Origin of the sequence: Paractinoplanes brasiliensis (genome assembly GCF_004362215.1) — a bacterium.
Classification (GTDB): Bacteria; Actinomycetota; Actinomycetes; order Mycobacteriales; family Micromonosporaceae; genus Actinoplanes; species Actinoplanes brasiliensis.
On record NZ_SNWR01000001.1, the window covers coordinates 2002058 to 2059728 of the forward strand.

At 71.3% G+C, this 57671-nt stretch carries 53 protein-coding genes and 2 pseudogenes (2 of these 55 running past the window's edge); 24 read left to right on the top strand and 31 right to left on the bottom strand.

From position 1 onward, the window contains the following. The 6 genes from C8E87_RS08700 to C8E87_RS08725 form a co-directional block, all read left to right on the top strand. Positions 1-372, top strand: partial view of an ECF transporter S component gene (locus C8E87_RS08700; protein WP_133872609.1) — the 3' portion only. It extends 201 nt beyond the left edge of the window; only the last 372 of its 573 coding nucleotides appear in the window; its start codon lies off the left edge, out of view; it ends in the stop codon at positions 370-372. A gap of 18 nt (positions 373-390) precedes the next feature. Next, positions 391-1821: an ABC transporter ATP-binding protein gene (locus tag C8E87_RS08705; protein WP_133872610.1), complete on the top strand. Its 1431-nt coding sequence runs from the start codon at positions 391-393 to the stop codon at positions 1819-1821. Continuing rightward, on the top strand, positions 1818-2618 hold the full coding sequence (locus tag C8E87_RS08710) for an energy-coupling factor transporter transmembrane component T family protein (RefSeq protein WP_133872611.1): 801 nt from the start codon (positions 1818-1820) through the stop codon (positions 2616-2618). Before C8E87_RS08705 ends, C8E87_RS08710 begins: the two co-directional genes overlap by 4 nt. 99 nt (positions 2619-2717) lie before the next feature. Then, the gene (locus tag C8E87_RS08715; RefSeq protein ID WP_239080505.1) at positions 2718-4472 is read left to right on the top strand and encodes a histidinol-phosphatase; all 1755 of its coding nucleotides are present in this window, start codon (positions 2718-2720) and stop codon (positions 4470-4472) included. Between the two features lie 29 nt (positions 4473-4501). Next, positions 4502-4987 carry a hypothetical protein gene (locus tag C8E87_RS08720; RefSeq protein WP_243755143.1) on the top strand — a complete coding sequence of 162 codons (486 nt, stop codon included), beginning with the start codon at positions 4502-4504 and terminating at the stop codon, positions 4985-4987. A gap of 21 nt (positions 4988-5008) precedes the next feature. Continuing rightward, positions 5009-5935 (top strand): methylenetetrahydrofolate reductase, encoded by a 927-nt coding sequence (locus C8E87_RS08725; RefSeq protein WP_203720861.1) that lies wholly within the window; start codon positions 5009-5011, stop codon positions 5933-5935. Position 5936: 1 nt separating this feature from the next. Here the strand turns inward: C8E87_RS08725 and C8E87_RS08730 are convergent, their stop codons facing one another. Further along, a complete protein-coding gene (locus tag C8E87_RS08730) occupies positions 5937-8111 on the bottom strand; it encodes an NACHT domain-containing protein (RefSeq protein ID WP_133872613.1) in 2175 nt (724 codons plus the stop codon). A gap of 310 nt (positions 8112-8421) precedes the next feature. On the opposite strand from C8E87_RS08730, the gene C8E87_RS08735 reads away from it, so the two are divergent. Then, positions 8422-8715 carry an MTH1187 family thiamine-binding protein gene (locus C8E87_RS08735; protein WP_133872614.1) on the top strand — a complete coding sequence of 98 codons (294 nt, stop codon included), beginning with the start codon at positions 8422-8424 and terminating at the stop codon, positions 8713-8715. Beyond that, the gene (locus tag C8E87_RS08740; protein WP_239080506.1) at positions 8712-9419 is read left to right on the top strand and encodes an HAD family hydrolase; all 708 of its coding nucleotides are present in this window, start codon (positions 8712-8714) and stop codon (positions 9417-9419) included. Before C8E87_RS08735 ends, C8E87_RS08740 begins: the two co-directional genes overlap by 4 nt. Before the next feature lie 76 nt (positions 9420-9495). On the opposite strand, the gene C8E87_RS08745 is transcribed toward C8E87_RS08740, so the two are convergent. Continuing rightward, positions 9496-10278 carry an isoprenyl transferase gene (locus C8E87_RS08745; RefSeq protein WP_133872615.1) on the bottom strand — a complete coding sequence of 261 codons (783 nt, stop codon included), beginning with the start codon at positions 10276-10278 and terminating at the stop codon, positions 9496-9498. Further along, on the bottom strand, positions 10275-11051 hold the full coding sequence (gene recO / locus C8E87_RS08750; RefSeq protein ID WP_133872616.1) for a DNA repair protein RecO: 777 nt from the start codon (positions 11049-11051) through the stop codon (positions 10275-10277). Before recO ends, C8E87_RS08745 begins: the two co-directional genes overlap by 4 nt. Positions 11052-11179: 128 nt before the next feature. Between recO and C8E87_RS08755 the strand changes: the two genes are divergently transcribed. Further along, positions 11180-11965: a DUF4097 family beta strand repeat-containing protein gene (locus tag C8E87_RS08755; RefSeq protein ID WP_133872617.1), complete on the top strand. Its 786-nt coding sequence runs from the start codon at positions 11180-11182 to the stop codon at positions 11963-11965. 7 nt (positions 11966-11972) lie between these two features. Beyond that, positions 11973-13016, top strand: a complete 1044-nt coding sequence (locus tag C8E87_RS45390) for an acyl-CoA thioesterase domain-containing protein (RefSeq protein ID WP_239080507.1) — start codon at positions 11973-11975, stop codon at positions 13014-13016. Positions 13017-13238: 222 nt separating this feature from the next. On the opposite strand, the gene C8E87_RS08765 is transcribed toward C8E87_RS45390, so the two are convergent. The 8 genes and pseudogenes from C8E87_RS08765 to C8E87_RS08795 all read right to left on the bottom strand — a co-directional run bounded on the left by C8E87_RS08765 (position 13239) and on the right by C8E87_RS08795 (position 21917). Beyond that, positions 13239-14414 (bottom strand): acyltransferase family protein, encoded by a 1176-nt coding sequence (locus tag C8E87_RS08765; RefSeq protein WP_133872618.1) that lies wholly within the window; start codon positions 14412-14414, stop codon positions 13239-13241. Between the two features lie 107 nt (positions 14415-14521). Next, positions 14522-15412 carry a GTPase Era gene (era, locus tag C8E87_RS08770; RefSeq protein WP_133876715.1) on the bottom strand — a complete coding sequence of 297 codons (891 nt, stop codon included), beginning with the start codon at positions 15410-15412 and terminating at the stop codon, positions 14522-14524. 589 nt (positions 15413-16001) lie between these two features. Then, positions 16002-16379: a cytidine deaminase-like protein gene (locus C8E87_RS08775; RefSeq protein WP_133872619.1), complete on the bottom strand. Its 378-nt coding sequence runs from the start codon at positions 16377-16379 to the stop codon at positions 16002-16004. Continuing rightward, positions 16372-17739, bottom strand: a complete 1368-nt coding sequence (locus C8E87_RS08780) for a hemolysin family protein (RefSeq protein WP_133872620.1) — start codon at positions 17737-17739, stop codon at positions 16372-16374. The genes C8E87_RS08775 and C8E87_RS08780 overlap by 8 nt, the downstream gene beginning before the upstream one ends. A gap of 2 nt (positions 17740-17741) precedes the next feature. After that, complete coding sequence (gene ybeY / locus C8E87_RS08785) at positions 17742-18209, bottom strand: rRNA maturation RNase YbeY (RefSeq protein ID WP_133872621.1); 468 nt, start codon at positions 18207-18209, stop codon at positions 17742-17744. Positions 18210-18231: 22 nt separating this feature from the next. Then, positions 18232-18594 (bottom strand): annotated as a pseudogene (locus C8E87_RS45400) (PhoH family protein); the annotation flags it as partial. 1077 nt (positions 18595-19671) lie between these two features. After that, positions 19672-20385: pseudogene (locus C8E87_RS45405) on the bottom strand (PhoH family protein); the annotation flags it as partial. Between the two features lie 152 nt (positions 20386-20537). Then, positions 20538-21917 carry a serine hydrolase domain-containing protein gene (locus C8E87_RS08795; protein ID WP_133872623.1) on the bottom strand — a complete coding sequence of 460 codons (1380 nt, stop codon included), beginning with the start codon at positions 21915-21917 and terminating at the stop codon, positions 20538-20540. 84 nt (positions 21918-22001) lie between these two features. Here C8E87_RS08795 and C8E87_RS08800 point away from each other — a divergent pair, with 84 nt between their 5' ends. Then, positions 22002-24377 (top strand): beta-glucosidase H, encoded by a 2376-nt coding sequence (locus tag C8E87_RS08800; protein WP_133872624.1) that lies wholly within the window; start codon positions 22002-22004, stop codon positions 24375-24377. Positions 24378-24571: 194 nt separating this feature from the next. Here the strand turns inward: C8E87_RS08800 and C8E87_RS08805 are convergent, their stop codons facing one another. Then, positions 24572-26302 (bottom strand): ABC transporter ATP-binding protein, encoded by a 1731-nt coding sequence (locus C8E87_RS08805; RefSeq protein ID WP_133872625.1) that lies wholly within the window; start codon positions 26300-26302, stop codon positions 24572-24574. Continuing rightward, the gene (locus tag C8E87_RS08810) at positions 26299-27822 is read right to left on the bottom strand and encodes an ABC transporter transmembrane domain-containing protein (protein WP_239080508.1); all 1524 of its coding nucleotides are present in this window, start codon (positions 27820-27822) and stop codon (positions 26299-26301) included. Before C8E87_RS08810 ends, C8E87_RS08805 begins: the two co-directional genes overlap by 4 nt. Positions 27823-27998: 176 nt before the next feature. Between C8E87_RS08810 and C8E87_RS08815 the strand changes: the two genes are divergently transcribed. Further along, positions 27999-28808: a hypothetical protein gene (locus C8E87_RS08815; RefSeq protein WP_133872627.1), complete on the top strand. Its 810-nt coding sequence runs from the start codon at positions 27999-28001 to the stop codon at positions 28806-28808. Positions 28809-28846: 38 nt separating this feature from the next. Here the strand turns inward: C8E87_RS08815 and C8E87_RS08820 are convergent, their stop codons facing one another. Then, positions 28847-29575, bottom strand: coding sequence for a 16S rRNA (uracil(1498)-N(3))-methyltransferase (locus C8E87_RS08820; protein ID WP_133872628.1), 729 nt, complete (start codon positions 29573-29575; stop codon positions 28847-28849). Positions 29576-29635: 60 nt separating this feature from the next. Next, positions 29636-30094 carry a carboxymuconolactone decarboxylase family protein gene (locus C8E87_RS08825; protein ID WP_133872629.1) on the bottom strand — a complete coding sequence of 153 codons (459 nt, stop codon included), beginning with the start codon at positions 30092-30094 and terminating at the stop codon, positions 29636-29638. 155 nt (positions 30095-30249) lie between these two features. Between C8E87_RS08825 and C8E87_RS08830 the strand changes: the two genes are divergently transcribed. Beyond that, positions 30250-31077, top strand: coding sequence for a sigma-70 family RNA polymerase sigma factor (locus tag C8E87_RS08830; protein WP_133872630.1), 828 nt, complete (start codon positions 30250-30252; stop codon positions 31075-31077). Between the two features lie 117 nt (positions 31078-31194). On the opposite strand, the gene C8E87_RS08835 is transcribed toward C8E87_RS08830, so the two are convergent. From C8E87_RS08835 to C8E87_RS08855, 5 genes are read right to left on the bottom strand one after another with little or no spacing between them, the layout of a single operon-like run. Next, entirely contained in the window at positions 31195-32166 is a 972-nt protein-coding gene (locus C8E87_RS08835) for a quinone oxidoreductase family protein (protein WP_133872631.1), read from the bottom strand. Then, a complete protein-coding gene (locus C8E87_RS08840; protein ID WP_133872632.1) occupies positions 32163-32525 on the bottom strand; it encodes a hypothetical protein in 363 nt (120 codons plus the stop codon). The genes C8E87_RS08835 and C8E87_RS08840 overlap by 4 nt, the downstream gene beginning before the upstream one ends. Further along, positions 32522-33385 carry a DODA-type extradiol aromatic ring-opening family dioxygenase gene (locus C8E87_RS08845; RefSeq protein WP_133872633.1) on the bottom strand — a complete coding sequence of 288 codons (864 nt, stop codon included), beginning with the start codon at positions 33383-33385 and terminating at the stop codon, positions 32522-32524. Before C8E87_RS08845 ends, C8E87_RS08840 begins: the two co-directional genes overlap by 4 nt. A 2-nt stretch (positions 33386-33387) precedes the next feature. After that, positions 33388-34167: a citryl-CoA lyase gene (locus tag C8E87_RS08850; RefSeq protein ID WP_133872634.1), complete on the bottom strand. Its 780-nt coding sequence runs from the start codon at positions 34165-34167 to the stop codon at positions 33388-33390. Beyond that, positions 34152-35282 carry a CaiB/BaiF CoA transferase family protein gene (locus C8E87_RS08855; protein WP_133872635.1) on the bottom strand — a complete coding sequence of 377 codons (1131 nt, stop codon included), beginning with the start codon at positions 35280-35282 and terminating at the stop codon, positions 34152-34154. The genes C8E87_RS08850 and C8E87_RS08855 overlap by 16 nt, the downstream gene beginning before the upstream one ends. Positions 35283-35467: 185 nt before the next feature. On the opposite strand from C8E87_RS08855, the gene C8E87_RS08860 reads away from it, so the two are divergent. The 3 genes from C8E87_RS08860 (at position 35468) to C8E87_RS08870 (ending at position 38122) form a co-directional block, all read left to right on the top strand. Next, on the top strand, positions 35468-36853 hold the full coding sequence (locus C8E87_RS08860) for an amidohydrolase family protein (protein ID WP_133872636.1): 1386 nt from the start codon (positions 35468-35470) through the stop codon (positions 36851-36853). Positions 36854-36864: 11 nt separating this feature from the next. Next, positions 36865-37668 (top strand): IclR family transcriptional regulator domain-containing protein, encoded by an 804-nt coding sequence (locus C8E87_RS08865; RefSeq protein WP_133872637.1) that lies wholly within the window; start codon positions 36865-36867, stop codon positions 37666-37668. A 136-nt stretch (positions 37669-37804) separates the two neighbouring features. Continuing rightward, positions 37805-38122 carry a hypothetical protein gene (locus tag C8E87_RS08870; RefSeq protein WP_133872638.1) on the top strand — a complete coding sequence of 106 codons (318 nt, stop codon included), beginning with the start codon at positions 37805-37807 and terminating at the stop codon, positions 38120-38122. A gap of 3 nt (positions 38123-38125) precedes the next feature. Here the strand turns inward: C8E87_RS08870 and C8E87_RS08875 are convergent, their stop codons facing one another. Beyond that, entirely contained in the window at positions 38126-38686 is a 561-nt protein-coding gene (locus C8E87_RS08875) for a MarR family winged helix-turn-helix transcriptional regulator (RefSeq protein ID WP_203720862.1), read from the bottom strand. A gap of 93 nt (positions 38687-38779) precedes the next feature. Between C8E87_RS08875 and C8E87_RS08880 the strand changes: the two genes are divergently transcribed. Together C8E87_RS08880 and C8E87_RS08885 are read left to right on the top strand one after the other, a co-directional pair. After that, positions 38780-39412, top strand: coding sequence for an FMN-dependent NADH-azoreductase (locus C8E87_RS08880; protein WP_133872639.1), 633 nt, complete (start codon positions 38780-38782; stop codon positions 39410-39412). Positions 39413-39484: 72 nt separating this feature from the next. Further along, entirely contained in the window at positions 39485-40738 is a 1254-nt protein-coding gene (locus C8E87_RS08885) for a DUF4241 domain-containing protein (protein ID WP_133872640.1), read from the top strand. A gap of 104 nt (positions 40739-40842) precedes the next feature. On the opposite strand, the gene dnaJ is transcribed toward C8E87_RS08885, so the two are convergent. Both dnaJ and hrcA read right to left on the bottom strand, forming a co-directional pair. Then, positions 40843-41982, bottom strand: coding sequence for a molecular chaperone DnaJ (gene dnaJ / locus C8E87_RS08890; RefSeq protein ID WP_133872641.1), 1140 nt, complete (start codon positions 41980-41982; stop codon positions 40843-40845). A 17-nt stretch (positions 41983-41999) separates the two neighbouring features. Next, complete coding sequence (gene hrcA, locus C8E87_RS08895; protein WP_133872642.1) at positions 42000-43022, bottom strand: heat-inducible transcriptional repressor HrcA; 1023 nt, start codon at positions 43020-43022, stop codon at positions 42000-42002. 151 nt (positions 43023-43173) lie between these two features. On the opposite strand from hrcA, the gene C8E87_RS08900 reads away from it, so the two are divergent. Beyond that, entirely contained in the window at positions 43174-43812 is a 639-nt protein-coding gene (locus C8E87_RS08900) for a DUF4870 domain-containing protein (RefSeq protein WP_133872643.1), read from the top strand. Positions 43813-43847: 35 nt separating this feature from the next. Here the strand turns inward: C8E87_RS08900 and hemW are convergent, their stop codons facing one another. Further along, positions 43848-45092: a radical SAM family heme chaperone HemW gene (gene hemW, locus C8E87_RS08905; RefSeq protein WP_133872644.1), complete on the bottom strand. Its 1245-nt coding sequence runs from the start codon at positions 45090-45092 to the stop codon at positions 43848-43850. Positions 45093-45128: 36 nt separating this feature from the next. On the opposite strand from hemW, the gene C8E87_RS08910 reads away from it, so the two are divergent. From C8E87_RS08910 to C8E87_RS08920, 3 genes are all read left to right on the top strand, one after another. Then, complete coding sequence (locus tag C8E87_RS08910) at positions 45129-45905, top strand: enoyl-CoA hydratase-related protein (RefSeq protein WP_133872645.1); 777 nt, start codon at positions 45129-45131, stop codon at positions 45903-45905. A 63-nt stretch (positions 45906-45968) separates the two neighbouring features. Next, entirely contained in the window at positions 45969-46826 is an 858-nt protein-coding gene (locus tag C8E87_RS08915) for a hypothetical protein (RefSeq protein ID WP_133872646.1), read from the top strand. A 140-nt stretch (positions 46827-46966) separates the two neighbouring features. Further along, positions 46967-48784, top strand: coding sequence for a PAS domain-containing protein (locus C8E87_RS08920; RefSeq protein WP_239080509.1), 1818 nt, complete (start codon positions 46967-46969; stop codon positions 48782-48784). A 544-nt stretch (positions 48785-49328) separates the two neighbouring features. Here the strand turns inward: C8E87_RS08920 and C8E87_RS08925 are convergent. From C8E87_RS08925 to C8E87_RS08940, 4 genes are all read right to left on the bottom strand, one after another. Then, the gene (locus tag C8E87_RS08925) at positions 49329-49604 is read right to left on the bottom strand and encodes a GlsB/YeaQ/YmgE family stress response membrane protein (protein ID WP_133872647.1); all 276 of its coding nucleotides are present in this window, start codon (positions 49602-49604) and stop codon (positions 49329-49331) included. Positions 49605-49683: 79 nt separating this feature from the next. Beyond that, positions 49684-51564, bottom strand: a complete 1881-nt coding sequence (lepA, locus tag C8E87_RS08930; RefSeq protein ID WP_133872648.1) for a translation elongation factor 4 — start codon at positions 51562-51564, stop codon at positions 49684-49686. A 163-nt stretch (positions 51565-51727) separates the two neighbouring features. Then, the gene (locus C8E87_RS08935) at positions 51728-52516 is read right to left on the bottom strand and encodes an MOSC domain-containing protein (protein WP_133872649.1); all 789 of its coding nucleotides are present in this window, start codon (positions 52514-52516) and stop codon (positions 51728-51730) included. Between the two features lie 60 nt (positions 52517-52576). Further along, on the bottom strand, positions 52577-53110 hold the full coding sequence (locus tag C8E87_RS08940; RefSeq protein ID WP_133872650.1) for a DUF4240 domain-containing protein: 534 nt from the start codon (positions 53108-53110) through the stop codon (positions 52577-52579). Between the two features lie 54 nt (positions 53111-53164). Here C8E87_RS08940 and C8E87_RS08945 point away from each other — a divergent pair, with 54 nt between their 5' ends. Both C8E87_RS08945 and rpsT read left to right on the top strand, forming a co-directional pair. Beyond that, entirely contained in the window at positions 53165-54133 is a 969-nt protein-coding gene (locus C8E87_RS08945; RefSeq protein WP_133872651.1) for a phosphotransferase family protein, read from the top strand. Positions 54134-54274: 141 nt separating this feature from the next. After that, positions 54275-54541 carry a 30S ribosomal protein S20 gene (gene rpsT, locus C8E87_RS08950; RefSeq protein ID WP_133872652.1) on the top strand — a complete coding sequence of 89 codons (267 nt, stop codon included), beginning with the start codon at positions 54275-54277 and terminating at the stop codon, positions 54539-54541. Between the two features lie 189 nt (positions 54542-54730). Here the strand turns inward: rpsT and C8E87_RS45410 are convergent, their stop codons facing one another. From C8E87_RS45410 to C8E87_RS08965, 3 genes are all read right to left on the bottom strand, one after another. Then, the gene (locus C8E87_RS45410) at positions 54731-55168 is read right to left on the bottom strand and encodes a hypothetical protein (RefSeq protein ID WP_239080510.1); all 438 of its coding nucleotides are present in this window, start codon (positions 55166-55168) and stop codon (positions 54731-54733) included. Beyond that, positions 55165-56148, bottom strand: coding sequence for a DNA polymerase III subunit delta (holA, locus tag C8E87_RS08960; RefSeq protein ID WP_133872653.1), 984 nt, complete (start codon positions 56146-56148; stop codon positions 55165-55167). Before holA ends, C8E87_RS45410 begins: the two co-directional genes overlap by 4 nt. A gap of 310 nt (positions 56149-56458) precedes the next feature. Continuing rightward, positions 56459-57671: the end of a ComEC/Rec2 family competence protein gene (locus C8E87_RS08965; RefSeq protein ID WP_133876717.1), read on the bottom strand. It continues 1214 nt past the right edge of the window; the window shows 1213 of its 2427 coding nt (coding positions 1215-2427); the start codon falls outside the window, past its right edge; its stop codon occupies positions 56459-56461.

Sequence of the window (57671 nt, forward strand, 5' to 3'; positions counted from 1 at the left end):
TTCTACACGTTGTCGCTGGCCGCCCTGGTCTCGGTGGCCATCGGCACGAGCTGGGGCTGGACCATCGCGGTGCAGGGCCCGCTCGAGGCCCTCGGCGCCGAGCTGGTCTTCGCGGCCTTCGCCTACAAGGTGTACCGTCTGCCGGTCGCGCTGCTGGCCGGGGCGGCCGCCGGTCTGGTGGCCGCGGTCTACGACGTCTTCGTCTGGTACCCCGACACGGCGTGGGGCTCCTTCCGTATCCCGTACGTCCTGATCGCCGCGGCGTCGGCTCTGGTGATCGCCGGGCTGGGCAGCGTGCTGCTCACCCGCGCTCTGGCTCAGACCGGCGTCCTGGACCGTTTCCCGGCGGGCCGCTCGCGCGCGCTTGTCTGATCTGATGTTGTTCACGTCATGAGCGAGGTTGTTCTCCGCGGTTTCGGCTGGCGGCATGCGGGCCGGCGGGCCTGGGCCGTCCGCGAGGTCGACCTGCGGATCGCTCACGGCGAGCGGGTGCTCCTGCTCGGGCCTTCCGGGGCCGGCAAGAGCACCCTGCTCGCGGCGTTGTCCGGCCTGCTTCCCGAGGATTCGGGCGAGTCCGAGGGCACGATCGAGATCGACGGCCTCGACCCGCGCAAGGCCCGCGAAAAGGTCGGCATCGTCTTTCAGGACCCGCAGACCCAGCTCGTGATGGCCCGCAGCGGCGACGACGTGGCGTTCGGCCTGGAAAATCGCGGGGTGCAGGCGGCGCAGATCTGGCCATGGGTCAGCGACGCGCTCGACCGGGTCGGCTTCCCCTACCCGATCACCCGCTCCACGGCGGCGCTCTCCGGCGGCGAGGCCCAGCGGCTGGCCCTGGCCGGGGTGCTGGCGTCGCGGCCGGGCCTGCTGCTGCTCGACGAGCCGACCGCCAACCTCGACCCGGCCGGGGCGGCGCTGATCCGGGAGTCGCTCGCGGCGCTTCGCGACACCACCACGGTGCTGGTCGAACATCGGGTGGCCGAGGCGTTGCCGCTGGTCGACCGGGTGGTGGTGCTGGAGCCGGGCGGCGGGGTGCGGGCCGACGGCGCGCCCGAGATGGTGTTCGCGGCCTACGGCGACCGGCTCGCCGACGAGGGCGTGTGGGTGCCGGGTTTCACGATTCCGCCGCTCAAGTCGGGCACGGCGGCCACCCCTGATCTCGTACGGGCCGAAGGGGTTGCTCTGTCGCAACGGCTCGCGCCGGTGACGCTCGGGGTGGGCGCCGGCGAGGTGCTGGCGGTGACCGGGCCGAACGGGGCGGGCAAGTCGACGCTGGCGTTGCTGCTCGGCGGGCTGATCGCGCCGACCGGCGGGCGGATCAGCGGCTTCGGCGACCAGCGCCCGCCGCACCGGTGGCGCGCGGCGACGCTGACCGGGCGCATCGGTTCGGTCTTCCAGAACCCGGAACACCAGTTCGTCACGTCCCGGGTCGCCGACGAGCTGGCGGTCGGCCCGCGACGGCTGGGCCGCTCCCCCTCGGCGGTCGCCGCGACCGTCGCCGACCTGCTCGAACGCTTGAGGCTGACCAAGCTCGCGGAGGCGAACCCGTACACGTTGTCGGGCGGGGAGGCACGCCGCCTGAGCGTGGCCACGGCGCTGGCCACCGCGCCGCGCTTGCTGGTGCTCGACGAGCCGACCTTCGGCCAGGACCGCAAGACGTGGATCGAGCTGGTCACCCTGCTGGCCACCCTGCGCGACGACGGCCACGGCATCCTGGCCGTCACCCACGACGACGACTTCGTGCGGACGGTGGCCGACCGCACGTTCCCCCTCGGCACAGCCCGCCCGCGGGACCCCCTCCCCCACCGGCGGCCACGCGCATGAACTTCGCCCTGCAGCCGACAGGGAACATGTCGGCTCCGCTGGCCCGGCGCAACCCCGTCGCGAAGCTGGCCGCCGCCCTGCTCTTCTCGCTGCCCCTGCTGGCGACGCTCGACCCGCTCACCCCGGCGATCGCCCTGGCCGTCGAACTCGCCGTGGCCCCCCTGTTCGGCGTCCGCTACTCGACGCTGGCCAAGCGGGCCTGGCCGGTGCTGGTCGCCTCGCTCGGCCTGCTGGTCACCATGGTGCTGTTCTCGGCCAACCGCACCGGCGCCCTCCTGCTCGACCTGGGCCCGTTCGACATCACGACGGGCGTGCTGACCTCCGCGCTGGGCCTGATCCTGCGCCTGTTCGCCGTGGCCGTCCCCGGCGTGCTCGTCTTCGCCACCACCGACCCGACCGACCTGGCCGACGCGCTGGTGCAGAACGCGAAGGCCCCCGCCCGCTTCGCCATCGGCGCGCTGGCCGCTTTCCGGCTGCTCCCCCTGCTGGGCGCCGAGTGGCAGATGCTCACCCTGGCCCGGCGCGCCCGAGGCATCGACGCGGGCAAAAACCCTATTTCCGCCGTACGCCTTTTCGTCTCCACCGCTTTCGCCCTGCTGGTCGGCGCCCTCCGCCGCGGCGGCCGCCTGGCCGTGGCCATGGACGCGCGCGGCTTCGATTCCGGGATCCAGCGCACCCACGCCCGCCGGCAGTTCTTCCGGGCCGCCGACGCCGCCCTGGTCGTGGGGGCGGTGGCCCTCTCCGGTGCGGCGCTGGGAGTGACGATCGCCCTGGGCCTGTTCCGCCCGATCATCTGAGCAGATCGTTCAGCCGACACACCCGACCCGAACGGCAGCCGCCCGTACTGACGAAAGTCAGGCACGGTACATGCGGTGTTGATCTGCCGGGACGAATGTGTGCCCGAGTACGCATGCATCCATCTGTGGGAGATCACCGATATGGGTCACGGTCACGACCACCATCACGACCACGCGCACGAGGGTGCCGGAGGCGACCTTTCCCCGGCTCTCGACCTGAGCATCCCGGACAGCGAGCTGTCGCCGTCCGACGTCTCGCGTCGTGGGTTCCTCCGGGGAGCCGGCCTGCTGGGCGCGGGCGCCGCGGCCTCCGTGCTGGCCACCCCGTCCGCCGCGCAGGCCGCCGGCCTGCCGCACAGCCACGGCCCGGCCGGGGGCGGCACCGAGAAGGGCGGGTTCGCCTGGCTCGCCGGCGACCACCACATCCACACCCAGTACAGTTCGGACGCCCAGTACCGGGTGATCGACCAGGCCCGGCACGGCCGCGCGTTCGGCCTCGACTGGGTCGTCATCACCGACCACGGCAGCGTCGCCCATGCCAAGATCGGTGTCGAGAAGGTGAACCCGGACATCCGGGCCACCCGCGAAGAACTCAAGGACCTGCTCACGTTCCAGGGCCTGGAGTGGAACATCCCGGCCGCCGAGCACGCGACCGTCTTCGTGGCCCCCAGCAAGCACGAGGTCGAGGTCCTCAAGCAGTTCGAGACCAACTACGACGGCAACCTGCTGCCCGCCACCAACACCCCCGCGCAGAACGAGGCCGCCGCGATCGCCGGCATCAAGTTCCTCGGCTCGCAGGTGCGGGCGCGCAAGGTCGAGGCCGCCCTGTTCCTGGCCAACCACCCGGCCCGGCGCGGCATCGACTCGCCGCACGAGATCCGCAACTGGCGTGACGCCGACCCGTCGGTCGCCATCGGCTTCGAGGGCGCGCCCGGCCACCAGGCCGCGGGCATCCCCGCCCCGAACGGCCGCGGCGGCGCCCGGGGCTACTACGACAACAACCCGTCGGCCGCGTCGTTCCCCGGCTACCCGCCGGAGAGCTACCGCACCTGGGGCGGCTTCGACTGGATGACCTCCACCGTCGGCGGCCTGTGGGACAGCCTGCTCGCCGAGGGCAAGGCCTGGTGGATCACGGTCAACTCGGACTCGCACGTCAACTATCTGGACCAGTCGGACCGGGGCCCGGGCAGCGACTTCGAGGCCAACGGCAAATACAACGACCCGGTCTACACCGGCAAGACGCTGACCACGGCGGGTGACTTCTGGCCCGGCTTCTACGGCCGCACCACCGTCGGCGCCACGTCGTGGGGCTACAAGCAGGTCATGGACGGCCTGCGCGCCGGCCGCGTCTGGGTCGACCACGGCCGGCTGATCAAGGGCCTGGACGCCCGGGTCCGCGTGGCCGGCGACCGCCGCTCGTCGTCCGGCACCCCGCTCGGCGGCGTGCTGCACGTCAAGCGGGGCACCTCGACCGAGATCACGCTCGACATCGACCTGCAGGACGTGCCGAACTGGGCGCAGTTCATCCCGGTGCTCAAGCGGGTCGACGTCATCGTCGGCACGGTCACCGGCCCGGTCGCCGACAAGGACGCCTTCACCGCCCCGAACACCAAGGTGGTCAAGTCGTTCGAGGTCGGCAAGAAGTCGGGCAGGGTGTCGTTCACCTACTCGTTCGGCCGCCTCGACAAGCCGTTCTACGTGCGGGTCCGGGGCACCGACGCGAACCGTACGCAGGCCGGCCTGATGGGCGCCGCCGTCGACCCGGTGGGCCCGAAGCTGGACGTGCTCGGCGACGCCGACCCGTGGGGCGACCTGTGGTTCTACACGAACCCGATCTGGGTTCTGCCCAAGTGACCCTGTACCGCTCGGCCGCTCGGAGCCTCGTGACGACCGGGGTCAGCCTCGGTCACCGCGAGGTCTCCGAGGCCGACCACTGGATCCTCTCGCTGGAGCCGGCGCCCACGCTGGCCTGCACGCATCTTGTGCAGGCGCCGTTCCCACATGTGGCGATCAGCGTGACGTCGGCCGTGCCCTCGGAGACCGCGTCCTTCGAGACCGCGGACGATCTTCGGGCCGGTGCCGATGCCGCGGCGGCCGGGAGGTTCGGGCGAGCCGTCGTCTTCCCGGGCTCGTCCGGGCTGACCGGGCGGCTCACCGTGGCGGAACTGCTCGAGCGCACCGCGATCGACCGGGTCGAGATTCTCGGCTCGGGGGCCGCCGACCCCGGCCAGATCGTGGACACCCGCGATTTTGTCCGTCCCCAGTACCGCGGCGACGATCTCGTTCTGGTGACCATGCCGGCTGCGGGTGGAGTGCTCGTGCCGTTCGAAACGCGGGATCCCACCCCCTGCTGCGCCGACCACGGGTAGGCCCTTCTCTACGCTGGGGCCGTGTCACGTAACTCGCTGCAGTCGAAACTCGCCGAAGCGCGGGGCGGGGTGATGCTCTTCAGCATCACCCCGCCCCGGCGCGCCACCGCCCCCGAGCGGGTCAAGGAGATAGCCGGGATCACCGTGCGCCGGCTGGCTGAGCTGGATCTCGACGGTCTGATCCTCTACGACATCGACGACGAGTCGGACCGCAATCCCGACGAACGCCCGTTCCCGTACCTGCCGACGCTCGACCCGGCGTCGTTCCACGCCGACCACCTCGGCGACTGGGACAAGCCGACGGTCATCTACCGCTGCGTCGGCAAGTACGAGGAGCAGGATCTGCGCGGCTGGCTGTCGTCCGCCTCCCCCGAACTGCTCACCGTCTTCGTGGGTTCGTCGTCGCACACCAAACCCGTACGGACGTCGCTACGCCGGGCCCAGCGTCTGCACCACGAGGTGAGCCCGGCCCTGCCGCTCGGCGCGGTGGTGATCGGCGAAAGGCACGCCCGGCACGGCGACGAGCACCTGCGCATGCTGACCAAGCAGGAACGCGGCTGCACCTTCTTCATCTCCCAGGTGGTCTACGACCTCAACGAGACGAAGAACTTGGTCTCCGACTACTTCTTCGCCTGCCGCGACGCCGGCATCACGCCCCGCCCGATCATCTTCACGCTCTCGTTGTGCGGCTCGGCCAAGACGCTGGAGTTCCTGGAATGGCTGGGTGTCGAGGTGCCGCCGTGGCTCGCCACCGAACTGCGCGAGTCCCCCGACCCACTGGCCGACTCCCGCCGCGAATGCCTGGCCATCGCGCGCGACCTGAAGGCCTACTGCGAACGCCTGGGCATGCCGTACGGCTTCAACGTCGAGAGCGTCTCCATCCGTAAGGCCGAGATCGAGGCCAGCACCGAACTGGCCCGCGAGGTCGCCGCCCTGCTCCGAGCCTGACTCAGGCCGCCACCAGCTCCGCTCGGCGTCGTTGCACCGCGGCGCCGAGCGCGGCCGGGTCGCAGCCGGCCAGGTGATCCCTGATCAGCAGGTGGGCGAAGCGGTACTCGCGTGCGATGCGCACCAGCAGTCCGCGATCCGCGGTGGAGCGCAGGAACGACCGCCGCCACGGATCGGGCTCGCCCGCCACTGACAACGCGACCCTGTTCAGCACCTGCTCGGCCGTGATGCCGACGAACGCGATCGGGAACATGCCCAGCAGGAAGGCCAGTACGACACCGCTGATCGCGTCGAGCGGCACCGCCTCGGCGCCCCGCCCCACCAGCACCGCTGTCCCGAACAGGGCCAGCACGGCCAGCGCCTTCCGGGGAAGACTGGGCCGGCCCTCGACGGCCAAGGCCTTCCGCTGCCCCTCGCGGGGATCGAACGTCATCACCACCAGCAAGACGAAGACACCAAGAACAAAGCCCACGACGGCTTCCCGGCGGACGCCGACCACCACCACGAACACCACCGTGCCGGCCGCCACGGCCTGGGCCTGCCAGAAGAAGCGCCAGGTGACGACCTTGCGGGTGACGGCTCGGAGCAGAAGCCACACGGTCGGAAGCGTGGCGACGGCGACCGTCACCCCCGCGGCGGTTCGGGACGGCAGGGGGATGTTGCGGGCCGACCAGAACAGCAACGCGAGGACAGCAACGTTCACCACCGCCACGATCGCCACGAAGGCGAGCAGCGTCGTCCGGCGCGCGATCGACGGACGTACCGGCGCCTGCGACCAGGCCGAGGCGACAAAGCTCACGCACAGGGCCGCCACCCCGGCCCCGAACACGCGGCCGGCCCAGGCCGCGGCCACCGCGGTCACCGACACAGCGCCCAGCACCTGACAGATCGGCATGAGCCAGAACGTCGTGACCTCGGCCGCCGCCCGGCTGACCCGCGAGGTGAGAGCGTCGCCGTCAAGCGCGGTGAGGCCTGTGCCGCTGCCCGACGCTGCCGACGCGCACGCGAGAATCTGGATCGCTCGGAGCGTCTCCGCGGGGGCGGGCCCGCTGCCACCCCGATTCCGCGCGAGCACTTCCACCACGTACGCGTCGAAAAGCAGCCGCCGCAGCTCGGCCGGCCCGGAGGCGCGGGCAACCTCGTCCCAGTCCTCGTTTCCGCGCGCCAGCACCACGACGTTCAGCATCAGCGGGGTGGTGAGCACCTCCCACAGTTCGGCGTCGTCGGTCAGCACCGGCGCGACGTCACCGAGGTAGTCCAGGATCTGCTCCTTGGTCAGCGGCCGGATGACGACCGCCCCCTGCGCTCGCAGCGACCCGGTCAGGCGGTCGTAGTCGGCCTCGCGGCTGCAGACCACGAGCCGCGCCGTCCGGATCCTCTCCTGCAACGCGTTGATCTCATCCAGGCAGCGCTCCCGGAACGACTCCTCGACCTCGTCGAGACCGTCCAGGAGCAGCACCAGCCGGCCGTCGTGCAGCCAGGCGCGGCCGATCGGCGCGGGAATCCGATAACGTGACTGCAACTCGGTGACGATCCACTCGGCCAGGGGCCGAGGCGCGCGTTCGACACCGCGCGGCCGGAACCACGACCGGCGCGGGCGCGCCCAGCCACCCAGGTCGAGCACGACCGGGACGTTCCCCGCGGGTTGCGCCCGGGCCACAAGCTCGCCCGCGAGGTCGAGAAGTTGCGTCGTCTTGCCGGCGCCGGGCGCGCCCAGGATCAGCATCGACTCGTCCATCTCGTCGAAGACGTCGGCCAGAGCGACGTCCTCGGAGAGCTCGAACGCGTTTCCGCTGACCCGCTGCACCAGGTGCAGCGGTTGCCGGACCGCGTCCGGACGCTCGTCCAGCGTCAGCCGGATCCGCTCGTCGAGCAGGCCGAGACGCCGGGCCGCGACGTATCGCGACACCTGTTCCAGGGCGCGGCGGACGTTGCGCTCGTCGTCGGTCCGGCGTGCCGGCCGTGCCGGGTCGCCCGCTCCGACCCTGTCCCAGATCTCCAGGCCGATCAGCAGCAGCAGGCAACCCAGCGCGGTCGGCCACATGACCGGGCGGAAGGGCTGGAGCCACTGTGGCGCGGTGCCGCCGGTCTCAAGGTTGACCGCGAAGGGCAGAATCACGAGCCCGCCGAGCGTGGCCAGCAGGACCTGCAGAACGCGCACCGCCGCTCGGCCCATCGCTCACCCTTCGCCCGGGAGGCCCTCGATTGTCTCAGGGTCCGCCAAGCCCGGCGAGATCCTCAGTGGCTGGTCGCGAACCTGGCCTGGCCTGCGCCGAGACCGCCGCCTGGGGAAGGCGTTCCGGCCCCGGGCGGCCACGAGCGCCGAGGCGCTGGACGCGGCCAAGCCGTGAGAGCGCGATCCGCTTTGGCCTTGACGCTCCGCCACACCACGGATGCTGACCAGCGGGAACGCGGAGTGAAATCGCTCTCGGACGAGTTGTCCACAGGCTTGCCTTTCTACGGGGGAAGCCTGCGACGATGGGCGGGTGCTGGTTGCGTTCTCAGTGACACCCCTCGGGGTGGGTGACTCCGTCGGTGATCTGGTCGCCGAGGCGGTGCGTGTCGTGCGCGCCTCCGGGCTGCCCCACCGCACCGACGCCATGTTCACCACGGTCGAGGGCGAGTGGGACGAGGTGATGGCCGTCGTGAAGCAGGCCGTCGACGCGGTGGCCGCCAAGGCGCCTCGGGTCAGCGTCTCGCTCAAGGCCGATGTGCGTCCCGGGGTGACCGGGGCGCTCACCGCCAAGGTGGAGCACATCGAGCGGGTGTTGCGCGAGTGAGACGCCTGGTGATGTGGGACATCGACTACACGCTGCTGAGCGGCGGCGGGGTCGCGGCGACGGCGTGGAAAGCGGCTTTTGTGGCGCTCACCGACGTGCCGTGGCGCGCCACGCCCAGCTTCGGCGGGCGTACGGACATGGACGTCTGCGCCGAGGTCTTCGCGACCCACGGGGTGACCGACTGCACGCCCGAGCGGTTCTTCCTGCGGTACGTCGACGAGGTGCGCGACCGGCAGCACCTGTTCGCCGAGCAGGGCGAACTCATGCCCGGGGTGCCCGAGGTGCTGTCCCGCCTCGGCGACGACCCGGGCGTGGTGCAGACGCTGGTCACCGGCAACGTGCCCGAGGTGGCGGCGGCCAAGGTCGCGGCGTTCGGGCTCAGCGACGCGTTCGACGCCGAGGTCGGCGGCTACGGCAGCGACGACAGCGTGCGCGCCACCCTGGTGCGGCGCAGCTTGGAGCGCGCCGAGGCCAAATACGGCGAACGGTTCGAACCCGTCGTCATCGGCGACACCGTGAACGACGTGGCAGCCGCGCTCGCGAACGGCGCTTTCGCCGTGGCGGTGGCGACCGGCCGGACCAGGATGGCCGACCTCGTGCTGGCCGGGGCCCACGCCGTGCTGCCCGACCTGTCCGACGTGGAGGCGGCAGTCCGCATCCTCACCACCGACGGCCTGACCGCCGACGAACTCACCTCCGGCTGAGCCGGCCGCCTGCACACCAGCGTCCCACCGCCCGGGGTTCAGGGCAGCCTCGGCGGGCGGGCCGGCCACAACCGGCTCAGGTCGGGCTGACCGGATTCGGGATCGCTCCGCCGAAGCGGCGGTCGCGGCTGGCGTACAGCTCGCACGCGTACCACAGGTGACGCCGGTCGAAGTCGGGCCACAGGGTGTCGAGGAAGACCATTTCCGCGTACGCCGACTGCCAGAGCAGGAAGTTCGACGTGCGCTGCTCGCCCGACGGGCGCAGGAACAGATCGACCTCGGGCACCTCGGGGTGATACAGGTATTTCGCGATCGTCTTCTCGTTGATCCGGTCGGCCTTGAGCTTGCCCGCGGCGACATCACGGGCGATCGCGGCCGTGGCGTCGGCGATCTCGGCCTGGCCGCCGTAGTTGACGCAGAACTGCAGGGTCAGCGTCTTGTTGTGCTTCGACATCTCCTGCGCCGTCTCGAGCTCGGAGATCACGCTTTTCCACAACCGGCCGCGGCGGCCCGACCACACCACCCGTACGCCCAGCTCGACCAGCTGGTCACGGCGGCGGCGGATGACGTCGCGGTTGAAGCCCATGAGGAAGCGCACCTCCTCGGGCGAACGCTTCCAGTTCTCGGTGGAGAACGCGTACGCCGAGAGGTAGGGGACGCCCAGCTCGATCGCGCCCTCGATGGTGTCGAACAGCGAGAACTCGCCCTGCTCGTGCCCCTTGGTGCGGGACAGCCCCCGTTCCTTGGCCCAGCGGCCGTTGCCGTCCATGACCAGCGCCACGTGCTGGGGCAGCGCCGCCTTGGGCAGCTCGGGCGGTGTCACGCCGGACAGGTGCGGGGTGGGTGGACGCGGCGTCATGGGCTCTCCCGTCGATCGACCAGCGGAAGCGAGCGCAACGCCCGCTCCATGTGCCATTGCAGGTGGGCGGCGACCAGGCCGCTGCACTCGCGGCGCACCGGTGACTCGCTCGCGTCGGCCACCACCCAGTCGCCCACGGTCAACGCGTTCATCAGGCCGAGCGTGGCCGGGGCGGGGTGGGCCGCACCCGGCGGGCGGCAGTCGGGGCAGACCGCGCCGCCGGCCGGCACCGAGAAGGCGGCATGCTGCCCGTCCGTGCCGCAGACGGCGCACTCGGCGATCGCCGGCGCCCACCCGGCCGTTGCCATGGCCCGCAGCAGGTAGGCGTCGAGGACCAGGCTGCTCGCATGCTCGCCGAGCGACAACGCCTTCAGCGCGCCCAGGGTGAGCTGGAACAGCCGCAACGACGGCTCCCGCTCGACCGGGGTGAGCCGCTCGGCGGTCTCGGCGATCGCGCTGGCCGCCGTGTAACGCGGATAGTCGGTGAGGAACTGCTTGCCGTAGAGCGCGACCGCCTCGACCTGGCTCACCGCGTGCAGCGAGCTGCCCACCCCCTCGGGCGAGCCGGCGAGCTGCAGGTCGATGTGACCGAACGGCTCGAGCCGGGCGCCGAACCGCGACGACGTGCGCCGCACCCCCCGGGCGACGGCCCGCAGACGGCCGTGGCGACGGGTGAGCAACGTGATGATGCGGTCGCTCTCGCCGAGTTTCTGCACACGCAGCACCACCGCGTCGTCGCGGTAGAGATGGCGGCGGTATCCGGCGGCAGGCACCCCGCCATTCTGCCTCCTGGGTGCGACCGGACCGGCCGCGACCCTGACCCGGTCTCAGGGTCATCTCGGGGAACGGTCAGTGACAGGACCGATGGTGCCCGCACCGGCCGGGTCATAGCGTCAACACCATGACCGCGACACTCACCCGGCGCGCCGGCGCTCTCGTCCTCATCGCCGCGACGGCGGCCACCACCCTGACAGGGTGTGCCGGAGTGGTCGGGGCTCAGATGACCTACGACGACACCGAAAAGACGAAGATCACCGAGATCCAGCTCGACGGGGGCAGCGGCGACGTCGCGATCCGCACCGCCGCCGTCACCGAGACGAGCATCAAGCGGATCATCCGGCGCAGCACCGACCCGGGCGAGTCGTACCGGTTGCAGGGCACCAAGCTGCTCATCGACACCTCGTGCGGGCACGACTGCTCGGTGTCGTACGAGATCGTGGCCCCGCCCGGGGTGAAGGTGAGCGGCGAGCTGCGGTCGGGCGACATCTCGCTCAGATCGGTCGGCGACACCGACGTCAAGCTGACCTCGGGCGACGTGAACATCGCGGAACCCGCCGGCAAGGTGAAGCTGCGGGCCACCTCCGGCGACATGCGGGTGGTGAACGCGAAGAACGCCGTCGACATCCAATCGACCTCGGGCGACATCGACGTCATCGACGCCGCCGGGCCGCTGACCCTCAAGCTCACCTCGGGCAACATCACCGCGATGCTGACCTCGGCCGCCTCGGTGACCGCCCAGACGACCAGCGGTGACGTCGAAGTGCGGGTGCCGGTGGGCAACTACAAGATCGAGACCCACACCGGCTCGGGCGAGGCCAACATCACCGGGCTGGTCAACGACCCCCGCTCGGCGACCGTGCTGAACTTGCGCACCGCCAGCGGGGACGCGTCGATCAGCGCGGCATGATCGGGGCATGAGCTTCTATCTGCCGCTCGGCGACAACCAGTTCCGGCCGACCCGCTCGACCGAGAGCCCATGGGACACCGAGATGCAGCACGGCGGCCCACCGGCCGCGCTCCTCGGGCGGGTGCTCGCGGTCGGCGGGCTGCGGCTGGCGCGCATCTCGGTCGACTTCCTGGGCCCGATTCCGCGCCGCGACTGCCGGGTGGACGTGTCCACGATCAAGCCGGGCCGCCTCACCATGCTCAACGAGGCCCGCATGGTGATCGACGGACGGGTCGCGGTGACCGCTCGTGCGTGGCACCTCGCGCCCGGCCCGACCCCACCGGTGAGCACCCCGGCCGACCACGCGGACCCGCTGCCCGAGACCGAGCACACGTTCCCCGGCATGGAGGAATGGGGCTACGGACAGGCCACCGAGTGGCGGGTCTCGAAAGGCGAGCTGGGCTGGTCCGACAGTTCCGGCGGCTCCGACAGTTCCGACGGCTCCGGCAGCCCCGACAGCCCCGACAGCCCCGACAGTTCCGACCGCTCCGGCAGCCCCGACAGCCCCGACAGCTCCGGCCGCTCCGGCAGCCCCGACAGCCCCGACAGTTCCGACCGCTCCGGCAGCCCCGACCGCCCCGACAGTTCCGACCGCTCCGGCAGCCCCGACCGCCCCGACAGGACCGGCAGCCCCGACCGCCCCGACAGCTCCGGCAGCTCCGGCAGCTCCGGCAGCTCCGGCAGCTCCGGCAGCTCCAACGGCGAGACGCACGTGTGGACCCGGGTGCGGATGCCGCTGCTCGACGGACAGGAACTCGACGGGCAGGACAGGGCGCTGATCGTGGCCGACTCGGCGAACGGGCTGTCGGCGGTGCTGCCGATGGACAAGTGGCTGTCGATCCCGCCCACCATGACAACCACGCTGCTGCGCCCGGCCGGCGGCGAGTGGGTGCACCTGGCCTGCCGCACAGCACTCAGCAACGACGGACTGGGGTTGACTTCGGGCGAGCTCTACGACTTCGACGGCGCGATCGGCCAGGTGTCCCAGCCGCTGGTGGTGCGCGCCCGCTGACCCGGCGAGTCGATCACCCCACCCGCAGGGGCGCCCCCCGATGCGATTGTCTCGCGTTTCGGCGATCTCTGCTGGGGCCCTTGTGGATAAGTCGGCGTTGTGGACAGCGCTTCCGGGCCTTGGGGCAGACGTCAGCCGGGCGGACTGGGACGCACCCGCCAGCGGGCTGAGGCGCCCGCCAGCGGACTGGGACGCACCCGCCAGCGGGCTGAGGCGCGCCCGTCAGCTGCTCGTCGAGCGCTCTCGCCGGGGCTGCAAACCGCTCGCACCGGCGGGGGCCGGGGAGACCGGGGCGGTTCGGCGTGGGCGGCCCGGGATCAGTGCGGGGCGGCGGCCGGCTGAGATGTCCTCGACCCAGCCGACGGCCATCACGACGAGGCCCAGCAGCGCGGTGACCACGGCGAGGCGCCACGAGATGCCGACCCAGCCGTGCACGGGCAGGCCGGTCGCCTCGGCCAGCCGGACCACGACGATGATCAGTGGGACGTGCCAGAGGTAGATGGTGAGGGCTCGGGAGTTGAGCACGGTGAGGCTGCGGCGCGCGGCGATCCGCGGGGCGAAACCGAGCACCACCAGGATGAACGCGGCCGACCAGAGGGCGTTGGCGAGCGGGATGTCGTTGAGGTCGAACCCGCGTGGGCCGGGATGTGTCAGCGCCCACACCGCGCTGGTCACTCCGGACACACCGACGATCCACCAGCGGTAACGGGCCAGCGCGGCGCCCCGGGCAGGCGCAGCGGTGGGAGCGGGGAGGGCTTGCGGGGCGCTTTCGGACCGATCACGCGAAGCGCCAGGGCCGGACAGGGCGGTAGCTCCTGACGCGGGCAGGGTGGTTCGGGGGCGGGCCAGCAGGCCGTCGTGGTGGGCGAAACCGAGCAGCCAGGCGCCGCCGTACAGGGCCAGGTCACGCACGATCAGTGGCGGGGTGAGACCGGCGACCGTGATGACGGCGAGGGCCCCGTACGGGAAGGCAAGGGTTGTCAGGGGGAAACGGCGGAACAACGGCAACAGCAGCGGGGACAGCAGGACGAACCATAGGAAGTCGCGCAAATACCATGTGGCGGCGAGGGCCTGGAGCCAGTAGCCCTCGGCCGGCGGGTCGACGAGCGGGAAGGCCCACAGCAGCACTTGCCAGTCCCACGCCATGCCGAATGCGAGCATCGTGGGGACGGCGACGGCGGCGAGCACCCAGAGAGCCGGCAACAGGCGGTGAACGCGGCGCTCGACCGCGAACAGACCGTAGCGGTCCAGTGACGCCGCCATCATCGAGCCCGCCAGCGCGAACATCACCGACATGGCCGGGAAGACGATGGTGAGGGCTGCCCAGCCGGTCGAGTGGTAGACCACGACCCGGACGGTTGCGACTGCTCGCAGCAGATCCAGGTACCGGTTGCGCATGAGAACCGTTGTTACCCAGTCATTCCCGCGCCCGCAAACCAGCGTGAATTATCCCATAATCGATGCATTACCAGGTTTGAATTTCACGGCCCCGGGAATTGCGATGATCAAAAGCCGAGTTTGCGGAGCTGACGGGGGTCACGCTGCCACTCCTTGGCCACCCGGACGTGAAGATCGAGATAAACCCGGGTGCCGAGTAATTGCTCGATCTCGGCGCGGGCCTTACTGCCGACCTCTTTCAGCCGGACACCCCGCGACCCGATCACGATCGATTTCTGGCTGTCACGCTCGACATAAAGATCTGCATAGATCTTGGTGAGCTTGCCCTCGACCATCATCTCCTCGACCAGCACCGCGATCGAGTGCGGCAGCTCGTCCCGCACGCCCTCGAGCGCGGCCTCGCGGATCAGCTCGGCGATCAGCACCTGCTCGGGCTCGTCGGTGAGCACGTCGTCGGGATAGAGCTGCGGCGACTCGGGCAGGTGCTTGACCAGCACGTCGACCAGCGTCTGCACCTGATGCCCCGACACCGCGCTGACCGGCACGATCTCGGCGAAGTCGTACAGCTCGCTGACCGCGAGCAGGTGCCGGGCCAGCGTGGCCGGGTCGACCAGGTCGACCTTGGTCACCACCGCGATCACCGTCGCCTTGAGCTCGGCCAGCTCCGACGAGATGAACCGGTCGCCGCGACCCACCGGCTCGTCGGCCGGGAAGCAGACACCGATCACGTCGGTCTCGCTCCACACCTCACGCACAAGATCGTTGAGCCGCTCGCCCAGCAGCGTGCGCGGCCGGTGCAGACCCGGGGTGTCGACCAGCACGAGCTGCGCGTTCTCGCGGTGCACGATGCCCCGGATGACGTGCCGGGTCGTCTGCGGCTTGTTCGACGTGATCGCGATCTTCTGCCCGATGATCGCGTTGGTCAGCGTGCTCTTACCGGCATTCGGCCGCCCGACAAAACACACAAAGCCAGCGCGATAAGTGTCATCGTGCGTGATGGGGCCTGCTTCTTTGTGACGGTGAGTGCGCGTCGACCGGTCACTCTGCGCGTTTCCCGCGCGCTTTTCGCCCGTACGCGGGGTGACTGCCCCGCCCATTTCCGGCTGCTGCGGACCTTTGGCGCGGGTCCGCGGCTTGCGCCCCGGCTCACCGCCCGCGAGACCGCCGGCTCGGCCGCGCTCCGACCGACCATCGGGGCCGCCACTGCCCTCGCGGCCACCAGCACCGCCTGCGGCACCACTTGCGGTGTCACTAGCTGCGCCACGCCCGCCGCCAGCACCGCCACGCCCGCCGCCGACGCCACGCCCGCCGCCGTTCCCGCCGTGCCCGCCGCCATGCCCGCCGGAGGAGCGTCGGCCGTCGGACGTGTTCTCCGCCCGCCGAGCAGCCCGCCGTTCCTGCCGCCGGAGTTCGTTACGCTCCCCAGCGGTGAGACGCCGCTCGCCTCCGGAGGAACCCGGCGAGCCAGAAGAACCTGAACCCGAGCGGGAGGACCCGGACGGAGCGGCACCGGGGTTCTTACGGTCGTCGGTCATGCCGCGCCGAACCCGAGGATCGTGTCATGACGCGAGGAGCAAACGGCGAGGGTCATGCGGTGACCGTGCCGCGGAGGGCGCCGGTGGGGCCGGCCACGTGGATCGGGGACGCGGGGGCCAGGTCGCGTACGGCGGCGTGACCCGCCTCTTCCAGCGACTCAGCCTCGGTGACGACCGCAGCCGCCTCGATCAGGGTGGCGCCCGCCGACGCCGCCGAGGCCACGGCGAGCTGCAGGGCCGTGACGGCCAGGCTGGGCAACGCCACCGTCGCCGCCGCGTACGTGCGGCCGTCCTGGTCGCGTACCGCTGCTCCCTCAGCCGCACCCACCCGGGCGCGTGCGCTCCGCGCCAGGGTGACCAGCTTGGCGTCCTCGGCACTCAAAGCCGGGGCCGCCGAGGCCGCGGAGGTGGTGGTGTCGGTCTCAGGCATCGGCGTGCTGTCTTTCCTCTGTCTCGGTGTCGTCGTTCGTCGTCTCGTCCTCCGCCACGGGCTCGACCCGGCGCACCAGCACCGAATCGATCCGGTTGCGGCGGCCGGTGGTGCCCTCGGCGACCAGGTGCAGGCCGCCCACGTCGACCTGCGCGCCGGGGATCGGAACCCGGCCCAGCGTCTGCGCGAGCAGGCCGCCGACCGTCTCGACCTCGTCGGCCGGCAGCTCCACCCCGAAGATCTCGCCGAGGTCCTCGATCGGCAGCCGGGCGGTGACCCGTACGGCGCCGTCCTCGAGGTGCTCGACCGGCGGGCGCTCGACGTCGTACTCGTCGGTGATCTCGCCGACGATCTCCTCGAGGATGTCCTCGATGGTGACCAGGCCGGCCGTGCCACCGTACTCGTCCACGACGATCACGACGTGGCTGCGGGCCGCCTGCATCTCGGAGAGCAGGTCGTCGACCGGCTTGGACTCGGGCACGAACGTCGCCGGGCGCATCAGGTCGGCCACCGCCTGCGCCGTCGACGCCGGGTCGCCGTTCTGCGTCCGGCGGACCACGTCCTTGAGGTAGAGCACGCCGAGCACGTCGTCGACGCTCTCGCCGATCACCGGGATGCGCGAGAAACCGGAACGCAGGAACAGGTAGAGCCCCTGCTGCAGCGTCTTGGGCGCCTCGATCCACACCATCTCGGTGCGCGGCACCATCACCTCGCGGGCGATCGTGTCACCCAGCGCGAACACTGAATGGATCATCTCGCGCTCGCCGTGCTCGACGACGCCGCGCTGCTCGGCCAGGTCGACCAGTTCCCGCAGCTCGACCTGGCTGCCGAACGGCCCCTCGGGGAACCCCTTGCCCGGGGTCACCGCGTTGCCGATCAGGATCAGCAGCGACGCGAGCGGGTTGAGCACCTTGCCCAGCCAGCGCACCAGCGGAGCAGACGCGCGGCCTACCGCGTACGCGTGCTGTCGCCCCACCGTACGGGGTGCGACCCCGACCACGACGAAGCTGACCACTGTCATCGTGCCGGCGGTGACCAGCGCCGCCGTCCAGCCGATGCCCCAGCTGTCCACGGCCACCAGCGCGACCAGAGTCGTGGCGGTGAGCTCGCACAGCAGGCGCAGCAGCAGAAGCAGGTTGAGGTGGCGCACCACATCGGAGGCGACCGCTGCCAGCGCCGACGCGCCACGCTCGCCCTCGCGGGCCATCTCGGACGCGCGCGCCGCCGAGACCGAGCCCAGGGCGGCGTCGGCCATCGAGGCCAAGCCGGCCAGGAAGACCAGCGCGACCGCAAAGATGATCAGTTGCACGTCGGGCAGGCCCGCCGAGGCGGTGCCTGCCGCAAGTAGATTGGGGTCCACGGCTAGCCGGCCCGTCCGGCCCGCCAGCTGTGGAGGAGCCTGTTCTGCAGGGCGAACATCTCGCGCTCCTCCTCCGGCTCGGCGTGGTCGTAACCGAGCAGGTGCAGCGCGCCGTGCACGGTCAGCAGATGCAGCTCGTCGGCGGCCGAGTGCCCCGCCGCGACGGCCTGTTTGGCGGCCACCTCGGGGGAGAGCACGATGTCGCCGAGCAGCGCCGGCTCCCCCGTGCCCGCCTCGCCCGGACCGTGGTCGACGCTGCCCTCGTCCATCGGGAACGCGAGCACGTCGGTCGGGCCGTCACCACCCATCCAGCGATGGTTGAGCTCGGCCATGTAGTCGATGTCGACGAGCAGGATCGACAGCTCGGCGAGGGGGTTGACCCCCATCTCGTCGAGGGCGTGCCGGGCCACCGCGAGGATCGCGTCGGTGTCGACCTCGACTCCCGACTCGTTGGCGATCTCGATGGACATAGCGGTGCGTTTACCCCTTGATTCAGCGCCTGCGCCCGGAGCGGCCACCACTGGCGGCGCGCCCGGGGACGGCGTGGACGGATTGTGTGGCGGCGCGCTCCTGCTCGTCGTCGTACCGCGCGTACGCGTCGACGATCTCGGCGACCAGCCGGTGGCGTACGACATCGGAGCTGGACAGCTCGGCGAAGTGCACGTCCTCGACATTCTGCAGGATCTCGCGGACGACCTTGAGACCGCTGGTCGTGCCGCCCGGCAGGTCGACCTGCGTGACGTCACCGGTGACCACGATCTTGGCCCCGAACCCGAGCCGGGTCAGGAACATCTTCATCTGCTCGGGAGTCGTGTTCTGCGCCTCGTCGAGAATGATGAACGCGTCGTTGAGGGTGTTGTGGGTGACGATCAGGTCGTCCGTGACGTACAGCGAGTCCTCGGCCGCGACCTGGATGCAGACGGTCTCGGTCTCGCCCTCGGGCTCGATGGTGTGGATGAACCGCATCGGCGTCCCGGCGCCGGCCAGGGCGTACGTCTCGCGCTTGCGCTCCAGCCGGAAGGGCTCCAGGGCCTCGGGCAGGCGGATGTCCAGCACATGAGCGTCGTGCCGATGGTCGACCGGCCGGCCCTTGGCCAGGCCCGGCTTGCGACCGGCCGCCGGCCTCGTCCGCTGAGTGACCGTGCCACCCAGCGAGCGCACCAGGAAGATCACGTCGTCCCTGAGCCGCCCGGAGCACGTCGTGTACTGCACTCGGCAGGTCCGGCCGGTCTGTGTGACCGGGCCGCCGCCGCTGTCGAGCAGGCCCTGCAGAACGGCGAGTCGCACCGCGGCGCTGTTCAGCAGGTAGCGCTCCGGCACGAACTTGGTGTGCGAACGGGTGCCGTCCAGCTCCAGCTCGCGGAGCACGGCCGTCACCGGGTTCGCCGTGATCACACCGCCGCGCCCGCCGCCGTCGGACCGGCGCAGGATGTAATCGATCTCGTTCTTGCGGAACAGCGTGATGCCGGGCAGGGCCGCGTCGAGCGCGTCGGCCAGTTCCGGGTCCTTGGCCGAGAACGACGGCGTGGTCGCCGTGGTCAGGCAGCCGTCACCGAGCAGCAGGCCCAAGGCGTACGGGTCCATCGGCACGTCCTGCGGGACGAACTCCACCGGCTGTACCAGCGGAAGTTCGTACCGGTGCACGTTGCCGCGACGCAGCTTGCCGATCATGTCCTGGGTCTGCAGCACCCGCGCGGGACGCCCCTTGCTGCGGTCGTCGACCGTGCGCACCGTCCACAGGTGCTCGCCGCACGCCAGCGTCGAGGCGCCGTCCTGGGTCGTCACCCGGTAGACCGGCTTACGGCCCTGGGGATAGACGCCGAGGACAGGGGTCGGCGTTCCGTCCGACCCGACGACAAGGTCACCGACCCGCAGGTCGCCGATCTGGCGCCAGCCGTCCGGGGTGAGCACCTTGGCCGTGAGCGGCTGCGCCCGGCCCCGCATGTAGGCCAGCGGGGCGACCTCGATGGTGCCGGCGGCCATCAGGCGGGGGATGGACTCGGGGTCCAGCATGTCGTGCAGCGCGTCGTAGAGCGGCCGCAGGTAAGGGTCGATCTTTTCGTTGAGGGTGCCGGGCAGGAAGCCCAGCCGCTCGCCGGCCTCGACCGCCGGGCGGGTCAGGATGATCCGGCTGACCTGCTTGGCCGTCAGCGCCTGGACGGCCTTGGCCATCGCGAGGTACGTCTTGCCGGTGCCGGCCGGGCCGATGCCGAAGACGATCGTGTTCTCGTCGATGGAGTCGACGTAACGCTTCTGACCCAGCGTCTTGGGCCGGATCGTCCTGCCCCGGCGGGACAGGATGTTGAGGGTGAGGACCTCGGCGGGCCGCTCGGAGGTCGCGTCCTCGAGCATCGTGGCGGTGCGGCGCACCGAGTCGACGCTGAGGGTCTCGCCCCGCTCGATGAGCTCGATCAGCTCGGAGAACAGGCGTTCGGCGGTGGCGTTCTCGGCGGGGTCACCGGTGATGGTGATCTCGTTGCCGCGGACGTGCACGTCACTGGCGAGAGTTCGCTCGATGAGCCGCAGGATCTCGTCCTTGGCACCCAGCAGGTTCACCATGATCTTCGGGTCGGAAACCGAGATCTTGGTCTGCACCCGCGCCGCGCCGCTGGAGCCCGCGCTGGAAGGGTTCGGCGTACCGGTCATAGGGCGGCCCTGGGGGCCTCCGCCACCTGCTCTCTCACTCTTCGTCGCCCACCAGGACGGCGTACTGAAGGATCGTGCCATCGTATCCGCTCGGCCGCCCCAACGCCGATGCCATTATCGCCGGAAATGGGACGGCCTCATTCACGGGTGATTCACTCGCCGCCGTCGGAGGCCGCGCCGCCGTCGAAGCCCTCCTGCCGGCGGGTGACGCGATAGGTGGCCCAGTGCATCCGTACGACCGTTCCCGAGTCGTCCCGGGTCAGCCGCAGCAGCTCGCCGGTCTCGCGCCCGCTGACCGTACGGAGCACGTCGGGTTGCCCCGGCAGCGGCGCGAAGACGGCCGGCGGGGAGTCCGGGGGCAGCTCGGTCAGGCGGGCCCGCAGGGCGCCGTCGTGCCACGAGAACACGAACGGGGTGCCTTCGCTGTACCAGTGGCCGAGGACCGACCGGTACTCGCGTGGGGCCGGGTCCGCGGCCTTCCACGGCTTGATGTCGGCCGGGTCCAGTTCCACGGCGAGTTTGAGCAGCTCGTGCACAACCTCGCCGATGACCCGGGAGGTGCCGGAGGAGCCGAGGACCGCGGCGCCGAGCCCGTCCGGGAGGTCGTCCCCGCCGCGCCGCCCGTACGCCGAGGCCAGGAACCCGGGCATCGCGCCGTCGTGCCCGACGTGGGTGACCCAGCGGCTCTGCGGCTCGACGATCAGGCCGAGCCCGAAACCGGTCTGCCAGACCGCCTCGTTGGTCACGGTGGCCGGGAAGCGCATCTCGTCGAGCGTCGAGGCGGCCAGCACCTTGCCGTCCGGGTCGGCCGTGGCCGGGTGGGCCAGGAACGACGCCCAGGTGGCCATGTCGCTCGCGGTGCTCCACAACTGCGCGGCCGGGGCGACGCCGCCGAGGTCGGTCTGCGGTTCGGGACGGGCCGCGTCGGAGAAGTCGTCGACCAGGTAGCCGACGGCGGCCTGCGGCGGCGGGTTCAGCGTGGTCGCGGTCAGCCCGAGCGGGCCCAGCACGCGTTCGGCGACGACCTCGGCCCAGGCGCCGCCGCGGAGTTTGGCGACGAGCTGGCCGAGCACGGCGAACCCGAGGTTGGAGTAGTGGTAGCGGCGGGCGTTGGGCAGCACGCGTTCGGCCCGGTCGAGCTGGGCCAGCACCTCGGTGGCGTCGGGCGCTTGCAGCGTGTCCCAGATGTCCCCGTACGGCTCCCTCTGGAACCCGGCCGTGTGTGACAGCAGCCGGCGGATCGTGGCGTCGCCGTGCGCCGGAACCGGCAGGTGCTTGCCGATCGGGTCGTCCAGGTCGAGCAGCCCGTCGTCGCGGCTCTGCAGCACGAGCACCGCGGTGAAGGTCTTGGTGATCGAGCCGATCCGGAACCGGGTGTCGGGGTTCAACGGGTGCTCGGGGTTGCCGGAGTCGCCGACGGTGAACACCCACGGCTCCCGGTCGGCCCGGCGCAGCGCGACGGAGAGGGCAGGGACGCGGCCGTCGGCCTGCGCTTTGCGGACAACCCGCTCGTAGCGGGCGGAGGCGGTCACCGGGCCGCCGGGGTCGGGCAGTGGTTCTCCATCCTGGCGATCTTAAGGTGGGAGCCGACAGGCCATAGGGATGGGAGCGCTTCCATGACGGATGTCGAGCATCTGCTCGCGCAGTTGAGCCTCGAGGAGAAGGTGTCATTGCTCGCCGGGCAGGACTTCTGGTCACTGCCGGCGATCGAGCGGATCGGGCTGCGCTCACTGGTGATGTCGGACGGGCCGATCGGCGTCCGCGGAGTCGGCTGGGCCCCCGACGACCCGTCCATCGCGCTGCCCAGCCCGACGGCGCTGGCCGCGGCCTGGGACGTCGAGCTGGCCGAACGGGCCGGTCGGCTGCTCGGGCAGGAGTCGCGCCGCAAGGGGGTGCACCTGCTGCTCGGGCCGACGGTGAACCTGCAACGGACCCCCCTGGGCGGCCGGCACTTCGAGTGCTACTCCGAGGACCCGCTGCTCAGCGGCGAGATCGCGGTCGGTTTCGTGCGCGGGGTGCAGCAGCACGGCGTCGGCACCACGGTCAAGCACCTGGTCGGCAACGACTTCGAGACCGATCGCATGGAGGTCGACGTCCGGATCCCGGAGCGGGCGCTGCGCGAGATCTACCTGGCCCCGTTCGAGCGGGTCGTCGAGTCGGGCGGCTGGGGCGTGATGAGCGCGTACAACGGGGTCAACGGGGCCTCGATGGCCCAGAACGGCCCGATCCAGGACGAGATCCTCAAGCAGGAGTGGGGCTTCGACGGGGTGGTGGTCTCGGACTGGCGGGCCGCGCGCTCGACGGTCGGGGCGGCGCTCGGCGGGCTCGACATCGCCATGCCGGCCCTGGAGAGCCCGTGGGGGGAAAAGCTTGTCTCCGCCGTACGGGGTGGAGAAGTGCCCGAGGAAGTGATCGACGACAAGGCCCGGCGGGTGCTGCGGCTGGCCCTGCGAGTCGGCGCGCTCGACGGCGGCCCGGTCGTGACACCCCCCGGCGACCTGGACGGTGACGCTGTCGCGCACGAGGTGGCGACCCGGTCGTTCGTGCTGGTACGCAACGAGAACTACACGCTCCCGCTCGAGCCGGCCGCGCTGACCAAGGTGGCCGTGATCGGCGCGCTCGCGACCGACGCCCGTGTGCTCGGCGGCGGCAGCGCCCAGGTGTCGCCGCCCCACATCGTCTCGCCGCTGGACGGCCTCAAGGACAAGCTGTCCGGTGTGGACGTCGAGTACGCCGTCGGCGCCGACCCCCGCCCGTTCCTGCCCGCCGCGCACGGACCCGGCTGGGAACCCACCACCGTCACCGTCGGCGCCCACTCGTTCCAGGTCGACCCGGCCGCGGTGCGCTGGATCGGCTCGCTGCCCGGCGGCCTCGACCCGGCCGACGTCGACGAGATCCGCCTCGAGACCACGTACACCCCGGCCGACGGCGGCGAGCACACGTTCGCGATCTCCGGATTCGGCACCTTCGAGCTGAAGATCAACGACCAGGTCCGGTACGAGGGGACGCTGCACCCGCCCGGCGCCACGCGCGCCGACCTGCTGCTGTCCCCGCGCGAGGAACGGGTCACGGTGACGCTCGAAGCCGGCGTGCCCGTCCCGGTCGTGCTGCGGCAGAGCATCGTGCGCGGCATGGCTCACACGGTGTCGGTCACGCTGGGCCACCGCGCGCCCGGCCCCGACGCCGACGGCCTGATCGAGGAAGCCGTACGGCTGGCGGCCGGCTCCGACGTGGCAGTGGTCGTCGTCGGCACCACCGAGCAGACCGAGTCCGAAGGCTTCGACCGTACGTCTCTCGCGCTGCCCGGCCGCCAGGACGAGCTGGTCTCCCGGGTGGCGGCGGCCAATCCCCGTACGGTCGTGGTGGTCAACGCCGGCTCCCCCGTGCTCATGCCGTGGGCCGACGAGGTCGCGGCGACGCTGCTCACCTGGTTCGGAGGACAGGAAGCGGGCGCGGCGCTGGCCGACGTGCTGCTCGGGGTGGCCGAACCCGGCGGGCGCCTGCCCACCACGTGGCCCCGCCGCGAGGAGGACTGCCCGGTCCTCGCCATCGAGCCGCGGGACGGCGTGGTGGCGTACGAGGAAGGGGTTTTCGTCGGTTATCGCGGCTGGCTGCGCTCGGGCGTCGCGCCGCTGTACGCGTTCGGGCACGGGCACGGCTACACGAGCTGGCAGTACGACGAGATCGTGGTCAACGGGACCGAGGCCGTGGTGACGCTGACCAACACGGGCGCGCGGGCCGGCCGCGAGGTGGTGCAGGTCTACGTCGGACCGTCGCCGGTGGACCCGTCGCGGCCGGAGCGCTGGCTGGCCGGGTTCGAGAACGTGGAGGCGCACCCGGGCGAAACGGTCACCGTGCGGGTGCCGTTGCCGGCTCGCACGTTCGAGGTGTGGGAGGACGGCGTCGGCTGGGCGCGACGTTCCGGTGAGTACCGCGTGACAGCGGCCCACGCGCTGGACGACCCGCGTTTGACGGCCACCCTGCGCATATAGAACTTGGACGATATCCACAGTTCCGGGTTGTCCACAGACCGGCGGCTCCCGTCCCTCCAAGTTCGCCCATTCTCGCGACAATGGCGGTGGGCGGGGGTCCCCCGGTAGGGCGGGCCCCGCGGTTTCGAGTCGGTCCAGAAGCACCGGCGTGTCGCTGCGGGGGCGTGGCGTCGCGGGCGCGAACCCCTCGCGGATCACGAGCGTGACTGCCAGGCCGACCAGAGCATGGCGTAACGCCCACCCGCAGCAACCAAGCCGTCGTGCGTGCCTTCCTCCACAACTTCCCCGTGTTCGAGCACCACGATCCGATCAGCCCCCGCCGCCTGCGTCAGCCGGTGCGCGACCAGCAGCGTCGTCCGCCCCTTGGTAGCCGCCAGGGCCGACTCCTCCAGTTCCCGCGCCCCCGCGCTGCCGGCCTCGGCGGTGGCCTCGTCGAGCACCGCCACGGCCGGGTCGAGCAGCACCAGCCGGGCCAGGGCGAGTTGCTGCGCCTGGGCCGCGGTCAGCGGATGACCGCCCTCGCCGACCACCGTGGCCAGGCCGGCGGGCAGCCCGCGGGCCCAGTCGAGCGCGCCCACCCGTTCCAGGGCCGCCTCCGCCGCTTCGATCGTGGCGTCGGGGTCGGCCAGGCGCAGGTCTTCGATGAGCGGGCCGGCGAACACGTGCGCCTCCTGGCTGATGATGGCCACGATCCCCGGTACGAGCTGGTCGACGGGCACCCCGCCGACGGTGGCCGTGCCGCTGCCGGGGCGCAGGAGCCCGGCCGCGATCGAGGCCACCGTGGTTTTGCCGGCGCCGGTGGAACCGACCAGCGCGACCCGCTCCCCCGGCGCGACCCGCAGGCTGATGCCGCGCAGCACAAGCGCCCGTTCGTCGTAGCCGAAGGTCACGTCGCGCAGGGTGAGGTCGGTGTCGGCGGGTGTGCGGGTCCCGGCCGGCGCCACCGCGAGCGTGCCCACCCCGACGAGGCGGGCCAGCCCGGCCCCGGCCGCCTGGATCTCGTCGAACGTGAACAGGATCATCGAGACCGGGTTGTACAGCCGGTGGAACAGCACCGCGGCCGCGGCCGTCTCCCCGACCGTGACGCCCCAGCCGGCCCGCACGTAGCAGAACCCGGCGACCAGGATCGTGGCCAGGCCCAGCAGTTCGGCCCGGCTGATCCGGCCGACGAACCTGGTGAACAGCGCGAACACGCCGACGGAGAGGTCGCGGGCGCGGGCGGAGGCGTCGTTGATGGCGTCCAGGTGCCGGCTTTCCAGGCGGTACGCGTGCACCGTGCGCACGCCCTGCAGGCTCTCCATCAGCAGCTGGGAGCGGGCTCCGACGGCGGCCCGCTCGGCGGCGTAGATCGGCGCCGACCGCGGCAGGTACCAGCGCAGCGCCAGCAGGTAGGTCGGCATCGCGGCCAGCCCGGCCAGGCCGAGCCGCCAGTCCAGGCCGAACATCGCGGTGACGCTGAGCAGGGCCAGGAACAGCGCCGAGATGACGGTCGGCATCACCTCGGCCACCGCCGTGCCGACCGCGGCCACGTCGGCGCCGACCCGGGCCAGCAGGTCACCGCGCCCGGCCCGGTCGAGCGTGTGCACGGGCAGCCGCAGGGCCACCCCGACGGTCTGTTCGCGCAGCCCGGCCAGGATCCGTTCGCCGAGCCGGCTCGCGAGCGTGGTGGTGGCGCCCGCGGCGACCCCGCCGAGCAGGGCGATCACAAGCACCAGCACGCCGATCGGCACCAGCGTGGCCGAGGCGGCGCCGTTCCGGACGAGGTCGATCAGCCGTCCGAGCGCGGTGACCGGCACGACCGAGGCGCCGGCCGCGCCGAGCCCGGCGGCGACGGTGACCGCGACCTCGATCCGGTGTGCCCGCAGCTGCCGGCAGAGCCAGGCCCACGTCTGTCTCGGGGTCGCGACCGGTAACGCATAGCTCACCGCAGCACCACCGTCCGGTAGTTCTCGTCGGTCGCCGCCAGCGAGGCGTGCGTCCCGGTGGCGACCACTTCGCCGTCGCGCAGCACGACGACCCGGTCGGTTATCGCCAGGAGCGCCGGTGACGTGGTGACCAGCAGCGTGCCGAGCGTGGAGCCGGGGCCGTGCCGCAGGGCGCGGATGCCGCGGGCGATGGCGCGCTCGGTCACCGCGTCGACCGCCGTGGTGGGCTCGTGCAGCACGAGCAGCGGGGGGCAGGCGAGCAGGGCGCGGGCCAGGGCGAGTCGTTGACGCTGGCCGCCCGAGAGCGCCGCTCCGCGGTCGGCGATGGCGTGGTCGAGCCCGTCGGGGTGGGCGGCCACCACGTCGTCGGCCGCCGAGGCGCGCAGGACGGCGGGCAGTTCGGACCCCGACGCGTCGATCAGGTTGTCGCGGATGGTGCCGGTGAACAGTTCCGGCAGGTGCGGCGCGACCAGCACGTCGGGCGATCCGTCGTCGAAGAGCGCGACCAGCGCCCCGGCGTCAGGCTCGGCCACCACCCCCACACATTCCCCCCGTACGGGGGAAATGGGGCTTTCGCCCGTGGGAGGCTCGGCGGGCACCTGGTCGAGCAGCGCGCGGATGCGTTCGGCCGACGCCCGGGAGGAGGCGAACCAGCCGGGCGCGACCGAGAGGGTGGCGAACGGCTCGCCCAGGAAAGCGGCCAGACCGATCACGGTCACCAGTTCGCCCGCCGTGATCCGGCCGGTCAGCGCGAACCACCCCGCCAGGATCGCGATGCCGCAGGCGACCAGCGTGCTCACGGTGTCCGAGGCCGCCTGGAACCAGCCCAGGGTCTTCGCGGCCCGCAGGGTGGCGGCGAGCGATTCGCGGCTGACCTCGCGATACCGGTCGGCTGCGGCGTCCTGCGCGCCGATCCCGCGCAGCGGCCGCAGCCCGGTGACCAGGTCGGTGGCGAGCGAGGCGGCCCGGCCCGCAACCTCCTGCCGGGTGGTGACACGGCGGGTGATCCGGGGCGCCGCGCGTTGCAGGCCGGCCAGCACGACCGGGGTGCCGATCAGCACGACCAGTCCCAGCGGCACGGAGATGAGGAACAGCCCGATGGCGCTGACCGCGGTGGCGACCAGCGCGCCGAACAGCCGCGGCAGATAGTCGAGCAGGTACGACGTGGTGTCGGCGTCGGTCGCCGAGAGGGTGAGAACGTCGCCGGTGCGCACGTCCGTGCGGGGGTCGAGCACTTTGGCGGCCACTTCCAGCCGCAACCGGTGGGCCTCGTCGGCGATCGCCCGCATGAGCTGACGGGCGCCCGTGCGATAGGCGACCGTCAGGACGAGGAAGAGGGCCCCGAGGACGCCGACCCAGAGGATCAGCATGGTGACGTCCTGAGTGGCGACCGCGCGGTCGACGATGATCCCGATCAGGATCGGGACGAGCGCCTCGCAGCCCTGGTGGACGCCGCTGAGCAGGCTGCCGCACGTGACGCGCCCACGGTTGCGGAGCAGCGCCCGCCCAAGGAGGTTCACGCCCGGCCGCGTGCATCGACAGTCATCAACCATCGACCTTGGCCCGGCGCCCCCGGCATAGCAAGAGGCGTTTCTTCCGTGACGATCTGTGATGTTCACCATTTTCACGGAGAGTAATTTCAGCCTACAGTGGGATCCGTCCGGTTGTTCCGTTCCGCCCGCTAGGACTTGATCGCATGACGCTGCCGTCCCCGATTCTGGCTCGGCGCTGCGCCGCCGCCCTGGCCGCGCACCCCGCCACCGGCCAGTTCGCCGCGCTCGCCGTGGCCTCGTCCGACCCGATGGCCGACGTCGCCCGCACCGTCGAGAGCCAGATCCTCGGGGCCGCGGCCCGCGATCATGCCGACCACGAGGACCAGAGCCTGTTCCTGCTGGTGCTCGACCGTGAGAGCAACCTGCCCGCGGCCGTCGGCCGGGTCGTCGAGGGTGGCGGCCGGACGCTCGACGACGCCCCCGGCCTCATCGGGCGCGACCTGTCCGACATCGTCGAGGCGCACGGCCTGCACGACGGCGGCAAGATCTGGGAGCTCGCCACGATCGGGGTGCTGCCCGCCCACCGCGGCGACAAGGCGGTGAGCTCGCTGCTGTATCGCACGTTCCTGCAGGCGGGACACCGCGCCGGCGTACGGCATGTGGTGGCTCTGCCCGACCGCCACGCCCACCGTGCCCTCGCGCTGCTCGGTGTCCCCTTCGTCGCGATGGCCGGGTCCGAGCCCTTCGACCACTTCGGCTCGGCCGGGACGCGGGCCGTCTACGTGCCGTTCGCCGGCCTGGAGCCGGCGATCGCCGAGCAGAGCGAACGGCTGAACCGGCCGGTGGGGCCGTTCGCGGGCGAGATCCGGGCGCGGGGCCTGCGCCGCCTGCTGGTCCGCCGGGCCGCCGCGCGCGTGTCGGAGCAGGTCGCCACCGGTTACGGCCTCAACGAGCAGATCGTGCTGCCCGGCCTCGAGCGCCGCCGTTTCCGCGGCCTCAAAACCAAGCGCTGACCCCGTACGGCCTCAAGCGCCCCCGGCAGGCAAGCCGTCTACCACCGCCCCAGCCGCGCCGACAAAACGGACAGAGCCGCCACGCCGGCGGTTGACGTGCGCAGAACCTCGCGCCCCAGCCGGACCGGGGTCGCCGCGCCGAAAGCCTCGACCTCGGCGTCGCTGATCCCGCCCTCCGGGCCGACCACCAGCACGATCTCTCCCGACGAGGGCAACTCGACGGTGGTCAGCCGCTCGGTGGCCTCCTCGTGCAGAACGAATGCCGCGGCGGAGGAACCCAGCCGCGCGGCGACCTGCTTGGTCGAGCAGTCCGGATCGCCACCTACGTTCGGTAGCCACGAACGCCGCGCCTGCTTAGCTGCCTCACGCGCGGTGGCGGCCCATTTGTCCCGTGCCTTGAAGCCACGGTCGCCACGCCACTGCGCCACCGACCGCGACGCCGCCCACGGCAGAATCTCGTCGACGCCGATCTCGGTCATCGCCTGCACCGCCAGCTCACCGCGGTCGCCCTTGGCGATGCCCTGCACCACCACCAGCTGCGGATCGGGCGCCGGCAGCAGCGAACGCGCGACCAGCGACACCGACACCGTGCCCTTGCCGACCGAGTCGACCCGGCCGGTGGCCTGCGCGCCACGACCGTCGCTCAGCAGCAGGGTCTCCCCCGCGCGCAACCGTTGCACGGTGGCGGCATGGTGGCCCTCGGGCCCGTCGAGCACGAAGACGTCGCCGGCGGGCAGGGCTTCGACCAGGAACATCGGGGCTGACACCCCCGGCACGCTACCGAACAGCCGTCAGCCCCGGGTCGTAGACCTCGGCGGGCCGCTCGTTCAGCCCCAGTTCTGCGGGGCCTGCTGGCGGGTGGTGACGTTGATCCGGTTGAAGAAGTTGGTCACGGCGATCCACAGCACGATCGCGGCCAGCTGCGGCTCGTCGAAGTGCTTGGCGGCTTCGTCCCAGATCTCGTCCGGCACCGCGTCGGGGCTGTCGGCCAGACGGGTGGCGTGCTCCGACAGGGCCAGCGCGGCCCGCTCGGCGTCGCTGAACCAGGGCGTCTCGCGCCACACGGCCACGGTCATCAGCCGCTCGTCGGTCTCGCCGTTCTTGCGGGCGTTGCGGGCGCCCGACTCGACGCAGGGCGCGCAGCCGTTGATCTGACTGCCCCGCAGATGCACCAGCTCCAGGACGGCCGGGTCGACGCCTGCCGAGTGGGCGGCCTTGTAGAGCAGGTTGATCGCCTTGATCGAGTCGGGCAGGAAGGACGCCGGGTTCTCCATACGAGCCTGCATGATGTTCTCCTCCGAGTTCGTCCGCGGCTTTCGGGCGGCGCGCGGCTTTTTCGCGGCGGCGCGTCACATCGGCGCGCTCGCATCCGTCGGTGGTGTGACGGAGGGGCCCGGCCCGACGTGACCGATGTGGCGCAGGCCACAGCCAGGAGGCGGCAATGAACGAGCACGAGCGTTTCGAGGCGAACCGGCCGAGGCTGCGCGCGGTGGCGTACCGGATGCTCGGCTCGGCCACCGAGGCCGACGACGCCGTGCAGGAGGCCTGGCTGCGCCTCGACCGAGCCGGCAGCGAGCACGTCGACAACCTGGACGCGTGGCTCACCACCGTCGTGGGCCGGGTGTGCCTCGACATGCTCCGCTCCCGCGGTTCCCGCCGCGAGGGCCTGCTGTCCGAGGCCGAGCCCACCCGCACGACCGGCCCGGAGGACGAGGCCGTGCTCGCCGATTCGGTCGGGCTGGCCCTGCTGGTCGTCCTCGAGACCCTGACCCCGGCGGAACGGCTCGCCTTCGTGCTGCACGACCTGTTCGCGGTGCCGTTCGACGAGGTGGCGCCGATCGTCGGCCGCTCACCCGACGCCGCCCGCCAGCTCGCCAGTCGCGCCCGCCGACGCGTACGGGGTCACTCCGGACCGGCCGGACATCCAGCCGGCCGGGAGATCGTCGACGCCTTCCTGACCGCCTCCCGCGAGGGCGACTTCGCAACCCTGCTGAGCCTGCTCGACCCCGACGTCCTCCTGCGCGTCGACGAACAGTTCCGGGATCTGCCGACCGAACTGCGCGGCGCCCACGACGTGGCCCGGTTCTATGTGGGCCGAGCCCACGGCGCCTTCCCCGCCCTGATCGACGGCGCGCTGGGCATCCGGGTCGCGCCCGGCGGCGACACCCTGCTGGTGGTCACATTCGCCATCACCGGCGGCCGGATCACCGCCCTGGAGGCCACCACCAACCAGTCCCACCTCCGCGACATGGAGATCCTGCCCCTGTGACCCGAGTCCGGGACCGGCGCAAACGGTTCGCCAAGTCATGCCCCGCCTGATCCTCGCCCGGCGTTTCCACCGGCCGGCGTACCCGCCGCGGAAGCCGGAGAGGGCTGAACTGCGGGGTCAGACGGGGGCGTCGAAGGACAGGACGATGCGGCCCTGCGCGGTGCCGGCTGCCTGGCGGGACCAGGCCGTCGCGACCTCGGTGAACGGTGTGACCTCGTGCGACACCGTCAGGCGGCCCGCTGTGGCGTGGGCGGCCACCACGCCCAGCGAGTCGGCCCGTTCGCCGACCGAGAGGGCGTTGTTGGTGTAGCCGAGGATCTGCAGGGAGCCGCTGCGCAGGGTGGCCGAGTCGAGCGGCGCGGTGGCCCCGGCCGAGCTGCCCAGGTTGACCAGACGGCCGCGGGGGCGCAGCACCCGCAGCGCGGCCGCGGCCGGCACGCCGAAGACCGGGTCGAGCACGAGGTCGACCAGGCCGGCGACGGCGCGCAAACGGGTGGCCAGCGTCGAGGGGTCGTCGGTGGGGAGCAGCTGCACGGTTTCCTCGGCGCCGAGCTCGCGGGCGCGGTCGAGAGCGGAAACTGAGCGGGACACGGCGACCACCCGGGAAGCGCCGCCGAGCAGGGCCAGCTGGATCGCTGCCTGGCCGACCACGCCGCCGGCGCCGAGCACCACCACGACCTCGCCGTCGGTGAGCCCGCCGGTGCGGGTCAGCGCGGCGTGCGCGGCCACGGCCGAGAGCCCCAGCGCGGCGATCAGCGGCAGGGGCGCCTCGGGCGGCAGGGGCACGACATCCACGTACGGGATCGCGACCTCGCCGGCCATGCTGCCGTCGCCCGGACGCATGCCGGCCGACGTCGCGAACCAGACCGGGGTGCCGTCGTCGCGGTGTCCCACGCCCTGCACGCCGGGGACGTACGGGGTCGCGGGCTGCCCGAAGTAGCTGGTGCCCGACGCGCAGAGCAGGTCGAGCGGGGTGATCGGCGCCGCCGCGACGCGGATCGGGAGCTCGCCCGCGTGGGGCACGGGCGGCCGCCTCTCCTCGATGGAAGGCGGCTGCCCGCACACCCGCAGCACGGCCGCCGGGATCATGTCGCGATGTCCGGATAGGGCATGTCGAAGTGGGCGAGCCGGGCCCCGAACGCCTTCTGATACTCCAGCGGCTCCTTGTTGTCGCGCTCGAACATCGCGATGAACAGCGTCAGCGTGAGGAACGGGTGGGCGCCGAGCTCGAACAGGCGTACGTGGTCGTGGGCGATCAGGGCGTCGCGCTCCTCGTCGGTGAAGCGCAGCCACGTGCTGGCCTCTCCGGTGATGCAGTTCAGCACGGTGTTGGCGCGTTCGGCCTCCCACCAGGAGACCAGCTCGCCGGGGGTTTCCCGGTAGCGCTCGACCAGCTCGGGGTCGCGGTCCACCGTGTACAGGAACTTGTTCAGCAGGTACTTGCTCACGCCGGGGCTCCGTTCGGGTACCAGGTGAAGTACGCCTCCATGGTGTGGAACAAATCGAGCGTGTCGACATGGTCCGCCTTCGCGCCCGCGCCCGCCACCCCCATCATCAGCATGAAGTCCATGAACCCGTGGGTGGCGTTGCCCGGGGAGTGCAGGCTGTCCAGCGTCACCTCGCGCAGGCAGTTGTCGAGGTCGCCGGTCGCGATCCACTCGACGGCACGCCGGTCGAACTCGGGGTCGGGGCCGTGCGGCCCGAACTGCCGCGGCCCGCCCAGTTCGAGCGACAGGTGCCCGGTGCCGATGATCGCCACCCGCAGGTGCGACGGCCACGACTCGACGATCTTGCGGATCGACTCGCCGAGCTGCACGAACCGTTTCGGCTGCGGCAGCGGCGGCGCGAAGATGTTCGTGTAGATCGGCACGATCGGCAGGTCGGCCTCGGGCCGCAGCGTGATGATCGGGCAGGTGATGCTGTGGTCGATCCGCAGCTCGTTGCTGAACGCGAGGTCGAAGCCGTCGTCGAGCCCGGCTCGCAGGATGTGCGCGGACAGGTCCTCCTGGCCCTTGAGCAGCAGGCGGGGCAGGCCGAACTCGCGTTCCTCGTTGTACCAGTTGGCGTCGTAGAAGGGCGCCTTGCCGACCAGGAACTGCGGCATGTTGTCGAGCCACAACTGGTGGAAGTGGTCGGAGCCGACCATCACCAGCACGTCCGGGTTTGCCCTGGTCAGGGTCTCGCGGAAGGCCAGGATCTTGCGGGTCCACTCGTCGGCGAACGGCGGGCGGTCCTCGCCGGTGGCCGTGCTGGCCTTGTAGTAGAACGGGTGGTGGGTGGACGCGATGACCGCGACGATGCTGGCCATGCTCAATCCTTCCGGGGCTCGTAGACGGCATTGCGATCAACGGTGGTGTAGATGTCCATGGCGATCGGGTTACGGCGTTCCTCGGCGATCTGCCCGAGCAGGCCGGCCGCCCGCGCCAGCAGGGCGAACCCGCGCAGCAGGTCGGTCGGCAGTCCCAGGTCGGCCAGCGCCGCGCCGCACACGCCGGCGCCGTTGAGCGGCAGCCGCCGGCCCAGCGCCTCGGGGTGCACCCGGCCGATCGCCTCGAACAGCCGCAGGTGCGGGCCGCGCAGCCCCTCCTCCTCGGCTATCCGGATCAGCACGGGCGTACGGGGGTCCTCGTCCTTGTGGACGGGGTGGCCCAGCCCCGGGATGAAGCGCTTGGCGGCCTTGGCCTTTCTCACCGCCTCCAGCGCGATCACGTCGTAGTCGCGTTCGACGCCGGCCTCGACCAGGGTGGCCGCCAGGAACTGCCCGCAGTCCTCGGTGACGCCGAGGAAGCGGGAGCCGCCGCCGAGCAGCCCGGCCGCCATCGCGCCCTGCAGGGAATCGGGCGCCGACAGGTACGTCAGGCGGGCCGCAATCGCGGTGGGCGTGAACCCGTGGTCGGCCAGCGCGACCAGCACGGCCTCGAAGACGCGGACCTCGCCGGGGGTGGGACGACGCCCGGCGACCAGCCAGAAGGCCAGCTCGCCGAAACCCACCTTGCCCATCAGGTCGGCCGCCAGGTCCTGGCCCAGCAGCGAGATGGTCTCGGGGGTCGACGTGCCCAGGCCGGTCGGGAAGCTCAGCTCCTCAGCCACTTGCGGATCTCCTCGCCGTGCTCGTCCAGCCCGGGCGGCGGCAGCTCGTACCGCGGCCGGGTCTCGCTGAAGGTGATGGGGTTGCGGATACCGGGCACGCCGCCGGTGGTGACCACGGGGTCGAGCCCGACCTCCTCGGCGAACGCGACGCCGCCGTCGATCGTGTTGATCGGGGCGCACGGGACGCCGGCCGCGATCAGGTCGCGGAACCATTCGTCCTTCGTACGGGTGGCCAGCCGCTCGACCAGGATCGGGCGCAGGGCCTCACGGTTGGCCGTACGGTCCTGGTTGCGCCCGAACCGCGGGTCGGACGGCAGGCCGGGCAGGTCGAGCACCTGGCACAGCTTGCGGAACTGCCCGTCGTTGCCCGCGATCACGATCAGCTCGCCGTCGGCGGTGGGCAGTGGCTCGTACGGGAAAAGGCTGGGGTGCGCGTTGCCCATGCGGAACGGGACGGTTCCGCCGGCGACGTACCCGCTGGAATGGTTGACCAGGCCGGACAGCGCCGAGCTGAGCAGGTTCACCTCGACGTGCTGGCCGCGCCCGGTGGCCGCGCGGTGGTGCAGGGCGGCGAGGATCCCGATGTTGGCGTGCATGCCCGCCATGACGTCGAAGACCGAGATGCCGGCCCGGTACGGCGATCCGTCCGGGTCGCCGGTGAGGCTCATCAGACCCGAGATGGCCTGCACCATCAGGTCGTAACCGGGCAGGCTCGCGCCCTCGCCGGCGCCGAAACCGCTGATGCTGGCGTAGACGACCTTCTCGTTGGCCGCGGCCACGGTGTCGTAGTCCAGCCCGAACCGCTTGAGCCCGCCCGGCCGGAAGTTCTCGATCATGATGTCGGCACGGCGCGCCAGCTCCCGCGCGTCGGCCAGATCGTCGGAGTTCTTCAGATCGAGCACGATTGATCGCTTGTTGCGGTTGATGCCGAGGTAGTACGTGGACACGTCGTCGCGGACCGGCGGCATCCACGTCCGGGTGTCGTCGCCGGACGGACCCTCCACCTTGATCACCGTCGCGCCGAGGTCGGCCAGGAGCATGGTCGCGTACGGCCCGGCGAGGATCCGGGAGAAGTCGGCAACCACGAGGCCGGTCAGGGGACCTTGCTCAGACATGCAAACCGCCCGTTCTGCGGACACCCGTCCGCGCAATCAGCTTGCCCTCGCCCACCTGCGCTGTCAACGACCTGTTGATCTCGCCGAAACAAACTGTTGACCCGGCAAGTGACCGGGAGCACACTGACGCCGATCGGACTGACCGTTCAGCGGACAGTGGTCCGAAATCTCGGAGAGGATGCCCGATGATCTTCCGCAATGGCCTGGTTCTGACGATGGACGACGCGCACACCGTGCTGGAGAACGCCGACGTGCTGATCGTCGACGACAAGATCGCCGAGATCGGACCGAACCTGACCGCCCCCGACGGCCACGAGGAGGTCGACGCCACCGGCGGCATCATCATGCCCGGCATGATCGACACCCACCGGCACATGTGGCAGACCGCGATGCGCGGCTACGGCGCCGACTGGACCCTCACGCAGTACTTCGTCTGGTATTACCTCGAGTCGGGCAGGCACTTCCGGCCCGAGGACATCCACGCCGGCAACCTGCTCGGCGCGCTGGAGGCGATCGACTCCGGCGTGACCACCACCGTCGACTGGTCGCACGGCCTGCAGACCGTCGACCACGCCGACGCCGCGGTCGACGCGCTCGAGGCTGTGCCCGGTCGCTTCGTCCTCGCGTACGGGAACATCCAGCAGGGGCCGTGGGAGTGGTCGACGTCGAAGGAGTTCCAGGACTTCTACCGCCGGCGCATCGACGGCGGCAAGCTGGCCGGGTTCCAGATGGCGTTCGACGTCACCGGCGACCCCGCGTTCCCCGAGAAGGCCGCCTTCGAGGTCGCGCGCGAGCTCGGCGTCTCCGTGACCACGCACGCCGGGGTCTGGGGCGCCACCAACGACGACGGCATCCGGCTCATGCACGAGGGCGGCTTCATGAGCCCGGGCAACGTCTATGTCCACGCGGCCACGCTGTCCAGCGACTCCTACCACCGGATCGCGGCCAGCGGCGGCTCGGTGTCGGTGTCGACCGAGAGCGAGCAGAGCGCCGGACAGGGTTACCCGCCCACCTGGCAGCTGCGCCGGCACGGGATCGGAGTGTCGCTGTCGATGGACACCAGCGTGTGGTGGAGCGGCGACCTGTTCTCGGCGATGCGCACCACGCTCAGCGCCGACCGCGTCCGCGAGCACATGGAGGCGCACAGCAAGCAGGAGACGGTCACCCACCATCACCTGCGGGCCGAGCAGGTCGTCGACTGGGCCACCCGCGGCGGGGCCAAGGCGCTCGGCATGGACTCCTCGATCGGCGCGCTCACGCCGGGGCGTCAGGCCGACGTCGTGCTGATCAAGAACGATGCCTCCCCGGTGATGTTCCCGCTGCTCCACCCGTACGGGCATGTGGCTTTCCAGGCGGGGCGCGGCGACGTGCACACCGTGGTGGTGGGCGGCCGCACGGTCAAGCGGGACGGCAAGCTGGTCGACGGCGACCTGGCAGCGGCTCGGGCCAAGGTGAACGCCACGGTCGACCACCTGCGCGAGACGCTGGGTGAACAAGCGTGGAAGCGGGGCATGAACCCGGACATCCCGGAGGCCCGGATCCTGCACAACCCCTACCAGTACACCAAGTAGGGTCCCGTTCCATGACCGACATCGGAAGGGGCGCCGGGCCCGATTTCATCGAGGCGCTGGCACGTGGCCTCGACGTCCTGCGCTCCTTCCGGCCGGGCACGCCGGCGATGACGCTCAGCGAGATCGCCGGCCGCACGGGGCTCGCGCGGCCCACCGTACGCCGCATCCTGATCACACTCGAGGCCCTGGGTTACGTACGGGCCGACGGCCGGGGGTACGCGCTCACGCCGCGGGTGCTCGATCTCGGGATGGCGTACGTGAACGCCCTGAACATGTGGGACGTGGCGCGGCCGCACATGGAGAGGCTGGTCGCCCACACCAACGAGTCGACGTCGATGGCGCAGCTCGACGGGCACGACATCGTCTACGTGGCCCGGGTCGCCGTTCCCAAGATCGTCACGCTGGCGGTCACGATCGGCACCCGGTTCCCGGCCCCGGCCACCTCGATGGGCAAGGTGCTGCTGGCCGCGCTGCCCGCCGACGAGCTGGCCGCCGTGCTGGCCGAGCCGTCCCGTTCCGGGATCACGCCGCGCTGGCAGCCGTCGGCCGAGGAACTCGACACGTCGCTGCGCGAGGTGCGGGCCAAGGGGTGGGCGCTGGCCGACCAGGATCTCGCGCCGGGCGTCAGGTCGATCGCCACCGGCGTGCGGGGTGGGGACGGGCGCGTGGTGGCCGCGATCAACGTGACCGTCCACGCCGCCGAGACGTCGCTCGAGACGCTGCTCGACGAGCACCTGCCCAGGCTGCTGCGCACCGCCGCCGACATCGGGCACGACTGGTCACTGACCGCGGCAGTCCCCGCCGTCACCGTCTGACAGCCCGCTCGCGCTGCGGTGACGCTCCGGCCGGGCCGGCCTCGACCGCCGCTCGCTCTCCGGTGACGCTCGGGCCGGGCCGGCCTCGACCGCCGCTCGCGCTGCGGTCAGGCTCGGGTCGTGCCACGCTGATCGGGTGAGGCTGGTGACCGATCTCTTCGACCCCGAGCCCGTACGGTGGGGGCTCCGCGGCGACCCGTGGGTCTGGCGCGCGATGTGCGAGCAACTCACCGGCCTGGCCCTGCCCCCGTCCGTCGGCGAGGTGGAGAGGCTGCTCAAGGCCACCTTCGACAGGGTCGTCAGCTGTAACCTGGCCACCGAGACAGCGCCCTGGGTGTACCGCGAGGAGTTCGCGCACGGCGGCATGTCCAGCGGCAGCGTGCACCTGGAGATGTGGCGGGCCGAGCTGCTGCCCACCCTCGTCGACCGGGCCCGCGGCAAGCTCGACGGCTGAGGCTCAGCAGGCGACGACGTCGTCGGGCTCGCCGGAGCCGTTGAGCGCCGCGTCGATCCGCTTGATGCTCTCGGGCGAGGCCGCCGCGGCGATCTCGTGGGTGACGCGTTGCAGCTGACGCACCTGGGCCGGGGTCAGGTTGTCGAAGACCAGGCGACGAGCCTCCCGTACGTGGCCCGGCGCGGCCGCCACCAGCGCGGCGTAGCCCACCGGGGTGAGCACGGCCTCGATGCATCTCCCCTCGCTGCCGCTGGTGCTGCGACGTGTCACGTATCCCTGTTTTTCGAGCCGGCTCACCGCGTGCGAGAGCCGCGACAGCGAACCGCCGGCCAAATGCGCCAGCTGGGTCATCTGCACCGCGTGCTCCTCGGGCCGCGACAGCGACGACAGGATCGAGTACTCGAAGAAGTTGAGACCGGAGTCGCGTTTGAGCTGCGCGTCGATGGCGGTGGGCAGGGTCATCACCATCGCCACCAGCGTCATCCATGCCGCGGTTTCATCTCTGTCGAGCCAAGGGGCCTCGGGCTCCCGGCCCACCCGCTCGTGTGACGTGTCGCTGCTCACCCCCCAAAGAATACCGCCCTCCCGCACTTGAATGTTCAACCCGACGGTGCCACCATCGTCCTTGAACATTCAACCCGCTAGGGAGTTGGCATCATGACCGTTCTGCGCATCGACTCGAGCATCCAGGGCCCCGCCTCCGCCTCGAGCGAGCTGGCCGACGTGGCCGAGGCCGAGTGGACCGCCGTCCGCCCGGGCACCGCGTTCATCCGCCGGCACCTGGCCGCGTCGCCGTTGCCCGCCGAGGCCTGGGCCACCGCCGTGCTGGCCGGGTTCACGCCGCCCGAGCAGTGGACCGCCGAGCAGCGCGCCGCTCGTGAACTGGCCACCCGGCTGGCCTCCGAGCTGCGCGACGCCGAGGCCGCGATCCTGGCCCTCCCGCTCTACAACTGGGGCGTCTCGCAGCACGTCAAGACGTGGATGGACCTGGCCATGGCGGGTGGCGAGCAGGGCGAGAAGCTGCTCGAGGGCAAGCCCACGATCGTGCTGACCACGCGCGGTGGCGGCTACGGCCCGGGCACCCCGCGCGAGGGCTGGGACCACAACACCGCGTTCCTGCGCCGCATCATCGAAGACGTGTGGGGCGCCGAGCTCGTCCTGATCGAGCGCGAGCTGACCCTGGCCGCGGTCACCCCGGCGATGGCGCCGTTCATGGAGGCCGCCGATCTGATGAAGAAGGCCGCGCACGAGGCCGCTACGCACGCGGGTCGTAAGCTCGCGTCGCGCTGACACACCGTCGCCCAATTTTCGCGCGCTTGCGGGGCGGCGAAACCCCGCCGTCGATGCCTAAGATCGCCCGTCATGGAGACGACGTTGGCGGCGGCGTACTGCGAGGGCTGGGACAACGGGTTGGTCAACCCGCTGACCCAGGACGCGGCCGAGGCCCGCGACTCCGCCGGCGAGCCGTACACCGTTGTTCTGCTCGCCGGTGGGCGCTTACACACCGTGCTCAACATCTCGTGGACAGAGGGTTACTGCGCGGTACTCAGGCACAACACGGCGGGCCACCGGATCGCCTCCCACGAACTCCGCCGCGCCCCCGAGGGCGACCTGTTCCTGCGGGAGTCGACGACGTGGGCGAGCCCCGCAGACGACGCCTCGGCCCGCCACCGCACGATGTGGCAGCTCGGCGGCCGCCGCCGCGACGAGATCGAACCCGAGGGCAGCCGGGGCCGGCCCCGCACGTTCGCCAACGACGGCCACACCCCGCCCCGGCTGCCGCTGCCCGCCTTCGGCCGCTGGCACGCCCTGCTCGACCGGGCGTCACGGGTGCACACCGAAGCCTGCGTCGCGCCGTACGCCGACGGGTGCGCCCTGCCGCACGAGCCCGGCGACCGGCACCGCATCACCGAGGCCGTCCCGCCGGACCTGCCCTCGCGGACCTCCGCCGAACGCCCCTGGTTCCCGCCCCGCCCCTTGCGGCCGCGCTCCTTGCCCACCCTGTTCCGCGACGGCGCCGAACGTACGGCCGGCGACCGCCGCATGCGCATCTCCACCCACCCGGCCGGCAAACTCAACCTGCCCTCGGGCCGCCTCGTCGCCGCCGACCCGTCCGCCCTCGAATTCGACGAGGAACCGTTCCTGATGACGGTCTCGCCCGGGACCTACCCGGTCACGATCAGCCTGGCCACCTTCACCGACGACCCCGGTCACAGCCGGGTCGCCGCCGCCCGCCTCGACGTCAGCGACCGCCACCCGGTGCGCTGGGAACTGGCCCTGCGCGACGGCCAGGACCCGCTCGACCTCGGATACGGCGAGTTCTTCGGCTTCGGCGTGGACGCCGGCATCGCCTGCTTCGTCGACGAGACCAACAGCGCCCGCCTGAGCACCGAATGGGAATCGCTGCACCTGCAGGACCCCCGTTTCGCGTCGGTGGCCGCCGGCGACATGATCGCCTGGTCCAGCGGCTGGGGCGACGGCGCCTACCCGACATGGATCGGCCGCGACCACGAGAACCGCATAACCTCGTTCATCGCCGACATGCTGCTCTTCCCCGGCGACGATCAAGCCCGATGCCGTGGCGGAACGGCGGGTCAGGACCGATGTCGTAGCTGAGGCGTGGGTCAAAGGCCGATGTCGTGGCTCAGTGGTGGGTGCAGACCGTTGCTCCCGGCACCCCGCTACGACATCAAGCCCTTGGTCTTGACCTTGAAAGCCGCCTAATGGCCGTTGAAGGCGTCTCGCATCCGGCTGAAGAAGCCGCCCTGTTTGCTCAGCTCGGCCACGTCCTCGCCGCGGGTCTTGGCGAAGTCGCGCAGCATGCGTTCCTGGTCGGCGGTGAGCTTGGTCGGCGTCTTGACGTCGAGGTGCACGAACAGGTCACCGCGACCCTGACCGCGCAGGTGGGGCACGCCCTTGCCGCGGATGCGCAGCGTCGACGCGGGTTGGGTGCCGGCCTTGACCTCGATGCCCTCCTCGCTGTCGAGCGTCTTGATCGTCAGGCGGGTGCCGAGCGCGGCCGCGGTCATCGGCAGGGTGACGCGGCAGTGCAGGTCGTCGCCCTTGCGCGAGTAGACGTCGTGCGGGCGTTCGTGGATCTCGACGTAGAGGTCGCCGGGGGTGCCGCCGCCGGGACCGACCTCGCCCTGCTGGGCCAGGCGGATGCGCATGCCGTCCTCGACCCCGGCCGGGATCTTGACGGTGAGCGAGCGCCGGGTGCGGACGCGGCCGTCGCCGGCGCAGGTCGGGCAGGGGTGCGGGATGACCGTGCCGTGACCCTGGCAGGTGGCGCAGGGGCGCGACGACACGACCTGACCCAGGAACGTGCGCTGCACGCTCTGCACCTCGCCGCGGCCGCCGCACGTGTCGCAGGTGGCCAGGTGGGTGCCGGGGGCCGTGCCGGCGCCGGAACACTGGGTGCACAGCACCGCGGTGTCGACGGTGATCGGGGCCTCGACCCCGAACGCCGTCTCGACCAGGTCGAGCTCGAGCCGCAGGATCGCGTCGGCGCCGGGACGGGTGCGCGGGCGCGGGCCGCGGGCGTTGCCGCCGGCCGCCGTGCCGAAGAACGCGTCCATGATGTCCTGGAAGCCGACGAACGGGCCGCCCGCGCCGCCGGGACCGCCGCCCGCGCCGCCACCGGGGGCGAGCGGGTCGCCGCCGAGGTCGACGATCTGGCGCTTCTGATCGTCGGAGAGGACCTCGTAGGCCGCGTTGATGTCCTTGAACTTCTCGTGCGCTTCCGGATCGGGGTTGACGTCCGGGTGGTACTGCCGGGCCAGTTTGCGGTAGGCGCGCTTGATCTCGTCGTCGGTGGCTTCCCGGCTCACGCCGAGAATGCCGTAGTAGTCCTTGGCCACGGGCTCCGCAATCCTCGTCAGTTCTGTGCCAAAAGGTCGCCCACGTAGCGTGCCACTGCGCGCACGGTCGCGATGGTGCCGGGGTAATCCATCCGGGTGGGGCCGAGCACACCGAGCCCCCCGACGATCGTCGTCCCGGGGCCGTAACCTGTGCTCACCACGGACGCCGACCGCAGGTTGTCGATCTGGTTCTCGTCGCCGATGCGGACCCGGGTCGTGCTCGGTTCCACTTCGCCGATGAGCTTGAGCAGGATGACCTCTTCCTCGAGGGCCTCGAGGACGGGGCGCAGCGTGCCCTGGAAGTCCAGCACACCCCCACGTGTCAGATTAGCCGTGCCCGCCAAGGCGAGGCGTTCCTCACTGCGCTCGACGAGCGTCTCGAGCAGCACGGAGGCCAGACAAGTCATGGTCCCGCGGGTGTCGGGGCCGCACTCGTCGACCAGACCTTGCACGAGCGGCGGCGTGTCGGCCAGCTTCTGACCTGCCAGTTTCTCGTTCACCCGGCGGCGCAGGTCGGTCACGTCGTCGGCGGGCACCGGGGCGGGCAACTCGACCAGGCGCTGCTCGACGCGGCCGGTGTCGGTGATCATCACGAGCATGAGCCGCGTGGTCGAGATCGGCACGAGTTCCAGATGGCGCACCGACGAGCGGGCCAGCGACGGATACTGCACGACGGCGACCTGACGGGTCAGCTGGGCGAGCAGGCGCACCGTGCGGTGCACGACGTCGTCGAGGTCGACCGCGCCGATCAGGAACCGCTCGATGGCCCGGCGCTCGGCCGGCGTGAGCGGCTTGACCTTGGAGAGCCGGTCGACGAAGAGCCGATAGCCGGCATCGGTGGGCACCCGGCCGGCACTCGTGTGCGGCTGGCGGATGTAGCCCTCTTCCTCCAGCACCGCCATGTCGTTACGCACGGTCGCCGGGGACACGCCCAGCTGGTGCCGCTCGACGAGCGATTTCGAGCCGACCGGCTCCTGCGTCTCGACATAGTCCTCGACGATCGCCCGCAACACCTCGAGCTTGCGGTCATCCAGACTCACAATGACCCCTCCCTCTTGGCACTCCCGCGGACAGAGTGCCAGTCTACGTCGCCGCCGTCGGGAGCGCGATGATCGAATGCGGTGTCTGTTCCCCGACTTGATCAGCGAGTCGCCCTCGACCGCATTGAACTGCGGCTCTACGGTGTCAGCCATGACTGAACCACCTCGCCCGCCCGGTGAAGGTAATCCGTACGATCCGACCACGCCGTTCAACCCTTATGCGGCTAACGACCCGGTCTCGGGTTCGACACCCCCTCCGCCGCCTCCCTATGGCGCCCCGCCGCCGTCGTCCGGTGGCCCGTCCTACGGTGGCCCGCCGCCGTCGTCGGGCGGTCCCGGTTACGGTGGCCCGCCGCCGTCGTCCGGTGGCCCCGGCTACGGCGGCCCAGGTTATGGCGGCCCGCCGCCTCCGTACGGCTACCAGCAGCCCGGTTACGGCGCCGCGCCCAACCAGGACGACAAGACCTGGATCATGATCGCCCACTTCGGCGGCGCGCTCGGCGCTCTCGTCGGCGGCGGCCTGTCCGGCTGGATCGTGCCGTTGATCGCCATGCTGGCCAAGGGCAACCAGTCCCCCGCCGTCCGGGCCGAGGCGGTCAAGGCCCTCAACTTCCAGATCGTGTGGTCGGTCGTCACGCTGATCGGCTGGGTCACCGCCTGCGCCGTCATCGGCTTCGTGATCATCCCGATCGCCGCGCTCATCGCCATCGTGTTCGGCGTCATCGCCGGCGTGAAGGCCAGCAACAACGAGCCGTACAACTACCCGCTCTCCATCAACCTGATCAAGTAGCGTGGCCGGCCGCGCCGGGTACGGGGCCCGGCGCGTCAGACCACGTCCCTGATCACGGCGTCGGCCAGCAGCCGCCCCCGCAGCGTCAGGATCAAAAGCCCTTCCTCGTACGCGTCGGCGTCGATCAGCCCGTTGGCCAGAGCCTGCTTGGCGCCCACCGGGTCGACCCGATCGAGCCCGATGCCCTCACGCAGCCGCACCCGCAGCATCACGTCCTCGACGTGCCTGTCCTCGGCGCTGAGCAGCTCGCGCCCCTGCCCCGGCGAGAGACCCCGCAAAAGCCTTCCCGCGTACGCCGCCGGATGCTTGACGTTCCACCAGCGCACCCCGCCGACGTGGCTGTGCGCCCCCGGCCCGAGACCCCACCAGTCGGCGCCGGTCCAGTAGAGCAGGTTGTGCCGGCAGCGGGCCTCGTCGCCGGTGGCCCAGTTGGACACCTCGTACCACTGGAAACCGGCCTCACTGAGAGCGGCCTCGGCGGCCAGGTAGCGGTCGGCGGCCACATCGTCCGACGGGTACGGAATCTCGCCACGCCGCATCCGGGCCGCCATCCGCGTGCCGTCCTCGACGATCAACGCGTACGCGCTCACATGGTCGACCCCCGAGTCGATCACCGTCTGCAACGACCGCGCGAAGTCGTCGGCGGTCTCGCCCGGGGTGCCGTAGATCAAATCCAGGTTGACGTGCTCGAACCCGGCCTCGCGAGCCTCCACGGCAGCCTGCGGGGCTCGCCCCGCCGTGTGCTTGCGATCCAGAATCCGAAGAACGCCCGGCGCAGCCGACTGCATGCCGAGCGAGATCCGGTTGAAGCCGTGCCGCCGCAGCCGCCGCAGATAGTCCGGGTCGACGGACTCAGGATTGGCCTCAGTAGTGATCTCGGCGTCCGCCGCAAGCCCCCACGCCCGGTCGATGCCCTCAAGAATCCGCCCGAGATCATCCGCGCTCAGCAGCGTGGGCGTCCCCCCACCGAAGAACACGGTGTCCACAGCCCCACCCGGGCCTGCCGCCTCACCCCGCCATGGGCCCGATTTTTCGGGATTTATCACGCTGCGGGCGAGCTTCAGCTCCTGGAGGACGGTATCGGCGTACGTCTCCCGGGAGACACCCCCACCCAGCTCGCTCGCCGTATAGGTGTTGAAGTCGCAGTATCCGCATCGACTGGCGCAGAACGGCACGTGAACGTATACGGCAAATCCGTTTTGTCCGACCCGCGCCGTCGCCTCGTCGGGCAATGACCCGTCCGCGGGTACGGGTTCACCATCGGGAAGTGCGCCGGCCATCCGTCAAGTGTGCACGCCCCCCGTTAGGGTTCCGCCATGGCTCTGGTCCGTACCGTCACCGACGCCGGGGTGGCCACCCTGACCCTGGACTCCCCGGCGAACCGCAACGCCCTTTCCACTCCCCTGATGCGCGAGCTGCTCGACTCCTTGAGCGAGGCGCTCACCGACACCTCCGTACGCGTGGTCGTCCTCTCCCACACCGGCAAGGTCTTCTGCTCGGGCGCCGACCTCAAGGAGACCGCCGAGGCCCGCGCCAACGGTCGTGTCCCGGCCGAGATGATCGCCGACGTGCTCGCCGCGCTCTGGGAGTTTCCCAAGCCGATCGTCGCGCGGATAGCCGGCCCGGCCCGCGCGGGCGGTCTCGGCCTGATCGCGGCCGCCGACATCGCCGTCTGCGCTCGCGAGGCCACGTTCGCCTTCTCCGAGGTACGCCTGGGCGTGATCCCGGCCGTGATCAGCGCGACCGTCCTGCCCCGGCTGTCCCCCCGCGCCGCCGCCGAGCTCTACCTCACCGGCGACGTCTTCGACGGTTCCCGCGCGGCCGAGATCGGGCTGGTCAGCGCGGCCGTGCCGGCGGAAGACCTGGACGACACCGTACGCCGGTACTGCGACAGCCTCGTGCTGGGCGGCCCGCTGGCCCTGGCCGGAACGAAACAACTTCTTCGCCGTACGCCGATCCGGGGCGAGCTGGCCGAGCTGGCCCGGCGCTCGGCTGGTTACTTCCGTTCCGCCGAGGGCCGCGAGGGCATGACGGCGCTGCGCGAGAAGCGGCCCGCGAACTGGGTTCCGGCCGCCCCGGCATCGGACGGGTGACGCGGATCGGGTGACTTCGTTGACTACTCTTGTCGCCTGAACGAACAAAGCTTGGGGGTGTGAGTGCGCAAGTCACCGGTCGTGGTCCTCGCGATCGTCGCGCTCATCGGTGCGCTCGGCGTCTTCGCCGTCGTCAACACCTTCTCCGACGGCCTCAAACTGCCCAAGATCGGCCCGGAGTGCACGGTGCGTGCCGACGGCGAGGTCACGCTCGACTACGTGCAGATGGCCAACGCCGCGACGATCACCGCGGTCGGCCTGCGCCGGGGCATGCCCGAGCGGGCCGTCGTGATCGCGCTGGCCACGGCGTTCCAGGAGTCGAAGCTGGAGAACCTCGACGACGGCGACCGCGACTCGGTCGGGCTCTTCCAGCAACGCCCCAGCCAGGGCTGGGGCACGATCGAGCAGATCAAGGACCCGCGGTACGCGGCGAACAAGTTCTACGCGTCGCTCAAGAAGGTCAAGGGTTACGAAAAGATGCGGGTCACCGACGCCGCGCAGAAGGTGCAGCGCTCGGCCTACCCCAACGCGTACGAGAAATGGGCCGACGAGTCGGCGGTGCTGGCCCGGGCCCTCACCGGCCGCGCGACCGGCGCCGTGGAGTGCAGTGTGAGCGGCGCCCCGGTGCTGCGCGGGGCCGAGGCGGCGGCCGCGCTCATGGACGGCCTGCGGCTCGACTGGGGCAAGGGCCTGCCCAAGGACGCGACGGCGAAGCAGGACGGCGGCCTCACGGTCAAGGTGGCCTCGGCGAGCTCGGGCTGGCGCTACGCCCACTGGCTGGTGGCGCACGCCTCGGCCACGGGTCTCGAACGGGTACGTTTCGGCGACCTCGAGTGGCACGCCCCGAACGGCAAGTGGCAGGCGGTAACCGCGGAAAGTGCGGCCGGAGCGGGCCGGGTCGTCGCCGAAGTGTTCAACTGACGTCCCGTTTCCGGCCCGCCGCCGAAACTTCCGGACACCCGACCGATCACAGAAAGTCATGACGGACGAATCGGGTACGCAGTTGCGTAGCGTATACATCGACGTGGACAGACAGCTACCGCCCTGGTACTAAGTAGGACGTGTCAAGGGCGATCGAGTGGATACTCCTGGGTGCCGGCAGCTGTACGGCGATCATCGTGGGCCTGCGCCGGCATCGCCCCGCACGGGTCATGCCGTGGCTGCTGCTGGCGGGCGCGATCGCCGCCCTGGCGATAGGTGACGTTTTCTTCGCATTTGACGAGATGGCCGTCGCGACCGGGTTCTACCTCGCGATGTTCGTGCTCGTCGCGGGCGCGTTACTGCAGTTCACCCAGGGTGGCTCGGTCATCGTCGACCGGGCCCGGCTGATCGACATGCTGGCCTTCGCCTGCGCCGCGCTGCTCGTGGTGTGGGTGTTCGTGATCGGCGACAACACCTTCCTGGGCGAGGTCTCGCCGTCCGACGTGATCGGCTCGCTGCTGCTCATCGCCGTCGCGGCCCGGCTCACCCTGGCCGTGCCGCGCAACGTCTCGGCGATGCTGCTGCTGGTCGGCTCGATCGGGTTGCTGAGCGGTGACGTGCTGTACCCGTTGTTCCCCGGTGAGGCCGCCGAAACAGGGTTCCGTGTGCTCTACGTGACCTGGGGCCTGGCCGCGCTCCACCCGTCCATGGTCCGCTTGACCCAGCCGATGACCCCGCGCACCACCGGCTGGCACGGTCGCTGGGCAGCCCTGCTCGGCGCGTCGGTCGCCACCCCGCCGGCAGTCCTGCTGATCGAGGCGTTGCAGGGCGAGGTCAACGACGGCGTCCCGATCGCCATCGCCGGCGCCATCACCCTGACCCTCACCATCACCCGCCTGGCCGACTCGGCCACCCTCAACAGCCGCGCCCTGGCTCGTGAACGAGGCCTCCGCGGCGCCAGCACAGCCCTGGTCTCCGCGGCCGACGTCTCCGCCGTCGACGAGGCCCTCCGCAACGCCGTGGCCGCCCTGCTGCCCCGTGACGCCGTCCGCCGTGTGGTCTTCGCCCCCGACGACCGCCACCTGGCCGCCGAGCACCTCCCCCCACCCCCGCCCGGCCGCCGCCGCACCTGGTGGGTCGACAACGGCGACACCTCAGCCGTCGAGCCGTCCGCCCCGCTCCCCGGCGCCTCGCTTCCCACCGCCGACGGCCCGGGTCACCCCTCGGCAGACGCCGTCGCCAAGCCGGACAGCGCCACGCCTCCCCGTCCCAGCCGCACTCGGCTGACGCACCGCCTGCGCGAGTGGCTCCGAACGAGTTCCGCCGCGGGCACCGGCGAGCAGGCCACGCTCGTCTGCCCGCTCTGGCTCGAGCCGCTGGCCGTGGCCCGCCCGAGCGGCGGCGCGCTGGTGCTGACCGGCCGCCGGGACGCCCTCTCCGCCGCCCACGACGCCCTCGAAGTGCTCGCCGGGCAGGCCGCCATGGCCCTCGACCGGATCAGCCTGGTCGAGGCGGTCGGCCGCCGTGACAGCGACCTCTATCTGCGCACCGTCATCAGCAACACCGCCGACCTGATGCTGGTGCTCGACGAGGACCAGCGCATCCGGTACGCCAGCCCGGCCCTGCACGAGCTGCTCGGCGACGACGAACTCTCCCCCCTGGCCACCCTCGAAGACCTGGTGCACCCCGACGACCGCGGCCAGATCCGCCGCGCCTTCACCACCGGCGGCGACGGCACCATGTTCTGCGCCCTCCGCCGCCCCGACCACAGCCAGGTCCTGGTCGAAGCCACCTACCGCGACCTGCGTGGCGACCGCCTGGTGCAGGGTTTCGTCGTAACGATGCGCAACGCGGCCGAGCCCCGGAACACCCTCGACAACACCCCCCACCGCGAACAGCTCGACCTGCTCCCAGCGTGGATCAATCGCCGCAGCGCCCAGCACAAGTTCCGCTACTGACCCCAGAACACCAGCGGACGACCGCTCAGCTCAGCCACCCGGGCCGCCCGACGCTCACTCACTCGACCGCCGACCGCCGACCGCCGACCGCCGACCATCGCCGGCGCCCCGCATGCCCGCGCCCCGCAAGGCCGCCTGCCCGCTCGCCGCGCCCGCCTGCCGCGCCCGCCTGCCGCGCCCGCCTGCCCGCGCCCGCCTGCCCGCGCGCCCGCGCGGCACTCCCCGCGCCTCGCGGACCACCCGAGCCGTCCGAGCATTCGGCCCGAGGCGCCTTCCTAGGCTGCTAGGTCGCTATCGATCAAGCTTGGATGGAGAAGCTGCCGTGGGAGCGGCACCTGGGCCGTGGGCGCCGGTCCGCACCCACCACCCCCGCTACGACATCCGCCTTTCACCTTTGATTCGAGTGATCGCGAAAGGAAGAAAACGGTTCGAGTAATCGGGCCAACGAATGAACCAGCATCGGGCATCACCGGCCGGACACGGCGAAGCGCCGGACCATGCGGTCCGGCGCTTCGAAGGTTCAGCGATCGTCGATCGCCCGCGGTCAGCGGTGGATGCGGCGACGGCTGCCGTAGCCGGCGACCAGGGCCACACCGATCGCGGCCAGCACGACCTGGAACAGCAGCTCGATCCAGTCGACACCGCGGGTGTCGGCGACGCCGGTGGCGCGGGCCAGGACGGTGCCGAGCAGCGCCGCGACGACACCGATGACCAGGGTCAGCCAGACCGGGATGTTCTGCTTGCCCGGTACGACCAGGCGGCCCAGGGCGCCGATGATGAGACCGACGATGAGGGCGGTGATGATGCCGGTGACAGTCATTGGGGTTCCTCTCGGGGGTGAAGCAGGTGTTGCGTCCGTCGAGCCCCAGAGTTCCCGAGTGGTCGAAAACCCAAACCGCCTATTTTTTGTTTGCTCCCTTGGTGTCCGGACCGTCAGATGTTGACAGCGCGGCGATAAAAGCCTCCTGTGGCACCTCGACCCGCCCGACCATCTTCATCCGCTTCTTGCCCTCTTTCTGCTTCTCGAGCAGCTTGCGCTTCCGGCTGATGTCACCGCCGTAGCACTTGGCGAGCACGTCCTTGCGGATGGCGCGGATGGTCTCGCGCGCGATGATGCGGCTGCCGATCGCTGCCTGGATCGGCACCTCGAACTGCTGCCTGGGGATGAGTTTCTGCAGCTTCGAGGCGATGTTGACCCCGTACGAGTACGCCTTGTCCTTGTGCACGATCGCGCTGAACGCGTCGACCGGCTCGCCGTGCAGCAGGATGTCGACCTTGACCAGGTCGGCGACCTGCTCGCCGGAGGGCTCGTAGTCGAGGGACGCGTACCCCTTGGTCTTGCTCTTCAGCTGGTCGAAGAAGTCGAAGATGATCTCGGCGAGGGGCAGCGTGTAGCGCAGTTCCACCCGCTCGGACGAGAGGTATTCCATGCCGAGCAGGCTGCCGCGACGGCTCTGGCAGAGTTCCATGACCGCGCCGACGTAGTCGTTGGGCACCAGCACGGTGGCCCGCACGACCGGCTCGTGGATCTCGGCGATCTTCCCGTCGGGGAACTCGCTGGGGTTCGTGACGACCCGTTCCTGGGCGTCCTCGGTGTAGACGCGGTAGACCACGTTGGGCGCCGTCGAGATGAGGTCGAGGCCGAACTCGCGTTCCAGCCGCTCGCCGATGATCTCGAGGTGGAGCAGGCCGAGGTAGCCGACGCGGAAGCCGAAGCCGAGCGCGGCCGACGTCTCGGGCTCGTAGGTGAGCGCGGCGTCGTTGAGTTTGAGCTTGTCGAGCGCGTCGCGCAGCGCCGGGTAGTCGGATCCGTCGATCGGGTAGAGCCCCGAGTAGACCATCGGTTTCGGGTCCTTGTAGCCGCCGAGCGCCTCCTTGGCCGGCCGGGCGTTGCCGGTGACGGTGTCACCGACGCGGGACTGCCGGACGTCCTTGACCCCGGTGATCAGATAGCCGACCTCGCCGACGCCGAGCGCGCCGGCCTTTTCCATCTCGGGCGAGACCACGCCGATTTCGAGCAGCTCGTGGACGGCGCCGGTCGACATCATCTTGATGCGGTCGCGCGCCTCGATCCGGCCGTCGATGACCCGGACGTACGTGACCACGCCGCGGTACACGTCGTAGACGGAGTCGAAGATCATCGCGCGGGCGGGGGCGTCGGCGTCACCGACCGGCGGCTGGAACTGGCGGACGATCTCGTCGAGCAGGTGGCCGACGCCGACGCCGGTCTTGCCGGAGACGCGCAGCACGTCCTCGGGCTCGACCCCGATCAGCTTGGCCAGTTCCTCGGCGTACTTCTCCGGCTGCGCGGCGGGCAGGTCGATCTTGTTGAGCACCGGGATGATGTGGAGGTCGTTCTCCATCGCCAGGTACAGGTTGGCCAGCGTCTGCGCCTCGATGCCCTGCGCGGCGTCGACCAGCAGGATGGCGCCCTCGCAGGCGGCGAGGGAGCGGGAGACCTCGTACGTGAAGTCGACGTGACCGGGGGTGTCGATCATGTTGAGAACGGCGGTCTCGCCCTGCTGCCCGCCCTCGCGAACAGTCCAGGGCATCCGGACGGCCTGCGACTTGATCGTGATGCCGCGTTCCCGCTCGATGTCCATCCGGTCGAGGTATTGCGCACGCATCTGACGCGGGTCGACCACCCCGGTGATCTGCAGCATGCGGTCAGCCAGCGTCGACTTGCCGTGGTCGATGTGGGCGATGATGCAGAAGTTGCGGATGCGACCGGGGTCGGTGGCGCCGATCACGTTCACGCCGGGGTCGAGCGGTCCAGGCACGATCTTCCGTTCTTGTCAGGATTGGAGGAGGCCGGCAGTGCCACCGGCAGCATCTATCGTCCCACGCCCGCGGCAAGCCCCGGCTGACACCCGCTCAGCCCTTTTCGAACGGCCGCAGACCGGCCCCGAGGGAGCACCGCGGCAGGGACCCGGCGGACACCGCTCAGACCCGCTCGAGCGGCGCGTGCGGGCCCGGCGGCAACTCGGCGGTGATCGGGTCGCCCGGCCGCACCGGCCCGCCCCGCAGAACGACCGTCATGATGCCGCCCTTGCGCACCACATTGCCCTCGTCGTCCTGACCGACCAGCTCTTTGAGCAGGCCGGGTCGCAGTCCGTTGATCTGGGCGCACGGGTTTCGCAGGCCCGCCACGACAAGCGCCGGACGCGGGTCGAGGCCCGTCTCGCGCTCGACCGCCGCCCGCACCGCCGCAGCCGCCCGCGCGGTGGGCTCATCGAGCGTCGCTGCCTCGGCCGCCGCAAGCACCGCATCGAGCACACCACCGTGGGCAGCCCCACCATCGTCGGGGCCGCTACCGCCGCCGGCGCTGTCACCCGAAGCGCCGCTCTCGACACCGCCGCCCGGCACGCCACCGCCGGCAGTGTCGCCGCTGTGGGCGCTCGGGGGCCCGAAGCGCAGCACCGTGCCCACCGGCAACCCGAGCAGATCGATCCCCCGCGTCGTCACGTTCTCACCCAGGTTGCCCGGGCGTACCTCGTAACCCTTGGTCGCGACCTCGTCGAACAGCTCCTCGTGGATCAGGTGGACCTGCCGCAGATTGGGCTGGGCCGGATCGACCCGCACGCGTGACCGGTGCCGCACGTGCACCCCGGAGTGCGAGTCACCCTCAATGCCCAGGCCCGCCACCAGCACGATCTGGTCGTGGACCGGCTTGGTGAACGAATACTGCTCGTTGCGGCTGACCGACGTCACCGAACCCTGCGAAGTCTGCATGCCCGGAAGTCTCACCGGCGCCACTCCCCCGTATCGACCGAATTTCCCACCGCGGCGTCGTCACTCGGGCGGGGCCAGGAACAACGCGGACAGCTTGGGGAGGCGGCGCTGTATCTCCTCCTCGTTGTCGAAATCCCACAGCTCGGCCGCCTCGGGCCGGGTCACCGGGCGCTCGCCCTCGGGCATCGGCGACCCGGTGGCCCGCGCGTAGGCCTCGGCCGCGATCGACAGCACCTCTTCGGCCTCGAAGACGGCGCCGGTCTCGGCCGCGGCCCGCACGACCGGCACGTCGGCCAGCGAGTCGGGTGATTTCACCGAGCGGGCCACCGCGTCGCGCCCGTGGGCGATCAGCCAGCCGCGGAAGCTGTCGAAGCCTTCCTCACCGCAGCCACCGTTGATCAGATAGGCCGCGGCCCACAGATCCTGCGTGCCGGAGGCCACCATGACCTTGTCGAGATGCCGCCCCCAGGCCACGATCTCGTCCGGATCGCGGGTGGCCAGGTCGGCCGCGGCGCGTTCGGCCACATCGGCGGGTGAGGCAGGCCGGTCGGCGGTCGCGCGGCTGATGACCGCCCAGAAGTCGTCGGTTCTCATGGCGACGATCCTGCCAGTGGGGTGCGACAAAACCCGGAAGGGCAGGATGGGGGCGTGCGGTCCATCTCGCTTCCCGACGTGCCGTACGGCGCCACCGCCGTACGCCCGGATTGGTCGGATTTGCCGGAGGGCGTGCGCCGAGCCGTCTCGTCCCGCCTGGGCGCGCCGGTGGTGGAGGCACGCAGCGCCGGCGGCGGCTTCACCCGGGCCTTCGCGGCGCTCGTCACCACGTCGTCCGGTTTGACCGGTTTCGTCAAGGCGGCGCCGCTGCCCGACCCGACCTCGGACTGGTACGCCCGGGAGGCGTACATCACGTCCCGTCTGCCGCCCGAGGTGGCCGCGCCCCGGCCGCTCTGGACGATGGTCGAATCGGACTACTTCGTCCTCTGCCTGGAACCGGTCAACGGGCACGTGCCCGCGTTGCCGTGGTCGCCGCCGGAGCTGGATGCGGCCCTGGAAGCCTGGTCGTCCGCGGCGCAGGCCCTGGCCACCCCCAGCCGTGAGCTGCTCGAGGCCGGGGTGCCCGCGCTCCCCGACATCCTGCGCCGCGAGTTCTCCTGGTGGAGCGAGATCGCCGCCGGCCGCGAGCCGATGCCCCGCACGGCCCACGGCACCGTCGCCCCGACCCGCCTGGCCCACCTCGCCCGGCTCGAGCAGCAGCTGCCCGAGCTGGTCGCCGGGGAGGCGCTCATGCACGGCGACCTTCGGGTGGACAACGTCCTGATCGACCGGTCGGGGCGGGCCCGCCTCTGCGACTGGACCTGGCCGGCCCGCGGCGCCGCGTGGTTCGACACGGTGACGCTGCTGGTCACCGCGTTTGCGAGCGGGCTCGACGCGGACGCGTACCTGGACGGCTGGAACGCCCCGGCCGAGGGCGTCGACGGGGCGCTCGCCGCGATGGCCGGGTATTGGCTGGTACGCGCGGACGGCGGGCCCAGCAGCGCGTCGCCGCACAGCCGGCAGCATCAGCGGTTCAGCGGGGAACAGGCGCTGGCGTGGCTGGCCGACCGGCGCGGGTGGTGACTCGGGCCGTTTTGGCGGGCCCGGGGGCGTGCTGGTAGTCTGGTTCATCGCGTGTGGTGAGGACCTTTCCGGTGAGAGCCGGCGTGGTGACCATCCCACTGAGACCATTTTCCGAACACCTAGTCAGGACAAGGCTGTCGCGTGGCGAACATCAAGTCCCAGATCAAGCGCAACCGGCAGAACGAGAAGGCCCGGCTGCGCAACAAGTCGGTCAAGTCGTCGCTGAAGACCGTGATTCGCAAGCTCAACGAGGCGAGCGAGGCCGGCGACGTGCAGACCGCGACGACGCTGCTGCGTGACGCCTCTCGTCAGCTGGACAAGGCCGCGAGCAAGGGCGTCATCCACAAGAACCAGGCGGCGAACCGCAAGTCGGCCATCGCCAAGCGGGTCTCCTCGCTGTCTGCCTGACCGTTCCGCAGTCACACCCCGGGCATCGCCGGACCCTCAGTGGTCCGCCGCGGTGCCCGGTGTTGTTGTGTCGTGCCGAAGAAGTCACACGCCAAGAAGCCGCACGCAGGGCGTGTGCCCGCGTGCGGCATCAGAATCGATCAACTGCGGGACCGCGTACGGCTTGACGCCGCCCCGCCCGTGGAACCGCTATTCGTAGCGACGCGTCGCCGACTGACGGATCCACTGCTGCTGGGCCTCGGCCCGCTCCACCCACGGCCGTTTGATCGGCGCCCCGCGCTCCCGGCTCACCATGCCGGGCAGACGCCTGGTCGCCTCGTCGGCTGGCCGCCGGTCTGCCCGTGGCGCCGACGCGTGCTCGACCAGCGGACGCGCCACAGCCGGCGCCCTGACCGGAACCGGCGTCGCGGCCGGTGTCAGCGAACCGGCGATCAGATCGTTGAGCTTGACCATGATGGCCACCGTGACCGGCAGCACGATCACGCCCCACCAGCTCACGAGCTCGGCCAGCGCCAGCAGGATGCCCAGCGCGACCGCGCCTTCGAAGAACACGAAGCAGAGGAACCCGCTGGGCGTCAGGAACTTGAGGCGCAGCACGCGGGCGTACAACGGCCGATGGGGGCTCATCGCGCCCCGCCCGAGCGGCGAGCGGCTGCCACCGCGAAAACGGCCTGTTCCAACGCATAGCCACGATCCTCGGCGCCGCCCTTGACGGCGGCGTTGCACTCGGCCGCAGCACGCATGGCGTCGACCAGGCCCTCGGGCGTCCACCCACGGCTGCGTTCCTGGGCACGTTGGATCTTCCACGCGGGCATTCCGAGCGAGCCGGCCATTTGATACGGGTTCCCCCGTCCGGCCGAGGCGACCTTCGCCACCGTACGCACCCCGTCCGCGATCGCGTCGGCGATGGGCACCGGGTCGACGCCGACGTGCAGCGCCCACCGCAGCGCCTCGAGCGCCGCAGGCACGTCGCCGATCATCGCCGCGTCGGCCACCGTGAACCCGCTGACCTCGGCCCGGCCCTTGTAGTACCGCGCGACGACGGTCTCGGTGATCTTGCCGTCGGTGTCGGCGAGCAGTTGCGAGCAGGCGGCGGCGATCTCACGGAGGTCGTTGCCGACCGAGGCCAGCAACGCCGACGCGGCCGCCTCGTCGCACTTGCCCCCGTGGCGGCGGAACTCGTCGCGCACGAAGGCGATCCGCTCGCGGTCGCCCTTGAGCTTGACCGCGGGAACGACTGTGGCGCCGGCCGAGCGGAGACCGTCGGCCAGGGCTTTGCCCTTGGCCCCGCCCAGGTGGGTGACGATCAAAGAGACGTCCGGGTCGGGGTTTTTCGCGTACGCCAGCAGGGCCGTGATCAGGTCTTTCTTGGCATCCTGCCCGCTGCGGAGGACCAGAACGCGCCGGCCGCCGAAAAGTGACGGGCTCAGCATCTCGGCGATCTCACCCGGCAGCAGGGTGCCCGCTTCGTACTCCCGGACGTCGGCGCCGGGCTCGGCGGCCCGCGCGGCATCGACCGCGGCCGTGACCGCGCGCGCGACGAGCAACTCCTCATCGCCTTGGACGAGCAGCAACGGGGCGGGAGGCGCGGTGTTCACGCCCAACATCGTTGCACGAAGGCCTGACGTTTCCGCGAGCCTCACTCCTTAGCGCAGACTCGTGGATCAGGAAACGCGAAAGCAGACATATCGGCGCGCGGCCATGCTCGGGATGGCTGATCAAGGCTCGATCAGGCTGGATGACCGCTCGGCCGGACAATCCGGGCTGATCACCCATCGACCGGCATGGCCCGCGGCCGGGACTGCCTGAACGGCTTACCCCGGGCGTGTCGGGAGTTCCGCGGGCAACATCGACCCGATCCAGGCGTCCACCCGCTCGCCCCGACGATCGTCTCGCGTTCCATCCGGGCATTGTGCGTCACGGCGCCGGCGGATCCCCGCGCGCGACGACCGCCAGCCCGCGATCCGTGGCCACCGCGGCCAGGTCACCCGACTGATCCGTACGCAGAACTCGCGCCCCGCCCTGGGCCAGGCGCGCCAGCAGCGGCCCGTTCGGGTGCCCGTAGTCGTTGTCCGCGCCGACCGACACCAGCGCCACCGTGGGCCGGATCTCGTCCAGGAACCGCGTCGACTGGAAGGCGGAGCCGTGGTGCGCGACCTTCACCACATCCGCCCGCACCGCCTCGGGGCCCAGGCGCGCGATCATGTCCTCCTGCTCCTCGGTCTCGGCGTCGCCGGGCAACAGCACCGTCCGGCCGTCCACCTCGGCCCGCAGCACCAGGGAGTTGTTGTTGGGGTCGGAGTTCGTGCCCCGCATCGGCTCGACGGGCCCCAGCACCTCCAACCGCACATTCCCGACCCCGTACGCCCACCCTGGCCCCACCGCGTGCACAGGTACTCGCCCGGCAGCCGCCGCGACAGCGGCCCGGCCCTCGGGCGGCTCCGGCCAGTCCGGCCCGATGACCGCGCGCACGTCCCGCCCCCGGAAGACACCCGTCACACCCCCGATGTGGTCGGCGTGGAAGTGGCTGACCACGAACAGCACCACCTGCCGGATCCCGAGCCGCCGCAGGCAGTGGTCGACGGCGTTCGGCTCCGGCCCGGCGTCGACAACGATCGCGCGGCCGGCCCCCGCGGGCAGAACGAGCGCGTCGCCCTGGCCCACCGCGCACGCCACGACCAGCCAGCCCGCCGGGGGCCAGCCCGAGGCGATCAGCCGTACGGGCAGAGCGCCGAGCACACCGCCGAGCGCAATCACCGTCACGAGCCTGCGAATGAGCGGCCGCCGGGCCGCGACGAGCAGGCCCACGGTGACCACCGCCAGCAGGAGCGCACCGGTGAGGCCGCCCGGCCACGGCAGCGCGCCGGCGGGCACCCGAGCGCCGTAGGTCGCCACCAGCACCAGCCACTGCGCCGGCCAGTGCCCGAGCCACGCCGCGAACTCGGCGCCCGCCGGCCACACCGGCGAGACGACCGCCGCGGTGACCCCGAGCAGGGTCGCCGGAGCGATCGCCGGCACGGCCAGTAGGTTGGCGGGTACGGCCACGATGCTGATCGTCCCGGACAGCCCCGCCACGACGGGTCCGCACACCACCTGCGCCGCCGCCGGCACCGCGAGCGCCTCGGCCAGG

Bases quoted from the DNA above. Each gene is read 5' to 3' on its own strand.
- C8E87_RS08705 (WP_133872610.1), top strand. From the start codon at position 391: ATGAGCGAGGTTGTTCTCCGCGGTTTCGGCTGGCGGCATGCGGGCCGG.
- C8E87_RS08710 (WP_133872611.1), top strand. From the start codon at position 1,818: ATGAACTTCGCCCTGCAGCCGACAGGGAACATGTCGGCTCCGCTGGCC.
- C8E87_RS08730 (WP_133872613.1), bottom strand. From the start codon at position 8,111: ATGGGCCGAGCGGCGGTGCGCGTTCTGCAGGTCCTGCTGGCCACGCTC.
- C8E87_RS08745 (WP_133872615.1), bottom strand. From the start codon at position 10,278: ATGACGCCGCGTCCACCCACCCCGCACCTGTCCGGCGTGACACCGCCC.
- C8E87_RS08755 (WP_133872617.1), top strand. From the start codon at position 11,180: ATGACCGCGACACTCACCCGGCGCGCCGGCGCTCTCGTCCTCATCGCC.
- C8E87_RS45390 (WP_239080507.1), top strand. From the start codon at position 11,973: ATGAGCTTCTATCTGCCGCTCGGCGACAACCAGTTCCGGCCGACCCGC.
- C8E87_RS08765 (WP_133872618.1), bottom strand. From the start codon at position 14,414: ATGCGCAACCGGTACCTGGATCTGCTGCGAGCAGTCGCAACCGTCCGG.
- C8E87_RS08775 (WP_133872619.1), bottom strand. From the start codon at position 16,379: ATGCCTGAGACCGACACCACCACCTCCGCGGCCTCGGCGGCCCCGGCT.
- ybeY (WP_133872621.1), bottom strand. From the start codon at position 18,209: ATGTCCATCGAGATCGCCAACGAGTCGGGAGTCGAGGTCGACACCGAC.
- C8E87_RS08800 (WP_133872624.1), top strand. From the start codon at position 22,002: ATGACGGATGTCGAGCATCTGCTCGCGCAGTTGAGCCTCGAGGAGAAG.
- C8E87_RS08815 (WP_133872627.1), top strand. From the start codon at position 27,999: ATGACGCTGCCGTCCCCGATTCTGGCTCGGCGCTGCGCCGCCGCCCTG.
- C8E87_RS08825 (WP_133872629.1), bottom strand. From the start codon at position 30,094: ATGCAGGCTCGTATGGAGAACCCGGCGTCCTTCCTGCCCGACTCGATC.
- C8E87_RS08830 (WP_133872630.1), top strand. From the start codon at position 30,250: ATGAACGAGCACGAGCGTTTCGAGGCGAACCGGCCGAGGCTGCGCGCG.
- C8E87_RS08835 (WP_133872631.1), bottom strand. From the start codon at position 32,166: ATGATCCCGGCGGCCGTGCTGCGGGTGTGCGGGCAGCCGCCTTCCATC.
- C8E87_RS08845 (WP_133872633.1), bottom strand. From the start codon at position 33,385: ATGGCCAGCATCGTCGCGGTCATCGCGTCCACCCACCACCCGTTCTAC.
- C8E87_RS08855 (WP_133872635.1), bottom strand. From the start codon at position 35,282: ATGTCTGAGCAAGGTCCCCTGACCGGCCTCGTGGTTGCCGACTTCTCC.
- C8E87_RS08860 (WP_133872636.1), top strand. From the start codon at position 35,468: ATGATCTTCCGCAATGGCCTGGTTCTGACGATGGACGACGCGCACACC.
- C8E87_RS08865 (WP_133872637.1), top strand. From the start codon at position 36,865: ATGACCGACATCGGAAGGGGCGCCGGGCCCGATTTCATCGAGGCGCTG.
- C8E87_RS08880 (WP_133872639.1), top strand. From the start codon at position 38,780: ATGACCGTTCTGCGCATCGACTCGAGCATCCAGGGCCCCGCCTCCGCC.
- C8E87_RS08885 (WP_133872640.1), top strand. From the start codon at position 39,485: ATGGAGACGACGTTGGCGGCGGCGTACTGCGAGGGCTGGGACAACGGG.
- C8E87_RS08900 (WP_133872643.1), top strand. From the start codon at position 43,174: ATGACTGAACCACCTCGCCCGCCCGGTGAAGGTAATCCGTACGATCCG.
- hemW (WP_133872644.1), bottom strand. From the start codon at position 45,092: ATGGCCGGCGCACTTCCCGATGGTGAACCCGTACCCGCGGACGGGTCA.
- C8E87_RS08910 (WP_133872645.1), top strand. From the start codon at position 45,129: ATGGCTCTGGTCCGTACCGTCACCGACGCCGGGGTGGCCACCCTGACC.
- C8E87_RS08925 (WP_133872647.1), bottom strand. From the start codon at position 49,604: ATGACTGTCACCGGCATCATCACCGCCCTCATCGTCGGTCTCATCATC.
- C8E87_RS08935 (WP_133872649.1), bottom strand. From the start codon at position 52,516: ATGCAGACTTCGCAGGGTTCGGTGACGTCGGTCAGCCGCAACGAGCAG.
- C8E87_RS08940 (WP_133872650.1), bottom strand. From the start codon at position 53,110: ATGAGAACCGACGACTTCTGGGCGGTCATCAGCCGCGCGACCGCCGAC.
- C8E87_RS45410 (WP_239080510.1), bottom strand. From the start codon at position 55,168: ATGAGCCCCCATCGGCCGTTGTACGCCCGCGTGCTGCGCCTCAAGTTC.
- holA (WP_133872653.1), bottom strand. From the start codon at position 56,148: ATGTTGGGCGTGAACACCGCGCCTCCCGCCCCGTTGCTGCTCGTCCAA.